Annotated in this window: 50 protein-coding genes, 1 pseudogene and 1 other annotated feature (1 of these 52 running past the window's edge); of the genes and pseudogenes, 41 read left to right on the top strand and 10 right to left on the bottom strand. The window is 28.5% G+C overall.

The genetic code is table 11. The features are described 5' to 3' along the window. A protein-coding gene (locus AYC61_RS15595) for an ABC transporter substrate-binding protein (RefSeq protein WP_066504500.1) crosses the window boundary here: on the bottom strand, positions 1–46 show its 5' end (the start). It extends 953 nt beyond the left edge of the window; only the first 46 of its 999 coding nucleotides appear in the window; its start codon is at positions 44–46; its stop codon lies off the left edge, out of view. A 462-nt stretch (positions 47–508) separates the two neighbouring features. On the opposite strand from AYC61_RS15595, the gene AYC61_RS15590 reads away from it, so the two are divergent. From AYC61_RS15590 to AYC61_RS15575, 4 genes are all read left to right on the top strand, one after another. Then, complete coding sequence (locus AYC61_RS15590) at positions 509–967, top strand: MarR family winged helix-turn-helix transcriptional regulator (protein ID WP_242866818.1); 459 nt, start codon at positions 509–511, stop codon at positions 965–967. 549 nt (positions 968–1,516) lie between these two features. Then, complete coding sequence (locus AYC61_RS15585; protein ID WP_082760003.1) at positions 1,517–3,208, top strand: PatB family C-S lyase; 1,692 nt, start codon at positions 1,517–1,519, stop codon at positions 3,206–3,208. A gap of 435 nt (positions 3,209–3,643) precedes the next feature. Continuing rightward, positions 3,644–4,426, top strand: a complete 783-nt coding sequence (locus tag AYC61_RS15580) for a 4Fe-4S binding protein (RefSeq protein ID WP_066504494.1) — start codon at positions 3,644–3,646, stop codon at positions 4,424–4,426. Between the two features lie 135 nt (positions 4,427–4,561). Further along, complete coding sequence (locus AYC61_RS15575) at positions 4,562–5,899, top strand: APC family permease (RefSeq protein WP_066504493.1); 1,338 nt, start codon at positions 4,562–4,564, stop codon at positions 5,897–5,899. A 527-nt stretch (positions 5,900–6,426) separates the two neighbouring features. Here AYC61_RS15575 and AYC61_RS15570 read toward each other — a convergent pair. After that, positions 6,427–6,645 carry a hypothetical protein gene (locus AYC61_RS15570; RefSeq protein ID WP_066504492.1) on the bottom strand — a complete coding sequence of 73 codons (219 nt, stop codon included), beginning with the start codon at positions 6,643–6,645 and terminating at the stop codon, positions 6,427–6,429. A gap of 169 nt (positions 6,646–6,814) precedes the next feature. Here AYC61_RS15570 and AYC61_RS15565 point away from each other — a divergent pair, with 169 nt between their 5' ends. From AYC61_RS15565 to AYC61_RS15535, 8 genes are all read left to right on the top strand, one after another. Continuing rightward, the gene (locus AYC61_RS15565; protein ID WP_082760002.1) at positions 6,815–7,702 is read left to right on the top strand and encodes a DMT family transporter; all 888 of its coding nucleotides are present in this window, start codon (positions 6,815–6,817) and stop codon (positions 7,700–7,702) included. Positions 7,703–7,862: 160 nt separating this feature from the next. After that, a complete protein-coding gene (gene pgsA, locus AYC61_RS15560; RefSeq protein ID WP_066504490.1) occupies positions 7,863–8,411 on the top strand; it encodes a CDP-diacylglycerol--glycerol-3-phosphate 3-phosphatidyltransferase in 549 nt (182 codons plus the stop codon). Positions 8,412–8,456: 45 nt separating this feature from the next. Then, positions 8,457–8,691: a binding site (T-box leader), on the top strand. A 61-nt stretch (positions 8,692–8,752) separates the two neighbouring features. Next, a complete protein-coding gene (locus tag AYC61_RS21395; RefSeq protein WP_156456490.1) occupies positions 8,753–8,926 on the top strand; it encodes a hypothetical protein in 174 nt (57 codons plus the stop codon). 354 nt (positions 8,927–9,280) lie between these two features. Continuing rightward, positions 9,281–11,938: a valine--tRNA ligase gene (locus AYC61_RS15555; RefSeq protein ID WP_066504481.1), complete on the top strand. Its 2,658-nt coding sequence runs from the start codon at positions 9,281–9,283 to the stop codon at positions 11,936–11,938. A gap of 179 nt (positions 11,939–12,117) precedes the next feature. Next, complete coding sequence (locus tag AYC61_RS15550) at positions 12,118–13,419, top strand: bifunctional folylpolyglutamate synthase/dihydrofolate synthase (protein ID WP_066504479.1); 1,302 nt, start codon at positions 12,118–12,120, stop codon at positions 13,417–13,419. A 256-nt stretch (positions 13,420–13,675) separates the two neighbouring features. Then, the gene (locus AYC61_RS15545) at positions 13,676–14,014 is read left to right on the top strand and encodes a hypothetical protein (protein ID WP_066504477.1); all 339 of its coding nucleotides are present in this window, start codon (positions 13,676–13,678) and stop codon (positions 14,012–14,014) included. A 98-nt stretch (positions 14,015–14,112) separates the two neighbouring features. Then, a complete protein-coding gene (locus AYC61_RS15540; RefSeq protein ID WP_066504466.1) occupies positions 14,113–16,461 on the top strand; it encodes a transglutaminase domain-containing protein in 2,349 nt (782 codons plus the stop codon). A gap of 198 nt (positions 16,462–16,659) precedes the next feature. Further along, positions 16,660–17,595: a YncE family protein gene (locus AYC61_RS15535; protein ID WP_066504465.1), complete on the top strand. Its 936-nt coding sequence runs from the start codon at positions 16,660–16,662 to the stop codon at positions 17,593–17,595. Positions 17,596–17,678: 83 nt separating this feature from the next. Here AYC61_RS15535 and AYC61_RS15530 read toward each other — a convergent pair whose 3' ends face one another. Next, positions 17,679–18,239 carry a DUF4364 family protein gene (locus AYC61_RS15530; RefSeq protein WP_066504462.1) on the bottom strand — a complete coding sequence of 187 codons (561 nt, stop codon included), beginning with the start codon at positions 18,237–18,239 and terminating at the stop codon, positions 17,679–17,681. Between the two features lie 180 nt (positions 18,240–18,419). Beyond that, positions 18,420–18,620, bottom strand: coding sequence for an alpha/beta-type small acid-soluble spore protein (locus AYC61_RS15525; protein WP_066504461.1), 201 nt, complete (start codon positions 18,618–18,620; stop codon positions 18,420–18,422). Positions 18,621–18,918: 298 nt separating this feature from the next. On the opposite strand from AYC61_RS15525, the gene AYC61_RS15520 reads away from it, so the two are divergent. The 4 genes from AYC61_RS15520 to AYC61_RS15505 all read left to right on the top strand — a co-directional run bounded on the left by AYC61_RS15520 (position 18,919) and on the right by AYC61_RS15505 (position 22,668). After that, the gene (locus AYC61_RS15520; RefSeq protein ID WP_242866815.1) at positions 18,919–19,611 is read left to right on the top strand and encodes an epoxyqueuosine reductase; all 693 of its coding nucleotides are present in this window, start codon (positions 18,919–18,921) and stop codon (positions 19,609–19,611) included. Between the two features lie 162 nt (positions 19,612–19,773). Next, the gene (locus AYC61_RS15515) at positions 19,774–20,913 is read left to right on the top strand and encodes a polysaccharide deacetylase family protein (protein WP_066504451.1); all 1,140 of its coding nucleotides are present in this window, start codon (positions 19,774–19,776) and stop codon (positions 20,911–20,913) included. Positions 20,914–20,936: 23 nt separating this feature from the next. Further along, the gene (locus AYC61_RS15510) at positions 20,937–22,079 is read left to right on the top strand and encodes a YibE/F family protein (protein ID WP_066504449.1); all 1,143 of its coding nucleotides are present in this window, start codon (positions 20,937–20,939) and stop codon (positions 22,077–22,079) included. A gap of 58 nt (positions 22,080–22,137) precedes the next feature. After that, the gene (locus AYC61_RS15505) at positions 22,138–22,668 is read left to right on the top strand and encodes a CDP-alcohol phosphatidyltransferase family protein (protein WP_066504447.1); all 531 of its coding nucleotides are present in this window, start codon (positions 22,138–22,140) and stop codon (positions 22,666–22,668) included. 183 nt (positions 22,669–22,851) lie between these two features. Here AYC61_RS15505 and AYC61_RS15500 read toward each other — a convergent pair whose 3' ends face one another. After that, the gene (locus tag AYC61_RS15500; protein ID WP_066504445.1) at positions 22,852–23,826 is read right to left on the bottom strand and encodes a lipoate--protein ligase; all 975 of its coding nucleotides are present in this window, start codon (positions 23,824–23,826) and stop codon (positions 22,852–22,854) included. Between the two features lie 256 nt (positions 23,827–24,082). On the opposite strand from AYC61_RS15500, the gene AYC61_RS21390 reads away from it, so the two are divergent. Beyond that, positions 24,083–24,256, top strand: a complete 174-nt coding sequence (locus AYC61_RS21390) for a hypothetical protein (RefSeq protein WP_156456488.1) — start codon at positions 24,083–24,085, stop codon at positions 24,254–24,256. Positions 24,257–24,670: 414 nt separating this feature from the next. Here the strand turns inward: AYC61_RS21390 and AYC61_RS15495 are convergent, their stop codons facing one another. Further along, complete coding sequence (locus AYC61_RS15495) at positions 24,671–25,675, bottom strand: AraC family transcriptional regulator (RefSeq protein ID WP_066504441.1); 1,005 nt, start codon at positions 25,673–25,675, stop codon at positions 24,671–24,673. 72 nt (positions 25,676–25,747) lie between these two features. Further along, a complete protein-coding gene (locus tag AYC61_RS21385; RefSeq protein WP_162265478.1) occupies positions 25,748–25,912 on the bottom strand; it encodes a hypothetical protein in 165 nt (54 codons plus the stop codon). 589 nt (positions 25,913–26,501) lie between these two features. Between AYC61_RS21385 and AYC61_RS15490 the strand changes: the two genes are divergently transcribed. From AYC61_RS15490 to AYC61_RS21380, 6 genes and pseudogenes are all read left to right on the top strand, one after another. Further along, positions 26,502–27,971, top strand: a complete 1,470-nt coding sequence (locus AYC61_RS15490; RefSeq protein WP_066504438.1) for a glycoside hydrolase family 1 protein — start codon at positions 26,502–26,504, stop codon at positions 27,969–27,971. A gap of 239 nt (positions 27,972–28,210) precedes the next feature. Then, positions 28,211–30,040 (top strand): glucose PTS transporter subunit IIA, encoded by a 1,830-nt coding sequence (locus tag AYC61_RS15485; protein ID WP_066504435.1) that lies wholly within the window; start codon positions 28,211–28,213, stop codon positions 30,038–30,040. 13 nt (positions 30,041–30,053) lie between these two features. Further along, positions 30,054–30,161, top strand: a pseudogene (locus AYC61_RS22200) (putative PEP-binding protein); the annotation flags it as partial. A 659-nt stretch (positions 30,162–30,820) separates the two neighbouring features. After that, positions 30,821–31,594: a polysaccharide deacetylase family sporulation protein PdaB gene (pdaB, locus tag AYC61_RS15480; RefSeq protein ID WP_066504433.1), complete on the top strand. Its 774-nt coding sequence runs from the start codon at positions 30,821–30,823 to the stop codon at positions 31,592–31,594. Between the two features lie 649 nt (positions 31,595–32,243). Beyond that, positions 32,244–34,262 (top strand): S9 family peptidase, encoded by a 2,019-nt coding sequence (locus tag AYC61_RS15475; protein WP_066504431.1) that lies wholly within the window; start codon positions 32,244–32,246, stop codon positions 34,260–34,262. Between the two features lie 62 nt (positions 34,263–34,324). Beyond that, positions 34,325–34,480: a hypothetical protein gene (locus tag AYC61_RS21380; RefSeq protein WP_156456485.1), complete on the top strand. Its 156-nt coding sequence runs from the start codon at positions 34,325–34,327 to the stop codon at positions 34,478–34,480. 1,115 nt (positions 34,481–35,595) lie between these two features. Here AYC61_RS21380 and AYC61_RS15470 read toward each other — a convergent pair. Continuing rightward, on the bottom strand, positions 35,596–35,955 hold the full coding sequence (locus AYC61_RS15470; RefSeq protein WP_066504428.1) for a helix-turn-helix domain-containing protein: 360 nt from the start codon (positions 35,953–35,955) through the stop codon (positions 35,596–35,598). Between the two features lie 218 nt (positions 35,956–36,173). Between AYC61_RS15470 and AYC61_RS15465 the strand changes: the two genes are divergently transcribed. Further along, complete coding sequence (locus AYC61_RS15465) at positions 36,174–38,273, top strand: methyl-accepting chemotaxis protein (protein ID WP_066504420.1); 2,100 nt, start codon at positions 36,174–36,176, stop codon at positions 38,271–38,273. 101 nt (positions 38,274–38,374) lie between these two features. On the opposite strand, the gene AYC61_RS15460 is transcribed toward AYC61_RS15465, so the two are convergent. Next, positions 38,375–39,622, bottom strand: coding sequence for a M1 family aminopeptidase (locus AYC61_RS15460; protein WP_066504419.1), 1,248 nt, complete (start codon positions 39,620–39,622; stop codon positions 38,375–38,377). 372 nt (positions 39,623–39,994) lie between these two features. Here AYC61_RS15460 and AYC61_RS15455 point away from each other — a divergent pair, with 372 nt between their 5' ends. The 3 genes from AYC61_RS15455 (at position 39,995) to AYC61_RS15445 (ending at position 43,766) form a co-directional block, all read left to right on the top strand. Continuing rightward, positions 39,995–41,059 (top strand): winged helix-turn-helix domain-containing protein, encoded by a 1,065-nt coding sequence (locus AYC61_RS15455; protein ID WP_066504418.1) that lies wholly within the window; start codon positions 39,995–39,997, stop codon positions 41,057–41,059. A gap of 104 nt (positions 41,060–41,163) precedes the next feature. Then, on the top strand, positions 41,164–42,408 hold the full coding sequence (locus AYC61_RS15450) for an MFS transporter (RefSeq protein WP_066504416.1): 1,245 nt from the start codon (positions 41,164–41,166) through the stop codon (positions 42,406–42,408). Between the two features lie 674 nt (positions 42,409–43,082). Then, a complete protein-coding gene (locus AYC61_RS15445) occupies positions 43,083–43,766 on the top strand; it encodes a single-stranded DNA-binding protein (protein ID WP_066504410.1) in 684 nt (227 codons plus the stop codon). Between the two features lie 507 nt (positions 43,767–44,273). Here AYC61_RS15445 and AYC61_RS15440 read toward each other — a convergent pair. Next, entirely contained in the window at positions 44,274–44,591 is a 318-nt protein-coding gene (locus AYC61_RS15440; RefSeq protein ID WP_066504407.1) for a DUF948 domain-containing protein, read from the bottom strand. Positions 44,592–44,993: 402 nt separating this feature from the next. On the opposite strand from AYC61_RS15440, the gene AYC61_RS15435 reads away from it, so the two are divergent. The 14 genes from AYC61_RS15435 to AYC61_RS15370 all read left to right on the top strand — a co-directional run bounded on the left by AYC61_RS15435 (position 44,994) and on the right by AYC61_RS15370 (position 57,277). Beyond that, on the top strand, positions 44,994–46,682 hold the full coding sequence (locus AYC61_RS15435; RefSeq protein ID WP_162265476.1) for a sensor domain-containing diguanylate cyclase: 1,689 nt from the start codon (positions 44,994–44,996) through the stop codon (positions 46,680–46,682). A 379-nt stretch (positions 46,683–47,061) separates the two neighbouring features. After that, on the top strand, positions 47,062–47,910 hold the full coding sequence (locus AYC61_RS15430) for an SPOR domain-containing protein (RefSeq protein ID WP_066504402.1): 849 nt from the start codon (positions 47,062–47,064) through the stop codon (positions 47,908–47,910). Between the two features lie 122 nt (positions 47,911–48,032). Beyond that, positions 48,033–48,380, top strand: a complete 348-nt coding sequence (locus tag AYC61_RS15425; RefSeq protein WP_066504399.1) for a DRTGG domain-containing protein — start codon at positions 48,033–48,035, stop codon at positions 48,378–48,380. Positions 48,381–48,385: 5 nt separating this feature from the next. Further along, on the top strand, positions 48,386–48,832 hold the full coding sequence (locus AYC61_RS15420) for an ATP-binding protein (protein WP_066504396.1): 447 nt from the start codon (positions 48,386–48,388) through the stop codon (positions 48,830–48,832). Between the two features lie 93 nt (positions 48,833–48,925). Next, on the top strand, positions 48,926–50,206 hold the full coding sequence (locus tag AYC61_RS15415; RefSeq protein ID WP_082759996.1) for a [Fe-Fe] hydrogenase large subunit C-terminal domain-containing protein: 1,281 nt from the start codon (positions 48,926–48,928) through the stop codon (positions 50,204–50,206). A gap of 124 nt (positions 50,207–50,330) precedes the next feature. Continuing rightward, positions 50,331–50,660, top strand: coding sequence for a DRTGG domain-containing protein (locus tag AYC61_RS15410; RefSeq protein WP_066504391.1), 330 nt, complete (start codon positions 50,331–50,333; stop codon positions 50,658–50,660). Between the two features lies 1 nt (position 50,661). Beyond that, positions 50,662–51,372 carry a PHP domain-containing protein gene (locus AYC61_RS15405; RefSeq protein WP_066504389.1) on the top strand — a complete coding sequence of 237 codons (711 nt, stop codon included), beginning with the start codon at positions 50,662–50,664 and terminating at the stop codon, positions 51,370–51,372. A 2-nt stretch (positions 51,373–51,374) separates the two neighbouring features. Next, complete coding sequence (locus tag AYC61_RS15400) at positions 51,375–51,929, top strand: ATP-binding protein (protein WP_066504386.1); 555 nt, start codon at positions 51,375–51,377, stop codon at positions 51,927–51,929. A gap of 292 nt (positions 51,930–52,221) precedes the next feature. Further along, positions 52,222–53,550 (top strand): electron transport complex subunit RsxC, encoded by a 1,329-nt coding sequence (rsxC, locus tag AYC61_RS15395; RefSeq protein WP_066504384.1) that lies wholly within the window; start codon positions 52,222–52,224, stop codon positions 53,548–53,550. A gap of 11 nt (positions 53,551–53,561) precedes the next feature. Continuing rightward, complete coding sequence (locus tag AYC61_RS15390) at positions 53,562–54,509, top strand: RnfABCDGE type electron transport complex subunit D (RefSeq protein ID WP_066504381.1); 948 nt, start codon at positions 53,562–53,564, stop codon at positions 54,507–54,509. Continuing rightward, positions 54,502–55,062, top strand: a complete 561-nt coding sequence (locus AYC61_RS15385) for an RnfABCDGE type electron transport complex subunit G (RefSeq protein WP_066504379.1) — start codon at positions 54,502–54,504, stop codon at positions 55,060–55,062. Before AYC61_RS15390 ends, AYC61_RS15385 begins: the two co-directional genes overlap by 8 nt. Positions 55,063–55,085: 23 nt before the next feature. After that, complete coding sequence (gene rsxE / locus AYC61_RS15380; RefSeq protein WP_082759995.1) at positions 55,086–55,688, top strand: electron transport complex subunit RsxE; 603 nt, start codon at positions 55,086–55,088, stop codon at positions 55,686–55,688. 13 nt (positions 55,689–55,701) lie between these two features. Beyond that, positions 55,702–56,274: an electron transport complex subunit RsxA gene (rsxA, locus tag AYC61_RS15375; protein ID WP_066504369.1), complete on the top strand. Its 573-nt coding sequence runs from the start codon at positions 55,702–55,704 to the stop codon at positions 56,272–56,274. 28 nt (positions 56,275–56,302) lie between these two features. Continuing rightward, positions 56,303–57,277 (top strand): RnfABCDGE type electron transport complex subunit B, encoded by a 975-nt coding sequence (locus AYC61_RS15370; RefSeq protein WP_156456493.1) that lies wholly within the window; start codon positions 56,303–56,305, stop codon positions 57,275–57,277. Positions 57,278–57,671 lie beyond the last annotated feature (394 nt).

The raw sequence follows: 57,671 nt of genomic DNA, 5'->3' as shown, positions 1-57,671 counted from the left end.
CAACTATTATTACAACAATGATAAACAAACAAAAAATTTTTTTCATAATAACCTCCTTATTACAATAAGTTAAAAAATCTCAAATTTAAGATAAAGACTTTTTTTATTATATTCTACTTAATTTCAAAATGTGAATAAGCGATAAATTACAGGCTTTGGTTTGTTCAAAGAAAAAGTAAAATACTACTCAAAGCGCAAACTGTACCAAAGATAGAACCAGTGAAACAAAATATGCAATATTTAAAATTTAATAAATTTAGTATTATGATTAAATAATGACAACAGATAAAAATCACCATTGGTCTGTAGTATAACAAAAATTATTAGTCAACTTATTTTGCTCATAAGTATTACAAAAAACTTAATATATTTAAGCAGGTTATATAATTTGTTATATTTAAAAGAGGATATTAAAAACATAAAAGTTTATATGGAGTTATAAAGGTGAACATAATATGATATAATATTTATTGCAAATAAATTAATACATAAGGAAGGTTTTTGTTTGATGAATAGAGAAAGAGAACAAGTATTTGATGAATTCATGGAATTAATATACAAAATTTCTAGAGATATACATGCATATGATTCAGTTCCACGAAACTATGGAACAGATGATTTGTTATATATGGTTGAAGCACATACTATAAAATTAATCGGTAAATCTGAGCGTATAGGAGTAACTGATATTGCGAATATAACAGGAAAGACTAAAGGAGCTGTTTCTCAAATAATTGATAAATTAACTGAAAAAAAAATAGTAAATAAAGAAAAGGAACCTGAAGATAATAGGAGAATAAAATTATCCTTAACAGAAAAAGGACAAAAAATATTTGAATTTCATAAAGAATTAGATAAAAAAAATTACCAAATGTATCTAGATAGCATAAAAAACGTAAGAACTCAAGAAATTTCAACTTGTTTGAAAGTACTGCGTAACATGGATAAATATGGGAAAAATTCATAAAGTGACATTTAAACAAAATACTTGACAAAATACGAAGAATCATATTATACTAGTAAAGTAATAAAGTATTTATTTTTTATATTATTATAGTATAGGTCCTAAACTATTAAAATACATAGGAAATTATACATTAGCTGTTACAAATATAATTTTCCTAATGTATTTTAAAAAGATAGCCTTTGAGGAATGAAATAATAGCTTTATACACGCAAATAGTATAGATGCTAAACTAATGTAAAATAATAGCAAAATGATTTTTTTTATTCGAATAGTATAGAACCTAAACTATTATGTGATGTTTTATCTTTTTATAGTTTATATTTTGTCACCTATCAAGAAATAGGTGTAAAAATAGACTGTAAAAAAACGTTTGCTGCAAATAAATTAGCAAACATAGATTACTCATTTTCAAAGGTATATAAATTATTAAATAAAGTAAGAAGGTGAGATGTATAAAAATAGCATTAAACGAGATTATAAGCTAGGATAACTGCATATTAATCATTAAGTACAAGTACAGTATAAAAAAATAAAAAGGAGATGATTGTTATGAAATACGATTTAGATAGAATCGTTGACCGAAAGGGTACTAATAGTGGAAAATGGGAATTTGGTGCAATGATAAACCCAGAAGTTGATGCAGATACATTACCATTATGGGTAGCTGATATGGATTTTGCTTGTGCAAAACCTATTCAAGAAGCAATTAAGGCAAGAACTGATAGAGAAATATTTGGGTATAGCATGTGTATGACAGGTGAATACTATAGAGCAGTTTGCTCATGGATGCAGAGAAGATTCGGTTGGTATGTACATTCTGAAGATATTTTTATTAGTCCTGGTGTGGTTCCTGCAATTAGCAATTTAATTAAATGTTTTACTAAAGAAGGCGATGGAGTCATAATTCAAAGACCTGTTTATTATCCGTTTACAACAAGTATTGAAAATAATAAACGTGTGGTAGTAAATAATGCATTAATTAATAATGATGGTTACTATACTATGGATTTTGAAGATTTAGAAGCAAAAGCAAAAGATCCTAACAATAAAATGATGGTTTTATGTTCACCACATAATCCAGTGGGAAGGGTTTGGAAAGAAGAAGAACTAAGAAGAGTAGGAGAAATTTGTCTTGCAAATGATGTAATTTTGGTATCAGATGAAATCCATTATGACATAGTAAGAAAAGGTGTAAAACATACTGTTATTGATACACTTTTCCCTAAAGAAGATAGAATCATTGTTTGTACAGCACCTAGTAAATCATTTAATCTTGCAGGTTTGCAAATGTCACATATAATTATTAAAAATAAAGAATTTAAAGAAAGATGGAATGAAGTTGTAGGGATGAGTGCTTCTTCTCCACTTTCAATTTGGGCCGTTCAAGCAGCATTTGATGAAAGTGAAGACTGGTTAGATCAAGTAAATGATTATATTGACGGTAATATGAATTATATTAAGGAATTCTTGGACAAGCATCTTCCTAAAGCTAAATATGTTCCAGCAGAAGGAACTTATCTAGCGTGGATAGATTTAGAGGCTTACCGCATAGGTGGAGAAGAACTTGATAAGCTTATGGTAGAAGATGCAAATGTATTACTTGATGGGGGTACAATGTTTGGACCAGAAGGTAAATATTTTCAAAGAATTAATGTTGCTTGTCCTAGAAGCATACTTCATGAATGTTTAGTAAGAATAGCAAACACAATGAATAAAGTTCGAATAGGTGATAAATTAAGAGACTTTACATATGATACACCTTGGGAAAAAAATATTGATTTTAAATCTAAACTTGATAAGAAAACTTATCTTGTGTTTTTAAGATATTATGGCTGTACTCTTTGTCAGGTAGATATAGCAGAATTTATTGAAAGATATAAAGAGTTTACCGATAAAGATGCACAATTATTTGTAGTTTTACAAAGTGATGCAGAGACAATAAGTGATCAAGTAAAAAAAGAAGATATTCCTTATGATATTATTTGTGATCCTGACCAGAAATTATATAAACTGTATAATCTCAATACAGCTTATAGTCAAATGGGTATGGCATCAGGAAAAGTTCTTGAAAAAGGAATGAAAGCAATGCAAATGGGTATACAACATGGAAAATATGAAGGAAACGAACTTCAATTACCAGCAGCATTCTTAATTAATGAAAAAGGCATAGTGGAATTTGTACATTATGGTAAAGATGCATCAGATATTCCAAGCGTTGAAGAAATGATAGAAAAACTATAGGTAGTAACAAAATGTAAATTTATATAATGTGGATAACTTTTATTGCTTAAGTTCATAAGTTTTTGGCGAGGGGAATCATCTCTACACGTTATCATATAGTTTTTTCAATATGTGTATAATCTTTGACGGTTCCGACAAGAGCTCGTTTCGAAATAAATATGAAACTCACTACTCACTACGTTCCTAGCAGTAAGTGATTCACTCAAAATCGCAGATTTTGGTTTTCTACTTAGAAACGATGAAGAAACGAACTCTTGAAGTCACTCTTTCAAAGAAACATTAGATGATACCTAGTGACTATATTGATAGTATTCATAACTAATATATGCTTAAAATGGGGGAAACAAAGTTATTTCAATGCATTTAAAGGTAGAATTTATGAATAGTGTAGCATTTTGCACTTAACTATAGAAATTATAATAGGAGGTAGAAAAAATGAAATTTAATAAAGTAACACTTATGTATTTTTCACCAACAGGTACTACAAAGAAAACACTAGAAAACATAGCCAAAGGAATGGATATAGGAGAAATAAAACATTTGGATTTAACTGATTTTGATAAGAGATGGGAAAGAAGAGTATTTGAAAAGGATGAATTGATACTCTTTGGAATGCCTGTTTATAATGGTAGAATGGTACCTGTTGCAAAAGAAATATTCAATAGAACAGCTGCTGATGGTACATTATGCGTACCAATAGTAGTATATGGTAACAGAGCATATGAAGATGCACTATTAGAACTTAAAAATGGAGCTGAGAAGTGTGGATTTAAATCGGTAGCTGCGGCTGCATTTGTGGGTGAACATTCTTTTAACAATGGATTAGGAGCAGGAAGACCAGATGAAACAGACGCTAAAGAACAAGAAGAGTTTGGACAGAAAATATTAGAAAAGATATCTAGTTTATCAAATCTTGATGATTTAAATATAAAAGTACCTGGTAATTTTCCGTACAAACATTCAACTGATTTGCCAATTTCACCAACGGTTAATGATAAATGTAAAAACTGTGGTAAATGTGTAGAAATCTGCCCTATGAAAGCAATAGATCCTAATAACCCTAAAAGAACAGATAATTTTAGATGCATTCTATGTTATAGATGTGTTAGAAATTGTCCAGAAGGTGCAAGAGAAGTAAGTGTTCCTAAATTTAAAGAACAAATTAAACTTCTTGCAGTTATGGCGCATGACAGAAAAGAACCTGAAATATTCATTTAATATATTGATCATATAAACTGATAAGGGTTGTTTCAAAATGTTAATTTTAGTTGTCAAATAAGGTGTTTTAATAACAAGGATTCTGGCATTTTGAGACAATCTCTCTGATATATTTAACTAACAAGGAGGAATATTATGTCTGATAGTAGTGTTTCAACTAAAAATTTAACAAAGTCATTGGGGCGTAAAGAACTATTTCCAGTGGCTATAGGGCAGACCATTGGTGCAGGTATTATGGCTTTGACAGGAGTAGCTATTGCAATGACAGGACGTTCTGTAAATTTAGCATTTATGCTAGCTGCGGTAGCAGTTATTGGTTTAACTATTCCCATGATTTTCATAACAAGTTCAGTAAGATTAAGAGGTGGTCAATATACACAAGCAGCAGTATTTGTTGGCAAGAAATTTGCGGGAATGTTTATTATTATTTATCTTGTAGCTAACGTTTCCATAGCAATGTATGCAATTTCATTTGCTGATTATTTCTTTGCACTAGTACCTGCAATACCTCCCAAATTAGTTGCAATAGTTATTTTGACAATAGTTTTTGTTATTAACTTCTTTGGAGTTAAAGAGGCTACAAAACTTCAATCAGCAATGGTTGTTATTCTTGCAGTGGCACTTGCAGCGTTCACAGGATTTGGAGTTTTTGAAATAAAACCGGGATATTTTCAAAACCCAGGTTTTATGACAGAAGGTATTACAGGATTATTAACAGCAATGGCATTATTAACGTTTGCAACTGGTGGCGCGAGTGTAATACTTAACCTTAGTGCTGAAGCAAAAGATGCCAAGAGAGATATTCCATTTGTTCTTATAGTTGCGACGCTTATTGTTGCATGTTTATATGCTTTAATGAGTACCGTTGCAGCAGGTGTATTACCAGTTGATCAAGTTGCAGGAAAGCCTTTAACATTAGCTGCTGAAGCTATTTTACCAAATTGGTTGTATGTATTCTTCATCGTAGGTGGTGCGATGTTTGCACTTATTACTACACTAAATGCAACTGTAAGCTGGGTTACAAAACCAATAATGCAGGCATGTGTCGACGGATGGTTTCCTAATTCACTTGCTAAGCTTCATACTAAATATAATACACCTTATAAGCTTTTATTAATATTTTATATAGTTGGATTAATACCTATTTTAACAGGACTTGATATTGAGTATATTGCCAATTTTGCGTTATTACTTAACTTTATAAGCTTATTAATTATTGGATTCGGATGTTTTAGGCTTCCAAAGCTTTTTCCAAAACAATGGGAAGCTTCTCCATTTCATGTTAGTAACACTTGGTTTTATATTTTAAATATAGTATCAGTTTTAGTTATAGCACTTCAAGCTGTATTGATGGCAGCTAATCTTGATAAAGTTGGGTTAATTGGAAATGCAGCAGTTATGTTATTTGCTATAGCATTTGGTATAATTAGAAGTAAAGAAGTTAATATGGAAATAAGTGTTGAAAACGCATAAAAGCCCTTATTTAGAGATATAAGGACTTTAGAAAATGATTCAACCCATAGTCAGCCTACCAAGTCGTCTATGGGTTTTTATTATAAGTATAATATATCATATTGAATACAATAGTGCAATTTTAAATACATTTAATACCAGTCTGGATACTAAACATAAATTTGTATTATTAACTAGCAACCATAAAGATGCTAGGAGACATGCAGGGTTTCTTTCTAAGGAACATTGGTACGCATGTTTTTTCCTTCAATTTATAATAAAGAGGTAACTCCTACTCATTTCATTCCTAGCAGTAAGTGATTCACAAGAAATCATAGATTTCTGTTCTCTACTCAAAACATGTATACACACCGCGTAAGAGAAAGATTCCTGCATGGCTCCCTCGCTACATATTAGAGAGCTAAAATAAATTTAAGCAATTTAATTTTTAATTAGAAAAATTTCAAAGTATTGGTTGTCAAATTGTAATATATTCCAGAAATTTTACACTATTATAGATATTGATAATTATTTTCAAATTATTACATCTATATGTAAGTGACCACTAAAAAAGCGGTCATTGATTTAATATTATATTTTGTATTCAATGCTTTTGTTATTGCTATATTTTGGTCAATGTTTACTTGAGAGTTCATTGTATTTACTAGTTTTAAATTTTGACTTTTGTTTTCTTTACACCCAACTAAAGTTAAGCTAATTATAATTATTAATATAATAATTAGATAAGTAAATTTATGTTTATGCATTATTCTATTAAACCTCCTTACCTTGTTACGATTATGATATTCTTTGATTTATATATTTGTTACTGCACATAATCCCAAAATAATTGGTTTTTTTGTTGAAATTTATATGTTTTTAAATTAAACTTTAATTATAGCTATATTAATTTATATAAAAAGTATAGTTAAAGATATGAAAGTAGGCGAGGTTATGACAAAAACAAATAATACATACAAGGGTATAGTATTATTATTACTATCAGCTATTTTTTTTGCAATAAGTTCTGCTTTTGGTAAAATAGTTACAGTAAATACAAATTTATCAGGAAGTATATTGGCATTTTCAAGATTTTTTATAGGATTTATATTAGCTTGTACATATGTTGTAGTTAAAAAAAAGAGTCTTAGACCTAACAATGTTAAGTGGGTTTCGCTTAGAGCTGTTCTTAATACTTTTACAATAATATTATTCTTTTATGGAATACAGCTTACAACTATTACAAATGCAAATATGTTAAATATGACCTATCCAGTTTTTGTTTTTTTGATAGCGCCTAAAATCAACGGTGAAAAAATCCCCAAAATATATTATTTATTTTTAAGTCTAACAATTATTGGATATTATTTAGTAGTAGTACCTGATTTCAATAGTATAAATATTGGAGATGTAATTGCTCTTATTTCAGGTCTTATTGCTGCGTTTGCTATAACGTCTTTAAGAGAAGCCAGAAAGTATGATGAAAGCTATTTAATAGTATTTTATCTTATGGGGTTTGGCAGTCTTATGAGTTTTTTTACTGCTCTACCTAGTTTTGAAACAGTTTCAATTAGTTATATGTATTATATAATTATATCAGGTTTACTGGGTGCTGTAGGTCAATTATTTATTACTGCTGGATACAGATATGTAGATGCTGCCACAGGATCATTAGTTTCTGCTAGTAGAATTATTTTTTCAGTTATTATTGGAGCAAGTTTCTTTGCTGATCCGTTAGGATTAAGAATTATAATTGGTGGAATATTAATAATGTCATCATTGATTGGTGTAAATAGAATATCAATGATAAGAGATAGCAAATAATATTAATAATAACTTAAAATATTGAATTAATGACGCAAGTGTAATAAAATAGTTTTATACTAAAAAACAGATTATATTATGTCTATATTTGCATTGAATAGAAAAATATAATAAAATGATATTGTGTTATCCAAATTTTAAAAAAATTATGGGGTGGAAGATGAATATACCAAATATTCTTACTACTATAAGATTTATTCTAATACCAATTTATGTATTAATATTTTTTTCATATATGGAATACAGTGTGATATATGCTACATGTATTTTTATATTAGCAGGCATTACTGATGTTCTAGATGGTTATATTGCAAGAAAATATGATATGATTACAAAGTGGGGAACTATTTTAGATCCTTTAGCTGATAAACTTACACTTATAACTGTTATAGTATGTCTATATATAAAAAACTATTTACCATTCTGGGTCTTAGTATTTATAGTTATAAAAGAATTATTGATGATTTTTGGAGGATTTTTCTTGTTTTGTCATATGGATAAAACAGTTATACCAGCAAATAAGTATGGTAAATTATCAACTTTAACTTTTTACATAGTAATTTTTATAATAGCGTTTGATATAAGTAAAAATTTAAATTATTTTATTATAACTATTGCAGTTTTAATTGCATTGTTTGCTTTTATAAATTATTTTATTGGATTTAAAAAAATTAATCAGAATAAGCATCAAAACATTGACAAAGAATAAAAATTATAGGATAATAATTGTAATTATATTTTAATTTAATATTTCATAAATGCTATGAATGAGAGGAGTAAACAAAAATCCTTATATAGAGAGTAGTGTTCACTGGCTGAAAGACATTACATGGCAATTTTTGTTGAAGGTAGCTCATGAGCTTTTGAGATGAAATAATAGTAGTCTCAAACGGTTATAACCGTTATTATTATTGAAAGAGTTATAAAATTTAAATAATCGAATTTTATAAAATTAAGGTGGTACCGCGAAAATAGTCTTCGTCCTTATCAAGGATGAGGATTTTTTTTCTTCTATTTTGTGTTTTGACCTAAGCATAAAGAGGAGTGATAATGATGTATGAACTAGGTATAGTGTTGATTTTAATTGGTGGAATTATTGTTTTTGGAGCAGATAAGCTTTATAAAAAAGGTAAAATAAAGGATATGAAACACTTGTTGATTTTAAAAAGTAGTGGGCTTGGATTAACTATTTTAGCACTTTTATTACTAATAAAATTTAAGTGAAAAATTCTCAAGGGTTGTCTCAAAATGGCAAAATTCTGCGTTATTGAAATATTTCACGACTAATCATGAGTAGAGAACAGAAATCTATGATTTATTGTAAATCACTTATTCCTAGGAACGAAGTGAGTAGTGAGCTACATCTAGTATGCTCATATCTATAAGCAGAGAACCTAAATCTTTGATTTAGGGTGAATCGTTTACTCAGAGGAAGAATGAGTCTGAGTTTCAATTAGTATAAACAATGCCTTGAATTTTACTCATTTTGAAACAACCCAATGGGGCGACTCAAAAAAATTTGAGACAGTCTCATCTAAAAATTGATAAATAATATTGTTCTATATAAAGAGGAGGATGATGAAAATGAAAGAAGATTTAGCAAAAAAATATAATCCTAAAGAATTCGAAGATAGATTGTATGCATATTGGATGAATTCAGGAAATTTTGAAGCAAAACCAAACAAAGACAAAAAGCCATTTACAATAATGATGCCGCCACCAAATGTTACAGGTAATCTACACATGGGTCATGCATTAAATAATACTATACAAGATGTTTTGATTAGGTACAAAAGGATGCAAGGCTTTGAAGCTTTATGGCTGCCAGGTACAGATCATGCTTCTATATCTACAGAAGCAAAGGTAGTAGCAAAGATAAAAAGTGAAGGCAATACTAAAGAAGAATTAGGTAGAGAAAAGTTTTTAGAAAAAGCATGGGAGTGGACTGAAGAGTATGGTGGAAATATCAAAAAACAGTTGAGAAAATTAGGTATTTCATGTGACTGGTCCAAAGAAAGATTCACACTAGATGAGGGTTTAAGTAAAGCTGTTGAAGAAGTTTTCATAAGATTATATGAGAAAGGTTTAATTTATAGAGGTAATAGAATTATTAACTGGTGTCCTAGTTGTAAAACAGCTATATCAGACGCTGAAGTTGAGCATCAAGAAGAAGGCGGAAAGTTATGGCATGTAAGCTATCCTATTAAGGGTGAAGAAGGAAGTATTATTATTGCAACTACAAGACCTGAAACGATGCTTGGAGATGTTGCAGTAGCAGTTCATCCAGATGATGATAGATATAAACGTCTTATAGGAAAAATGCTCATACTTCCATTGGTTAACAAAGAGATACCTATAGTTGCAGATGATTATGTTGAAATGGAATTTGGTAGTGGTGCTGTTAAAATAACTCCAGCTCATGATCCTAATGATTTTGAAATAGGTTTAAGACATGATTTAGAGCAAATAAAAATTATGAATGATGATGCTACTATAAATGAAAAAGGTGGTAAATATGCTGGCTTAGATAGATATGAAGCGAGAAAGCAAATTGTAAAAGATTTAGATGAAGCTGGTTATTTAGTTAAAATAGAAGATCATGGACATAATGTTGGACATTGTGAGAGATGCGGGGCTACTGTTGAACCATCATTATCAAAGCAGTGGTTTGTAAAAATGAAGCCTCTAATTGAACCTGCAATAGAAGTGGTTAAGAATGGTAAGCTAAAATTTGTGCCTGAAAGATTTAATAAAATATACCTTAACTGGCTTGAGAATATAAGAGATTGGTGTATTTCAAGACAGTTATGGTGGGGACATAGATTACCAGTTTATTACTGTGAAGACTGTGGAGAGATAATTGTTTCTCGAGAAAAGCCAGAAGCTTGTTCTAAGTGCGGAAGTTCAAATTTACATCAAGATTCAGATACATTAGATACTTGGTTCTCGTCAGCACTTTGGGCATTTTCAACATTAGGATGGCCTGATAATACAAAAGAACTTGAATATTTCTTCCCAACAGATGTATTAGTAACAGGTTATGATATTATTTTCTTCTGGGTTGCAAGAATGGTATTTTCATCACTTGAAAACATGGGAGATATACCATTTGAACATGTTGTGTTTACAGGACTTGTAAGAGATTCTCAAGGACTAAAAATGAGTAAATCATTAGGTAATGGTATAGATCCATTAGAAATAATAGAGCAATATGGTGCAGATGCATTAAGATTCTCTTTGATTACTGGTAATACACCAGGTAATGACATGAGGTTTTATATAGAAAGAGTTGAAGCTAGTAGAAACTTTGCAAATAAACTATGGAATGCTTCTAGATTTGTTATGATGAATTTAGGTGATTATACATTAGAATCAGCTAAAGGTAAGAAATACGATTTAAAAGCTGAAGATAAGTGGATACTATCGAGAGTTAATACTGTGGCTAAAGAATCAGCTGATAACATAGATAAATTTGAACTTGGTATGGCAGCTCAGAAAGTATATGACTTTATCTGGAATGAGTATTGTGATTGGTATATTGAAATTGTTAAACCAAGATTATATGGTGAAGATGAAGCTGATAAAGAAACAGTTAAATATGTGTTATTATCAGTTTTAAGAAATATATTAAAACTCTTGCATCCATTTATGCCATTTATAACAGAAGAGATATGGCAGCATATTCCTGGCAATGATAAGGATTTAATGATTAGCACTTGGCCAGAATTTGATGAAAACATGGATTACCCTGAGGCTGAAAAAACTCTTGAATTCATTATGGAAGCAGTAAAAAATATAAGAAATATAAGAGCGGAGATGAATGTAATACCTTCTAAAAAATGCAACATAGTTTTTATAACACAATCTGAAACAAAGAAAGCAATTTTAGAAAATGGTAAGAGATATTTTATGACTTTGGCAGCAGCTTCTGATATTAGTATTTTAAATAGCAAGGATGAGTTTAATGAAGATGCTATGTCAGCAGTAGTTGAAGATTGTGAGATTTTCTTACCAATGAATGAATTAGTAGATATAGAAAAAGAAATAGAAAGATTGCAAAAAGAGAAGAAAAGATTAGAAGGCGAATTAAAGAGAGTTAAAGGCAAGCTTTCAAATGAAGGGTTCATAAAGAAAGCACCTGCACATGTAGTTGAGGAAGAAAAAGAAAAACAAGTTAAGTATCAGACTATGATGGAAAAAGTGCTTGAAAGATTAGAGAGCATAAAAAATAAATAATAAATCATACAAAAATACTGGCTTGTCCAGTATTTTTTGTATGATATTTTTTAGTTAGATGCTATAATAAAAAATAAGTAAAAAAATTTGATTTTAAAAAGACAAGTTTGAATTTTGTTTTTTAGAATATTGATTTTTTTATGATAAAAAGTATTATAAGACATTTAAGAGGTGATATTGTGAATTATGAAGATGCTTTAAATTTTATACATGGCTCTAAAAAATTTGGTAGTAAATTGGGATTGGATAATATTAGCAAGTTATTAGAACTTTTAGAAAATCCCCAAGATAGTTTGGATATAATTCATATAGCAGGGACAAACGGAAAGGGTTCAACAGCTTCATATATAATGAATATTCTTAAAGAAGAAGGTTATAGAGCAGGATTTTTTACTTCGCCATATTTAGAAACATTTACAGAAAGAATTAGAATAAATAATAATCAAATACAGGAACATAGACTTTGCCAGATAACTAAACTAGTCAAAGAAAAGGTTGAATATATGTTAAATCATGGCTATAACCATCCTACTGAATTTGAAATAGTAACTGCAATAGGATTTAAGTATTTTGAAGAAGAAAATGTAGATTTTGTTGTACTAGAAGTTGGTTTAGGCGGTAGATTTGATGCTACTAATGTTGTAAATAAAACATTAGCTTCTGTTATAACATCTATTTCATATGATCATGTAGATATTTTAGGAGATAATCTATCACAAATAGCTAGAGAAAAGGCAGGAATAATTAAAGAAGATGGGTTGGTATTTTCTTATCCTCAAGAAACAGAAGCAAAAGAATCTATAGTTGAGGTAGTAAAAAATAAAAAAGCAGAGTATTTTGATTTTAGCTGCGAAGATGTCAACATAATAGAGAGTACTAAATGTGGCAGTAAATTTGATTTTAAAACAAAAGAATTTGAATACGCTGATTTACACATAAATTTATTAGGCGAACACCAGATATACAATGCTGCTCTCTCTGTGATGGTTATGGAGACACTCAGACAAAAAGGATTAATAAAACTATCAAAAGAAGCTATAATTAATGGAATAAATAATACAAGCTGGAATGGGCGGTTAGAACAAATAAGTGAAAAACCTGACTTTATTATAGATGGAGCACATAACTTAAATGCAGCTATTGAGCTTAGAAAGACTATTATTAATCTATTTAGTGATAAAAGATTAGTTTTAGGTATTGGAATGCTTAAAGATAAAGACGTGGATGGATGTATTGACTTACTTGTTCCTTTAGCAGATGAAATAGTAGTTACAGAGGCTCCACTATTACCTAGAGCTATGAAGGCTGAAGATTTAGCAGATAAGATAATAAAATATAATAAGGAAACGCACATAGAAAAAGATATAGAAAAAGCGGTTAAAAAAGCTTTAGAAGTTGCAAATGAGGATGATTTAATAATTTTTTCAGGGTCTTTATACATTATTGGTGATGTGAGGAGGATAGTGAAAGATAATAAATAATTCTTAAAACAAGAATTTATAGATATCTTATTTATAGAATAGAACAAGGAGCTGACTTTAATTTAAAATAGCGCCTTGTTTTTTTATTGATTTACTATATATTACATAAAACTACCATTTTACCTAGGAATATGGTATAATTGTAAAGATAACGAAAAAAATGTCGACATATTATGATTTTAATTTTAATTTATATTTTTGTTTTAAAGACATTAAAAAGTTTTTGTAAAAGCAAAATTATTAAGGAGTGATGCATATGATTTTTTGGTCAAGAGGAGGAATTCTAGTTTTAGTTGTTTTAGTTTTAGCTTTTATGTTAATGGGATTTTTATTTGATACCATTACAGGTATTGATGATTATACTGATGGACATGGCTTACCTGATGTACTTGCATTTGCACTTTCTGGAGTTATATGTTGGTTTATGGGAAGAGCACTAAATAAACCAAAAGGAAAAGTTTACATTGATCCAGAAACTGGAAATCAAGTTGTATTTTCTAAAACCCATACACTGTTCTTTATTAAAGTAGAGTATTGGGGGATTATACTATTGGTGATAGCATTTATTAATATATTTACATGCCAACAACTTTAACATGATCTAAGATAAAAAATAAAGTACATATAATCTTATAGTTTTTGGAAATTACATACTACAATATTTAGTGAAAAAAAGAATGGAAGGTGATTAAAGTGAAAAAATTCTTTATTTTATTATTGATGAGTTCAATGCTATTGTCTCAGGTAGCTTGTTCGGACAAGACTGTTAGCCAGGATGTCGAAGTAAATAGCAATAGTGAAGTAAATAGTGAAGTAGATAGCAATAGTGAAGTAGATAGCAATAGTGAAGTAGAAGCAGCGGAAAAAGATAATAACTCAAACATATCTGAAGTAAATAATGATAATGATGCTAAGGAAGAATTTGAAATAACTGTGTCTACATTTAATTTAGCTGAAGCAAATAATGATGCAAATAATAGTAAGTTTGAAATAGTAGAACCAATGTACAATTTGCCTGAGGATAAACAGTTTAATATAAAGCTTAATTTGGGAAATGAACCATTTGACGATTTTCTAATTGAAGAATGTTTTGGTGTATATACCGATAGAGAATGTGAAAATAAACTATTAGCAGTTGTTAAGTATGATAAAAAAACAAATACTATTACAATAAAACCTGATAAAGAGAGTTGGGCTATGTATCCAAGAGAAGGTATAGAGTCAGACAATAATAGGACATGGGGGTCGTTACAAACATATTATTTATTGATTAATCATGATGTTTTAGCTACAAAAGTAACTCAATTAGAAAAGCCAAAACGAATGATGTTTACTATAGCTTCTAAAATAGATATTCCGACTGTGACAGCAAAGCCTAATAAGGAAGGTAATATAACGCTACATTGGGATTCAATACCTGAAGCTACGGAGTATAAAGTATATTATGGTGGACAATTCAAAATGAAGGAATTGAGTAAGACTAAAGCCAATGAATTTGTTCTTACTGAAGAAGAGTATAGAGAAACAAGTATGAATACTTTGTTATCAGATGTATATGACTATGCTGTTGTAGCTGTTAAGGGTAATGATGAGTCTAGATTGAGCAATGTTATTAAAGGTGTAGATTACATGGAAATAGCACCTAATAAATTAGTTGAAATAGGAATGTCTTTTACAGATGATGATATTGACTCAATATTAGAATTACCAAGAAATGTTGATGTACAAATGCAAAAATATTTGGATAATGATTGGTTAGTTAAATCTTTTCCAGTAATTTGGGACTTTGATACAGTTGTTGAAAATGAATTTGGAACAGAGTATTACAATGGAAAAGTTTTGGGTACAACATTTAATATAAAATACATTCCATATCACGAACATCCTACAGCAGAGGAAATAGCTGAATTTAATGAAGTTGATAATGGTGTTTCTAATGCTGTTACTACTGATGTTGATGAAGTAATTGATATACCAAATGCACCTTCTAATAGTGAAAACGCAGAAATACCAGATAGTGATTCTCAAAGTGATATAACACAAATTGTTACTGAGCCTGAAAATGAAGTGCAGAAAACTATGGAAATTGCAATAGCTGAAGGAATGTTAAACCACAATAATGAAATAGATTTAAGTGCTTACAAGGAATCAGGTGATTCAATTTATCTTAGAGATGTACTAGGAAAGGTTTGTACGCAATATCCATTAATACTTGATGAAAAAAATGTTAAGTTTGATTTTGTAAATAAAAGACTGCTTGTTGAATATGAGTTTACAAAAGAGGAAATGGTTAAAAAGCAGAAAGCAATACAAGATAAGGTTGCTTTTGTTGTAAATTCGGTTATTAAACCGGACATGAGTATAGAACAAAAAGAGCAGGTTTTACATGACTGGCTTGTAGATAATAGTCAATATCATGAAGAAATATTAGAAGCTTACTTAGATGGTACAGATGTAAGCTTAATAGCTGCTAAATATGCAGACTCTTTTAATCCTTATGGAATATTAATAAATGGTGTTGGTGTTTGTCAAAGTTATGCTGAATCATACAAATTGTTGTGTGATGCTGCTGGAGTACCATGTGTAGTAGCATCAGGAACACTTGGTTCTGTTCCTCATGCATGGAATAAGGTTAAATTAGATAATACTTGGTATCATGTAGACGCTACTAATAATGATAATGATGGAGCGATGCCTTATGCTGTATTTAATGCAAGTGATAGACTTGTCGCTACAGATTTTGCTATAAGTAAGACATATGTTATTGATAGTGAGCTTGATTTATATTTGAGTGATAAGGATGATAAGGACTATTATAAGATGAATGGAAATTTTGCTGAATCTGAGCTTCAGCTTAAAGAATTGTTAGAAAAGAATTTGAAGAATGGACAAGATTTTTGCATAAAAATAATTCCTGATATTTCAGATGATACTATTATTAAATTATTAGGTGAATCATATCAAGAATATGGAACTAAACCAAGTGAAAAAGTACTACTTGGTAAAATGTTTAATATATTGGGTGTTAAATACACTGATTAATTATGCTTTTAAATATTTTATAATCATTAAGCAAAAAGCAAAGGTTGGTATTATAATTTTATAATACAACCATTGCTTTTTTTAATTCATAGGTTTTATTGATAAATTTAACCAGAATACATATATTTAATTTTCACAAAATAACTCACTTAGCATACACTGTTATATAGACAAAAAGAGCTGTATGGGGTGAGTTGTGTGATTTTGGATACAAGAAAACTATTAGTTGCAAATACAGCAGGGGATTCTATATCTATTATATCCTTTGATGAAGATGGTTATCATGTAAAAACTAAATCAATATTTCAAATGCTTAAAAATAATAAATGTCTGAAAGGGATAGATAGAGTTGAAAAAATAGGCATTCATCAATTATACAATGATGAAGAAGAAACTGATATTATTTATACAGTCAACTCTTATGATAATAGCATATTTAAGATTAATATAAAAAAGTATATCATTGAAGCATACGCATATGTAGGGAAATTTCCAACTCATCTAGCTATTTTTAAAGATAGAATATTTATAGCAAACAGCGATTCAAATTCAGTTTCAGTAGTTGATAAAAAAACCTTTGAATTAATAGAAAATATCTCAGTTGGAGAAAAACCACATGGCTTAATTTTAGATAATAATAATCTTTATGTAGCAAATAGTAATGGATATAGTATGGATATAATCAACTTAGATGATTATACAATAAAGAGAAAATCACTACCATATAATCCGCTACATTTCTATATGTATAAAGACAAATTGTATATTATAGCTGCTATGTCAAATGGTATGTTAAACAGTTATATGATTATATACAGTACAGTTGAAAATAGAATATTAAAAAAATTATCAATAAACAATATGATATATAATATTATTTACAAAGCGGATATTAATTGCATATATACTCCTAATGTTAGTGATGGTTATTTATATAAAATTGAATTTGGAGAAGTAGATTATATAAAAAAATATTATATAGGTGGGATGCCATGTAATTTAGTTGATATGGGAGAATGTATCTATATAAGTGATGTACTTAATAATCAAATTATTGTATTTAATTATAAGAATGAGACAATGGAGACTAAACTTAGTGTTGATAAGGAACCAAATGGATTATTAATAATATAAGCACTAAAATCTATGATATTAAACAGAGAACTAAAATCATAGATTTTATGTAGATTGCTTACTCCGAGTACACCTTTGAATAATTAAATGGTAATATCTTTATCATTATTTTTATAATCCGAAATCAATAGATTAATAATATTTTTATAAATAAAATCAGGATTCTTCTTCCAATTTTTACAAATGTGTTTAGCCTGCTTACTTGAAACTACGTTTAAAGATATGTTAAAAATTATAATATCATTTTCTTTGACTTTTAAATTTACAATATATTCAGAATCATTTTTTTTGAAATAATCACTTGTAATTTGTTTTTCTTTTATTTTTTGCAAATTGTTCTTTTCTATTTTTATTTTTATATCATCTTTAATAGTTTGCGGGATATTGTTTTTAAAATATTGTAAAGTTTTATCTCCTAATTCAGTTAATTTATAATATTGAATTTTGTTTTCTTCAAGTAAAGTAATAAATTTTGAAGAAATAAGTTCGCTCAAGTATTGCTGTACAAGAAAATAGTTCATATAGTTGGATTCAAGTACAAATTGTGTGATTTCAGTATTTGTTATATTGAAATCTGATGAATATATAATATATAACAGTACTAATTTGTGTTGAGCTAATTCTTTTGAATTTTTAGCAAACACTTTACCACCTACTCACTTTTTGTAATATGTAAATTATAACACACAAAACTATTATATGCATATGACTTTTTGTAATTAAAGTGGTTCATAATAAAAAAGATAACGATTTTTATGGGAAAAAGGAAAAGCTATAAAAACAGCTTTTCCTTTTTTGATTATATATTAATTATATAAAATTTATTACTTGTTTGATAAATTATTTTCAGCAGTTTCTATTAAATTTTTAACCATATAGCCACCTACATAGCCATTTTGTCTAGATGTTAAAGTACCTTTGTCAATTTGATCATAATTAGACAAACCTAATTCATTAGCAATTTCAAGTTTTAATTGATTTAAAGCTTGACGTGCTTCTGGAACTACAGTTTTATTTCTAGACATTTTTTAGAATCCTCCTGACTTTATATTTTATCTAAAATAGATAATTTATAGAAAATATAATTATCATTTAACTTAAAATTTAGTTTATATGAATAATATGTTTCATTATTATTTTAACCATAAAATATTTAATTATATATAGTAATAATCTTAAATTCAGAACAAATATTCTTTATTAAGAAATGATTAAATCTGTTTACAAATATTCAAATGAATTATAAAATTATATAGTAAATAAAAATCAATCAAATTTCAAAAATTTTTTTGAATTTAGAAAGATGTATATAAGGGTGGTTTTGTGAATAATAAAATGAAAGAAAAATTATATGAAAAAGCTTATGATATGGGTGTTGCAAAGATTGGAGTAGCAAATTTAGAAGGTTTCTTATTTGATGATTTAAAGCAATTTTCTACTGGCATTTCTATAGCAGTAAGATTATCAGATGCAATAATAAATCAAATAAATGATATACCTACTAAAACATATTTTCATCATTACAGAGCTATTAATTTTTTAATTGATCAAATTACATTAGCTTTAAGTAATATGATACAAAATGAAGGTTATTATGCTTTAGCTATACCAGCTTCACAAACAATAAAAACAGACAAGGATGCATATAGAGGTCTTTTTCAACATAGAACAGCAGCAGTTAGAGCTGGTTTAGGTTGGATAGGTAAAAATGCATGTCTTATAACAGATGAATACGGTCCTCGTGTTAGATTAGGAACAATTTTAACAAATATGACATTAGAATATGATAAACCTATAGTAAACTCCAAATGTGGTGATTGTAATATATGTGTTTCAAAATGTCCAGCACTGGCTTTAAAAGGTAATCTGTGGAAACCAGGCATAGAAAGAGAAAAGCTTGTGGATGTTGTTGCATGTAGTAATCATATGAGTGTACATTACAAGGACATTGGAAGAGGGTCTGTTTGCGGTGTTTGTGTATCTAACTGTCCAAAAGGTAATAGAGTTTTGAGATGAGTTTTGTGAGTATGCGTAATTCGCCAATAAGCCATAATTTGAAGATTGAAAGATGTAAATAATATTTTTACTAGTATTGATATCTAAATGAAAATTGACAAAACAAAGCTATCTTTTTATATAAATAATTAAGATTCATTTAAAGTAGAAGGGAGTCATATCATGACAGCAAGAAAAATAACAGCATATATACTACTATTTATACTTATATTTTCAATAACAGCTTGTACAAATACAAATGAAGTACCTAATAATGATCAAAACAATAATCAAACAAATGAGCAGCTGAGTAATGAGGTCAATAATAATGAACAAGCTAGTGGAGAACAACAAGAACCAAAGCAACAAGTGAAGGAACCTGACAAAAAAAATGATATAGAGGATATAGATTTAAGTCTCAAACCAAATGAGACTGGTCAAATTATGGTATTGATGTACCACGGAATTACTGAAAAAGAATCTGAATGGGCTAGATCAGTTGAAAATTTCAAGAAAGATTTAAATATATTATATGATAAGGGATATAGACCAATTTCACTAGTCGATTTTGTGGAAAATAATATAACAACAGAGGCGGGTTATACTCCTGTAGTTATTACATTTGATGATGGACTTCAAAATAATTTCAATATCATTGAAAAAGATGGTGAAAAAATAGTTGATCCTAATAGTGCTGTTGGGATATTAGAAGCATTTAATAAAGAGCATCCAGATTTTCCTTTAGAAGCAACGTTTTTTGTTTATGGGACTAATCCATTTAGACAGAAGGACTTAGTGAAATACAAATTGAATTATATTATAGACAAAGGGATGGACATAGGTAATCATACAATTTCACATAATGATATGTCAAAGAAATCAAATCAAAACAGTGAAAGTATTCAAAAATACATTGGTAGAGAGGCTAAGTTTTTAGAGGAAATGATTGATAGTGACTATAAAATAAATACTTATGCTCTTTGCAATGGTGCTAGACCAAATAAAGAATTTATATCATTACTAGAAAAGGGTAATTATGAAGGATTTGAATATAACAATGTGGCAATATTGAATGTAGGTGCAAGTCCTTCTGTTTCGCCAATTGACAAGAAATTCAATCCTATGTCTATAAGAAGAGTTAGAGCTAGTGAAACAAATGTAGGTAAATTTGGTATGTATGCGTATCTTGAAATGTTTGACAAGCATACTGACAGGAGATTTATAAGTGATGGGATTTCAGATATAATAACTGTTCCAAAAAAATATGAAGATAAAATTGATAAAGAAAAATTAAGAGATAAAAAATTAAATTTATACGAATAAAAGTAGTTATTGGGGGAGATGAAATGAAAAAGATAAGAATATTGCTTATATGCTTGGTTTTAGTAATGTCAATTGTATCTATAGGATATGCAACTGATGAATATGGGGAATTTCCAAGCCAAGAAGTAATTAAGGGGAAAGTATTAAAGATAATATCTGAAGAGAGAAGGGAAATTGAAGGTTATACAGAGGGGCAAGGTATGACTTTTCAAACAGTAAGAGTTTTAATAAAAAATGGAGCGCACAAAGGTGAAGAGGTAATTGTCGAAAATGTATTGGATGACAGATTTGCTTATAATATTAATATTGAAGAAGGAATTGATGTATTGTTAGCATTAGATGAAGATGAAAATGGTTTAATAGATATGGCTTACATAACGGATATAGCTAGAGATAAATATTTGTATTGGGTTATAGGCTTGTTTATTGTGTTGCTTGTTCTTATTGGTGGATTTAAAGGCTTAAAGTCTGTAATTACATTAAGCATAACAGTATTAGCAATATTCAAGTTATTTTTACCTCTTATATTAAAAGGATATAACCCTGTTACATTATCAGTTGCTATATGTATTGGAGTTATAGCAATAACATTGGTTATTATATCAGGTATAAATGTAAAGAGTATATCTGCTATTATTGGAACATCATTAGGGGTTTTAGTAGCTGGAATTTTGACATTAATAATAAGCCATTATGCACATCTAACTGGTTTAGGAAGTGAAGAGGCACAGATGTTGACAATGATCCCTCAGGGAATTGAATTTAATTTTAGAGGAATATTATTTTCAGCAATAATACTTGGTGCATTAGGAGCTGTAATGGATGTAAGTATGTCTATTGCATCCTCTATGCATGAGATAAGAGATAAAAAACCTGATATAACAATTAAAGAATTATTTAAATCTGGAATGAATGTAGGTAGAGATATAATGGGTACTATGTCTAATACACTTATATTAGCTTATACAGGCGGTTCTATACATCTTATGCTTTTATTTAAAGCTTATAATTTTCCAATATTAGAGATAATAAATAGAGACATAATAGCATCAGAAATAGTTAGAGCTCTTGCGGGAAGTATAGGTTTAATATTTACAATACCAATAACAGCTTTAGTCTTTACATTGTTAGTTAATAAAAAGAAAACACGACAAGTTGTAAAATAGGAGAATGTTAGTATATAAAAAGCTGGAAACAACAGTTTGTGTTTTTTGAGGTGATACAGTGAAGTCTATAGCAAATTATATCTCAATTTCGAGAATATTTCTGTCTTTTGCGTTATTTTTGGTAAAGCCACTAAGTACCGTGTTTTATATAATTTATCTCCTTTGTGGGATTAGTGATGGTTTGGATGGATATATAGCAAGGAAAACTAACACCTTAAGTAAATTGGGAGAAAAACTTGACTCTTTTGCAGATTTGATAATGGATTTGGTATTGATTATTGTACTATATCAAATTATTAACCCAACAGTTCAAATCATTGTTTGGATAGCTATCATATTAATAATCAGAATATTATCGATGGTAGTGGTATTTGTAAAATATAAAACCTTTGGAATGCTTCATACTTATGGGAATAAAATTACGGGGCTTATGCTGTTTGTATTCCCATTATCACTTGGTTTTGTGCAATCAGATGTGCTGATGTATATAATTTGTGTGGTTGCAAGTATTTCAGCTATTGAAGAATTATTTATTAATTTATCAGCAAAAAAATTGCAAGCAAATAGGAAAACCATATTCTCAAAATGAGCATAATCCATAGAAATTAAAGTTAAGATAAATCATTTTTTTATTTTAACATAATGATAAAAAGTGCGAAAAATTATTGTTCGCACTTTTTTAAGTAGAAAACCCAAATATATGATTTGGCGTGAATTGCTTATTCCTAGGAATGAAGTGAGGAGGAGTTTCATTGATTAAGATTTTATATTTTTAGAATAAAGACATGAATTCTTCTAAAGTTATATTTGAAAAATAATCATTTATATTATAGCTTGACAAAGCTTCTATTATAGCTTCTCTTGAATGTTTTATGCCTGTTAATGCTTTTGTGATATCTGTTATGTCTTTTGCACTAAAGAAATCGCCATATAAGTCAATAGATTCTATAATTCCTTTGTTTACATATAAATATGCTTCAATAATTCCGCCTTTAAATTTCTTTTCATTTTTAAAAGTATATTTCGGTGATTTACCAAAATTCCATTCCCATTTAGAATATCTATCTTCAACTAATTTATTTATGTTTTTAATATCTTCATTAGTAAAAATATATTCTTTGACATTAGGATTTTTTGATATATGCTCCATTATCAAATTCATAAATTCGTTTATAGTTAATGGAGATTTCAGATGTTTACTTATATTGGTAACACGACTTTTAACTGATTTCACAGCTTTATCTTTAAATTTATCTTTTTTTACTTTTAAAGCACCAGATAAGTCTTTGATATTTGAAGTGAATAATAAAGTACCATGATGAAATATTCTATTTTTATATTTGTATTGTGCATTACCTGAAAACTTTTTGCCATCTATAGTTAAATCATTACGACCTGTAAACTCAGCATTGATGTCTATAGTTTTGAGAACATCAATGATAGGTTGAGTGAATTTTTTAAAATCGCTAAAGCTTTTTGAGTCATCATTAGCAACAAAAGTAAAATTTAAGTTTCCAAGATCGTGAAAAACAGCTCCACCACCTGATAATCTTCTTACAACTATTATGTTATTTTCCTTAACATAATCTTCATTGATCTCTGATAGCGTATTTTGATTTTTACCAACAACAATGCATGGTTCATTACGCCAAAGCATAAAACATTCTTCATCAAATTTTTTTAAAACGTATTCTTCAGCAGCTAAATTAAAATAAGGGTTTGTAGAATTATTAACAATTTTGAGCATAATCAGCACCTCTCATGTAGTTTGTATAGTGTATACATAACATAAAATATGAATACAACTAGGTTATATTAAATTGTACAATAAAATCTCTATAAATTCAATGCAAAATAAATAACAAAGTATATTCAATTTTTCACAATAAATAATACAATAGACAACTATTAAAAATTCATTTTTTATGCAATAATTGTAAGATGAAGTTTAAATTTTATGATATAATGATTTATAAATAATAGAGTTTTTTTAGGAGGTAATCATGAAAAGAAAAATAAAAATTTGTACAATCATAGGTGCTATATTTTTTCTATTTTTGATTGTTTATAAGTATATAATGAAAGCAGATAAAAAAGAAAATAATACTCAAATAATTACAGGTACAGATGATCATAAGACTATTATATTAGGAAGGAAATATACAAAACTTAGTTAAAAGCAGTTATAAAGGAATTGTATTTAATATTACTTATTTTATGAATAAAAATAATAAATTAACTTTACAATTAAATATATTGTTAAAATGGCTATATATAACAAATAGTCGTTTTTTTTATGTGATAACATAAGAAAAATACTATTAAGTCCAATATTTGTTTGATGCAGCTTTGGAAGATGTAATTTATGGACTCTGTATAGAGAGCTAGAAGAAATGAAGATTGCATTAGGTGCTAAATTTTCACGGTATGGTTAATTAATTTAGTATTACCTAAAAATTAAGATAAGAATAATACCATGGAAAACAAGTTTCAAATTATTATATTAATTGGAACAAGGATAAGCAATTATATATTGCAGATGCTACAGATGTTGCCAACTGTACGACTGAGCACTTAAAATCTTGCCAGTTTTAAAAAACCTTTTTGTGATGAATAGCTTTTTCACGAAAGCCTTTTGGTTTACAATTATATTTAGCAAGGAACTTTCTATAGAAAAAGCTTAGATTTGAAAAACCACATAACTCTGCCACTTTATAAATAGGAAGATTGGAATTGATTAGAAAATCTTCTGCTAATAATAATTGTTGCATAAGTTTCAATTCACTAAATGTAGCACCAGTTTTATTTTTAATTAAATTACTAATATAATTAGGCGAATAACCAAAAAACTTTGACATATTATCTAATGTACAATTTGTGCAATTGGATTCTATATGTTTAAGTATTTTAATAATAGTAGTATTTTCAATATTTTCATAATCAGAAAGAGATTTATCATATTGAATTTGTAATAAGTATAAAAACATCATTTTAACATAGAGATCACTAAGCTCTTTATAAAGATTATTTTTATCAAAATAAATACAAATAAGACTATTTATTGCAGATTGAAAGTGTTCATTTTCAAGTGTATGAAATATTAAATACTTATCGCGAGTTCTACTTTTATTAAGATTTCCTAGTAAAAAATTTGATACTATACTTTCTTCATATATTTGACTCAAAAATCTGTCATCAAAAAATTCTTGAGTAAAGATTAAATTTATTACAATATCATTTTTATTTTTATATTTTGAGCTATGTGCAACATCTGGTCCTAGGATACATACATCACCTTTGCTTAGCATCACCTTTTTATTATTTATAACAAATTCACAAGATCCATCGTAAATATAATTTAATTCCATATCTTTATGAAAATGTGGAGGTATATTGGTATATCGTGTTTCTTTAATTAATTTAATACTGTTATTACACAAATCATAGGTGAAATCAAAAAAGAAAATATCTTTATTATTATGTTTAACAATAGGAATATTATCGTATCGAGGACTTAATTTATTTGGATTATTTTTATGCCATATTTCGCTAGGAGTTGCTTTTCTGAGAAAAACATCTAATTCACTATAGTTCATACTATTACTCTCCTTATTATAATTTTATCAAATATATTAAATATAAATAATAACATAGTTAAAAAATACAATTTATAATTCATCAAAACAATTAAATGCTCTATCATAAGCAAAGTCAATGATGTTTATTTGATATGTTATTTTAACAGTATTATCATAAGAGCATCCTTTTTGGTCAAGAATTTTTGATATTATAGGTTTGAAAAATATCATCAATATTATTGTTTTTCGATTCACTATCTTTATTCAGATTAGATCCATTTATTTCGGATAAACTCTATTTAAAGGCATTTTTTGGGTTTTCATCTATCTATACGTATTAATTAAGTACTAAATTATACGTGTTTTATACATTATAATTTAGCATACATTTACTCTAGAGTAAAGCTTAAAAATATCTCGGTTGTCTTGTATCCAAGGCTAGAACGAAATTAAAGTGTATTATGGGTTACCATTATTTCATTTACAATAATAAAAGATAAATATATTTATCTTTTTATAATTACTAAATCTTATTTGAAGAAATTACTTTTCTATTTATTGCAATGTTTTTTTAGTTTTTAAAGTCGTAAAATTCCATACTGTATATCTCTTCTATAATCAATTCTTTTATTGACTTGCAACAAACTTTCTTGAAGGTTTCTCTTTTATACTACCTCTATTAGCAATTTAATAGGAATAAGTTGATTTGTTTATATTAAAATATGATAGTAATTTGCTTTAAATATGTCATTTTATAATATGAAATATGATGTTATTATTAAGTTAATCTATTAAGTTTTGCCGCAATAAATTAAAGATAATTTTCATACTAGGAGGAATTAATATGGTTAAAAACGAGTTTCCAAAAGATTTTTTATGGGGAGGAGCTATTGCATGCAGTCAAGCAGATGGTGGTTATAGAGAGGGAGGAAAAGGAATTAGCACACAAGACTGTAGATTTTTCGATCCTAATTGGGATGAAAAAACTATTTATGAAAGAGCTTACTTTTCAGAAATGAGTACAGCAGGATTGAAAAAAGCTATAGAAGATGAAGGAAACATAAATTATCCTCTTCGTAGAGGGATTGATTTTTATCATAAATATCCACAAGATATTTCATTATTAAAAGAATTAGGATTAAAAGTATTTCGAACTTCTATTTCGTGGTCAAGAATTTTTCCTAATGGAGATGATATATTACCAAATGATGAAGGAATTAAATATTATAGAGACTTATTTGGAAAATTAAAAGAAAATGATATTAAAATATTTGCTACTATAGTACACTATGATATTCCAGTAAACTTGGTTTTAAAATATGGTGGTTGGAAAAATAGAAAAACTATTGATTTTTATTTAAAATATGTAAAGGTATTATTTGAAAATTTTGGAGACATAGTAGACTATTGGTTACCATTTAATGAAATAAATGCAGCTAGATTTGGTACTTGGGATGGAGCATGTTTAATAAAGGGTGAAGAAGAGAATTATGATCAATCAATTTACCAATGTGTACATCATCAATTTATCGCGAGTGCTAAGGTTATAGAACTTTCGAAGAAAATGTTAAAAAAACCTATGATTGGAGCAATGATAGCGAGATTTTGTTCATACCCAGCTACATGCAAACCAGAAGATGTTCTTCAATCTATTCATGATGAGCAATACTCAAATTATTTTTATTTAGATGTTATGGCAAGAGGTGAATATCCAAAATATATGGATAGGTTCTTCGAAAAGATGGGAGTTAACATACAATTTGCTGAAGGAGATAAAGAATTGTTGAAAAACAACACAGCAGATTTTGTTTCATTTTCATATTATTCATCACAAGTTTCGACAATAGATCAGAGTTGGAGTAAAACTTGCGGTAACTTAGTTGCTGAGGCAAATCTGAATCCATATTTAAAAACTAATGAAATTGGCTGGACTATAGATGGTATAGGGTTAAGGATCGTTTTAAATCAACTATATGATAGATATCAATTACCTCTATTTATTGCAGAGAATGGATTGGGAACATTTGAAAAATTAGAAGAAGGTAACACTATTCATGATGATTATAGAATCAGTTATTTTGAAGAACACTTTAAAGCTATGAAGGAAGCTATTACTGATGGTATAGATTTAATTGGATATACAGCATGGGGAATTATAGATATTGTATCATGCGGACCTTTAACAATGGATAAGAGATATGGTGTAATTTATGTTGATTATGATAATTGTGGAAATGGTACTGGAAATAGATATAAAAAAGACTCCTTTTATTGGTATAAAAAGGTTATTGAAACGAATGGAGAAAATTTATAATTAAATTCTTAACATGTAGTACTAGTTATCAATGTTGTTCATATGCGATTATAATTTATAGATACATTGATTTAGGATATTAATATTTTATCTAACATAGGAAAACTTTTTCAGATCCTTGCTAAAGTAATAATGTGTTTAGATAGGCTTGATGATAGGATGACAATTTATTAAACTGCTCACTTTATTTATTAACATGTACATAGTTAATAAATAAAGTAATTATGGGAGGAAGGAAAATGAAAAATAAAGAGCTTGCAAAAAAAATTATATCTCTACTCGGTGGGAGAGATAATATTAAATACGCAACACACTGTGTTACAAGATTACGTTTTAATTTACATGATGAAAAGAAAGCAAATTTAAAAGAAATCGGCAAATTAGACGGTGTCATTAGCTTAGTTGAACAAAGCGGTCAAATTCAAATAATTATTGGGAGCCATGTTGAAGATGTATTTGTTGAAATTGAACCAATGTTAAAAGATAATGTAGAAAAAACAACAAATAAAAAAGAAAAATTCTCTTTTGGATGGATTTTGAGTTTTTTAACGAGTATTTTTGCACCTATTATCCCAGCATTTGCAGGGGCTGGTATGATGAAAGCAATACTAGCTTTAGTAACTGTTTTAGGTTTAAGTGATGGAACTGGGGGAACATTTCAAGTTTTTAACATTGTCTCTGATACAGCATTTTATTTCTTACCATTTTTAGTTGCACTTTCTGCTGCAAAGCGACTTAAAACTGACCAATTTTTAGCATTAAGTGTTGCTGGAGCATTGATGTATCCAACAATTATTAATGCTGTTGGAGTAAAGGGAGTAGCGCCAATAGTATTCTTAGGAATTAAAGTACCTATTTTTTCATATGCATCTACTATATTTCCAATACTATTTGGAATAATTTTATTAGCTTATGTATATAAACTTTGTAATAAGATTTTTAAAATTAACATTTTAAAAGTTGTTTTTGTACCATTAGTAGCTCTAGCGATTACAATTCCTATCACTTTATTGTTTTTAGCACCTATTGGAAATTATATAGCTATTTATTTAACAGATATTATTACTTGGTTGTTTTCAACAATGGGACCATTTGCAGGAGCAATTGTAGGATTTTTTATGCCACTAATGGTGCTAGGAGGGTTACATCAATCATTAACACCAATGGAAATATTAAACATGTCAACTTTGGGCTATGATATAGTATTGCCTATAGAATTTGCACATAATATGGCAGAAGCAGGAGCAGCTATAGGTGTTGCAGTAAAATCTAAAAACAAAAAAGTAAAGTCATTAGGAATATCAACAGGTATTTCAGCATTAATAGGAATTTCTGAACCAGCACTATATGGAATTAATGTTCCCAAGAAAAAGCCGTTGTATTGTGCAATGGTTGCTAATGCAATTGGAGGCTTCTTATCAGTTTTCTTTATGGTAAAATGTTTCGTGTTTATGATGCCAGGTATTTTTAGTATAACAGGATATATTGATAGTACTAACTTTGTCAAAAACTTATTATTTGCAGTAATTAGTATGGCTGCAACATTTATTATTGCTTTTATACTTGTTCTTATTGTAGGATTTGAAGATGATCCTCAAGAAGATGAAGAAGAGCAGGTTTTAATTAATAAAGAACCTTTTCAATTAGTTTCTCCAATGAGTGGCACATTAATTGCTTTAGAAGATGTTAACGATGAAGTGTTTTCGAAAAAGCAATGTGGAGATGGGATAGCAATTAATCCTAGCGGTAATAAAATTGTAGCCCCTTGTGATGGAGTTGTTAAGGTGGTAATGGGACACGCTATAGGTATTGAAACGAATAATGGAAAAGAAATACTAATTCATTTAGGAGTAAATACAGTTGAATTAAATGGTAAATATTCAAAGGTTTTAGTAAAGAAAGGTGATCAAATAGTTACAGGTCAAGAATTATTGCAATTTGATAAAAATGCAATAATAAAGGAAGGTTATGATATTACAACTATGGTAGTGTGTACCAATGGAGAAGTTGAATATAAAAAAGAAAATACAAAAATTAAAGAACTCGAACAACTATTTATAGTTAAATAAATAGCATTACTAGGAAATGAATTCCTTCTTAGTATATAGAGCTATACGCTTGTGTTTAGATCAAGTAGATATATTTAAGATTCAGTTAAGAGCAAGTACGTATGGAAAAGTGGGAGTGATGATGGAAACACCTGCAGCTTTATTAGGTATGGGATTAGATGAATTAAGTATGAGTCTTCCCGTGCATATTAAATTCTAGATATATCATTCGAAATACTTCTAAAAAGGTTATGGAAGTTATTATAGATAAAATTATTATGCTATCAACAGCTGAAGAAATTTTAAATTACATTATTTAGTTACTGATTAACTTTTGAGTTAGATTTACTTTACATCTCCATACGAAAGCGGAGATAGAAAATATCTACTTTTTATTAGTAAACTAATATTTATATTCTATTAGAGCAGACGAATAAAGTGTCTGTTCTATTTTTTTATTAATTATTTACCGATGTAACGTATAGAATTATAATAAAGATTTATAGAAAAATGGAGGATTATATTTATTGATATTGCATGGGTGGATTCAATTTATGGACTCTGTACCGAGAGTTAGAAGAAATGAAGAGTTTTTTAGGGGATAGGTAAAACAGTAAACAGACGTTTTAATTCTTTCCCAAGTATATCATATAGCCCTAATGACTATATTATAGTTTGTGAAAATGAGGATGAAAACATATTAAACTATTATTTGTACAGTTTAAAAAAGAAGTAATAATAAATGATATATCTAAATAAATTATAATAGATGACTATTTTTTGACTCAAGGGGGTTATGATATGAAAATAGTTTTATTGAATAAAAAGAATATTATAAAATATATAATGCTATTTCTATTTGTATTTTCAGCTATTAGATGGTCAAATATTATAGATGATGGTATAGATTATGTATTTGCTCCAAAAAAAGAATTACCAATATATTGTGTTGACAAAAAGGAGAAAAAAATTGCTATTAGTTTTGATGCAGCATGGGGAGCTGAACATACTTTAGATATATTAGATACACTCGATAAGTATAATGTTAAGACTACTTTTTTCTTAGTTAAGTTTTGGGCAGAAAAGTATCCTGAGATGGTTAAAGAAATTCATAAAAGAGGTCATGAAATAGGGAATCATTCTTCTACACACCCTCACATGTCAAAGCTTAGTAAAGAGCAGATTATAAAAGAATTAAAAGGGACTGAAAATGTAGTAAAAAAATTAACTGGACAAAAAACAGTGGTATTCAGGCCTCCTTTTGGAGATTATAATGATAGGTTAATTAAAACATGTAGAGAGTTAGGATATTATGTTATACAATGGGATGTTGACAGCCTTGATTGGAAGTCTTATGGAGTACAGCCTGTAGTTGACAAAGTAACGAGAAATGTAAAAAATGGATCTATAGTTTTATTTCACAACAATTCAAAATATGTGTCTGAATTTTTACCATTGGTTATACAGAAGCTCCAAGAACAGGGGTATGAAATAGTTCCAGTGTCAGAATTGATACATAAAGGAGATTTTCGTATAGATAGTACTGGTAAACAGATTAAAATTAAAACAAAATAGAAAGTAGAGCGTAAGAAACCATGATGTGGTGCTTACGCTTATTACTATTTTGAGCTGTAATTTTATATTTATAATGATTGAATTAATATAAATAGTTGATTTAAATAGTATTTAATAGTAGATATAAAGTAATACAATAGGCATCAGCTTTAAGATAAACTAATGCGACTATTGGAAGAGTAAAGCTAATAGCTCTTTTATAAAGAATGATATTGAGTTGTGGATACTATCATAGTCTTGTATTCTGAAATCAATTGTGTTAATTGTAGTTAGTTCTTTAACCTTTATCCTATCAGCAAAGAATTAAGGAACATTTGAAAACATTAATAAAAAATTATGAGAACGGTGACATATAGATGTCACTGTTTTTATGCTAAAATGTTTTTAAATAAATTTGTAGTCCTTGCGAAGAATTACAATTAGGAGATAAGTAATAATTTTTTCCTTGAAAGCTGATATAGATTAGTTTAATTATAGTGTTCAAATTTTGCTTCCTTTCATTTAGAAATTATGATTGTGGGTTCAACAAAATCATACCTCTTTTTGGAGGGACAAAGTTTTGATATAAATTCAAAGTAAGATCAATAGGTTGAGTCAAAGATTATGCTTAAATCTTTAACAACACCAATAAAGATTAGGGGGTTATTAATTGAATATTAATGAAAAAAAATATTTAAGTATAGAAGAGATTATTTCATTACCAACCTTAACAGATACAAACATAAGTGATGATGGTAAAAACGTAGCATTTGTCAAGAAGACAGCTAACTGGAAAGACAATAAATATATGAATCAAATATGGATATATGAAAAAGATAAGGGGCAATCTTACCAATTATCAAATAGGGATATAGATTGTACATATCCATTATGGTCTCCAGATTCTAAACATATTGCATACCTTAGTACAGTTTGTGATGGGGATAAGAAGAAAAATCAGATTTTTGTTAAGTCAAAAGATGGTTATAGTGAGGTTCAAATTACTGATGAGAAAGAAGGGATCAGTAAATTCAAATGGGAGCCTACTGGCAAGGGTTTTTATTATGTTGCACAATCAAAAGAATCTGAGGAGATAAAGAAACGCAGGGAGATATATGGAGAATTCCATCATATAGGCAAGGAATACCAGAATAATTGTTTATATTACATTGAAATAGAAAAATGCATAAAAAAATCTAATGATAAATATGAATGTCCAGAATATTATGGAATAGCTGAGAATGAAAATGAAAAGGAAAATAGTGTTGCATATAAACTAACTGATGGTAAGAATTTTCATATCCATGAATTTGATATTTCAAATGATGGGAAAAAGGTTGTATTTATAGCTACACCAAGCCCAGAAAGGGGAAATTATCAGAATGGAGACCTATACATACTAGATATTAAAGTTGGAAAGTTACAAAAGATAAATAGCAATAAATTATTAGGGGGTAGCGTTTGCTTTTCTCCTCATGGCACCAAAATATGTTATACAACAAGTATAAGAGAGAAGGAATACTATAAGAAACATATAAAAGATAGTACACTTGAGATATATGATATTAATAGTGGAGAGCTAATTCAACCATTAACAGATTTTGATAGTACGGTTATTCCAATACGATGGACATCTAAAGGAATTTTAATTAGATGGCAGAATAAAACTAATTACATTATTGGATTACTATCGGATGATGGTAATGTGGACATGTTAAGTGAAAAAATAGATTGCTGTATAATAGATGTTTCTATAACAAAGGATGGAAATCATATATCATATAATAAGGCTATATCAAATGAAACTTTTGAAGTCTATTTAGATGATAAAAAAATAACCAACGAGAATAGTATTTTAAAGGGGAAACTTAAAAGTAACAGGGAAATAATCTCATGGAAAAATAGTGATGGTCTAGAAATAGAAGGGGTTTTATCAATCCCAATAGAGTTCGATTCTAATAAAAAATATCCTTTATTGGTAGTAATCCATGGTGGACCAAAGAGTGCATCTTTTCCAATATCTTCAGGCTGTTTTAATGAAAAATATCCTATTGAGCAGTTTATTGAAAAGGGCTTTATAGTATTAGAACCAAACTACAGAGGAAGTTCAGGATATGGTAATGAATTCTTAAAAGCAAACTATAGAAAACTGGGAATTGGTGACTACGAAGATGTTATATCTGGCGTGGATACACTAGTTGACAAGGGGATTGTAAATAAGGATAGAGTAGGAGTTATGGGATGGAGTCAAGGAGGATATATATCAGCCTTCTGTTCTACATATAGTGATAGATTTAAAGCTATTTCAGTAGGAGGTGGAATTAGTGATTGGATAACCTATTATGTGAATACAAATATACATCAATTTATTAGGATGTATTTAGGAGATAATCCATGGAATGATTCAGAGATATATGCTAAAACTTCACCAATAACATATATTAAATCAGCCTGTACACCCACCTTGATCCAACATGGTGAAAAGGATGCAGGAGTTCCAATTATAAATGCATATGAGCTATATCAAGGGCTAAAGGATATGGAAGTTGATACAGAATTAGTTATATTTAAAGGAATGGGGTATAGCTCTAACAAACCAGGAATTAATAGGGCTATAATGAAGCAGAATTTGATGTGGTTTTCACACTATATTCTTGGAGAAAGTATGAAAGATTTTAGGGTTTTATGATTAATAAATGGATATCCGCACAGGATACATAAAGATGAAACAGTTTTCAGAAGGTGACACAAGTGCCTACAAAGGTAATGATGGATTTTATTTATGAATATGAATCAGGAGAGATTCAAAGCTCAGAGGAAACAAGTGAAGTAATCTGGGTTCATAGAGATAAAGTTATGGATTACATAACTTCGCCAACACAAAGATACAGATTTAAAAAAATATAGATTTTGATAATAGAGTTACATATGCTTCATACATAACACGACCAAAATTTAAATTGCTGTATGAACGAGATGTCTGATGTGTGAGAGAGGTTATGAGTTTCCCTGTGCAACTTCATCTAAATAGAGTGTTGATAACATTCACTTTCTTAGAAGAAGGGTGTTACTAGAAAAAGGTAGAAGAAAATTCTAATTTAGGCTAATAATGTGCCGTTGTATAAAATATCTACAATCATTATCATTATTAGGTATAAATATTTAATGTCTAAAATGAGAAACTTGGAATGTAGGTAATAAGTATGTAATTTTTAAAATAGGTATATGATAATCATTCTGAAGGTAAAATTATCTGTTTTGATATTAAGTGAATTATTGAACGAAAATATAGGCTTTTTTATTGATAAAGAAGTATTTTACAAATAGCTTCAAGAACATAACTATAGTATTTTTGGACTGTTTTAACAGAGAAGAGGATTATTAACGAAAGATATTAGTAAAGGGAAATACAAATAAACGAATATTATTGGAGCACAATATTGGATAAAAATTGAAAAAATTATGCTGAATAAAGTTTTCGTGTAGGTACAATTGTTTGAAGGTTTTATTGCGCGTACGATTAAACACTACTAATGCAAAAGTTAAGACTAGTTTACTTTTATAACTAATGGTGACAGCCTTGATTGGAAATCATATGGAGTACAGCCTGTAGTTGACAAGGTAACGAGAAATGTAAAAAATGGATCCATAGTGTTATTTCAAAATATGTATCTGAGTTTTTACCATTAGTTATACAGAAGCTTCAAGCACAGGGGTATGAAATAGTTCCAGTGTCAGAATTGATACATAAAGGAGATTTTCGTATAGATAGTACTGGTAAACAGATTTTGAGCCAAAGGAAAATTAAATAGTCATACAAAACCATAGTGTATAAGTCTCCAATATTAGTCCTGGAGGTTTATACACTTGCTTTGTTTAGCCAATAATAGAGGAAAATAATTTCTAATCTATAGGAATATTAAAGAATAGTATTTTTTCTATATTACATAAATTATGCTTAAAGTTGTTATGAAAACAGTAAGAACATTGGCTAGTTCAAATATATTCATGTTAAATCTGTATCACTTTGTTTCATTATCTTTAAAAAGGTTGCTGTCTTTAATAAATGTAATATAGTTCATTATATGCTTTATTTCATCGGCAGTGCTATCTTCTAACATATTTACTAATTGTTCTTGTAGTGCTTTAGTACTAATTTTTGAAGATGAAATAAACAGATGATTAGGTGTTATATCTAAGGCATAACATATTTTCAAGATGGTTTCCATTGAAGAAGTTGTAACACCACGTTCAATATTACCAATATATTGTTGTGAAAGTTCAGTTTTATATGCTAGTTGCTCCTGTGTTAAGTTTTTTTTCAGTCGATATTTCTTTATGTTACTACCTACTTTTTTGATGTCTATAATTTTTGTTTTCAAATTAAATACCTCCTTCTTACTTATAGGATAGGTTAATATCTAGTTATATATAAGCAACAATTAAGAGTAATCACTATTTATTGTTGCTATTTTATATGATATAATTGTATGAAAATAATAATACGACAAAAAAAGTCGCTATTCTAATATTATTCGACAATATACGTATCGAAATAGTATTAAGGTATTAAAAAATCATGTATGTAGGAGGAGAATTAATGAAACTTAAGACAAGATTAATAGCTGTAAATCTAGGAATTATTATAATAATTTTTGGAGCAATCATAAGTATTTTGATGTATAACATGTATATGGATATCAAAGAGAAAACCATAGATTTAGTTGCACAGACTACTAATGAAGCTGCAACTGAAATGCAAGATATATTTAATGAAGCTGTAAATGATGTAGAAGCTATGGCTTATACTATAAAGACTCTAAAAATGAATAATGTTACAGATAGAGATTCTGTAAATAATATACTTAAAGAAGAACTTGAAATAAATGAAAATTACATATGTTATTGGGCAGTATTTGAACCAAATGCTTTTGATGGTAAAGATGCTGAGTTTGCTAATACAAAAGGTAGTGATAAAAATGGCAGATACCTTCCATGCTGGTCTAAAAACGGTAATAATCTAGTGTTAGATTTATGTAAAGAATTTAATACAAGTGATTATTATACTATGCCTAAAAAAACTAAAAAAAGATTTATAGCTGAACCAGAAACATATGAGAGAGGTGGGAAAAACGTTACTACTGTAACTTTTTCAGAACCAATAATAATAAATAATCAATTTATAGGTGTTGTAGGGATAGATATATCTCTTGAAAAACTTACTGAAATTAATTCACATGTTAAGTTATATGATAGTGGTTTTGGCAGGCTTTTAAATGATAAAGGAATTGTATTAGTGCATAAGGAAGCAGATAAAGAAAATAAAATTGGTGTTGAATTTACACAAGAAGGTGCAGATGAATATTTAGAAAAACTTCAAAATGGTGAAAGTTTCATGGTTGATAAATATTCAGATACTTTAAAACAAGATGTACAAGCTTTTTATATACCAATCAGATTTGAAGGAGTTGATAAATATTGGTCTTATACGACGACAGTTCCTTCTAATGAATACATGAAAAATACATACAATAATGTAAAGAAGTTAGTAATAGCAGCTATAATTGGTGTTATATTGATGGGTACTATCATGTATTATAATAGTAATAAAGTTATTAAGCCAATAAAGGGATTAGAGGGTATTATTAAGCGATTAGCTACATTTAATTTAACTTTTGATGAAAACAGCGATGCCGTAGAATATTTAAAGCGAAAAGACGAAATAGGAGATATGACAAATGCCTTAGCAAAGATGCAAATGAATTTGATAGCTTTAGTTAAAAAGTCACTAGATATATCAAATCAAGTTGCAGCTTCATCTGAAGAATTAACTGCTACAGCTTTGCAATCGGCAACAAGTTCAGAAGAAATTGCTAGAACTATTGAAGATCTAGCTAGTGGAGCGAGTGACCAAGCTAAAAGTACTGAAATAGGTTTTGAAAAAGTAACTAAATTAGGAAATATTATAACTCAAAATCGTGAGATGATGATGGATATAGACAATAAGTCAAATGAAGTTATAAAACTTACCGATGAAGGTTTAGTTATTTTAAAAGATTTAATAGTTAAAACAAAAGAAAGTAAAGCTGCTAATAAGGAAATATTTGATGTAATAGTAAAAACTAAAGAAAGCTCAAATAAAATAGGCGAAGCTAGTAATATGATAAATTCAATAGCTGAACAAACTAATTTATTAGCTTTAAATGCTGCTATAGAGGCTGCTAGAGCTGGTGAAGCAGGACGAGGCTTTGCTGTAGTAGCTGAAGAAATTAGAAAACTAGCAGAACAAGCGACCGCTTCTACTAAAGAAATAGATAATATTGTAAATGAGTTAGATGAAAACGCAAGCCATGCAGTCGATACAGTAAAAAAAGTTGAAGTTATTGTAGGAAAACAGACTGAAAGTGTTGATATAACAGAAAGTAAACTTAAAGAGGTTACATCAGCTATTAGAATTGCAGAAGATTCTATTGAAAAAATGGATGTATTAGTTAAAGAAATGAACGAAAAAAGAGTTGATATTTCGGATATAATTGAGAATCTATCAGCTATAGCTGAGGAAAACGCAGCTGCAACCCAGGAAGCATCTGCATCTACAGAAGAACAAACAGCATCAGTTCAACAAGTATCTGGTGCAAGTGAAAATCTATCCCAATTAGCAATAGAACTCCAAGAAGAACTTGCTAAATTTAAGATATAAAAAATTATAGATAATAAAACACCTCTTCAATATTTATTTGAGAGGTGTTTTGTTTAGTTAGGATTCTATTTGTTCCAAGCCAGAATTAAAAAATATAGAAACTAACTTTCCAATTTTTTGATGAAATTATTTACTATATCATTTTTTGTTAACTCTAACAATTTATTAAGAAACATATCTGTGTTAGCTACTTTACTAGTATGAATACAGTTTAGAAGCTTTTTAAAGGTATCTCTACCGATTTCTTGTTCCAATTCATATAGTAAAACAGGTCCCTTGGTATAAAGTACATCAAAAGCTTTTTCGTTATTTCTGTCCAAGCCTTTTATTGGTGGTAAATCCTTGATATTATCCTTGTATTTATTTATAGTTTTGATAAATTCCTCTTCGCCATAATAGTTTCTTGTAGCTGACAAACATGAAAACTCTGCAAATGATTCATTTAGCCAATCTTCCCAAGTAGATACGCTGGCTTTTGACCACCATAAATGAGCCAGTTCATGTGCAAGATATTTAAAATAGTATTTTTCTTCATTTTCACTTTGATATTTGTAGTGACTATTTGCTGTATTACGATCAGGTAGTATAATTAATCCTGGCCTGCAATAACCGCCTCCTTGGATTCTAGGCACTATGACTATTGAAATATACTGACTATCAATATGACCAAATGTAGTAGTATAGTTTTTTAGTATTACTGATATTCTTTCTTGTAGAAATTTTGATATAGGCTTGTGCTTATTTTCGATATAATAAATCGATATACATACATTACCAAAGTTGGCTTCGTATTTGTTATCTTTAAAGTATTTAGATATTAAAAATGTACAATCGCTAGTTGGTATTTTTTGATTTATAATCCAGTGATTCTTTTCTTGTTTAGAATTATTTCCTACTACTATATTTTCATTATCAGTTGTTATTTTTACGTTGAAATAAGCTTTATCCAGTGATTCTGATAATGGAAACCAAGGAGAATAAATGCCTAATTCAGTATAGTAATCTGATATTCTATTAATTTCAGAATCCTTAATTATAGTAATATGACCGCTATATTCAAAGTATATATTAACTGTTTCACCTTTTTGAATTGATTTTTTTAAGTTTATTGTTATTTTTTTTGATTCTGATATAAAAGGTGACCATTCTTCTACATCATTTCCGACTTCGTATGTATCTAAATTTTCACTAGATATATTATGTATTTTTAGATCTTTGTGTATGTAAAATACTAATTTAGTAGTGTTTTCTTTTTTTATTAAATAATCTAATGTTACTTTTGCTGTTAAAAAATGCTTAAAGTTATCAATATCTAATATAGCATAGTAATTAGAAAAGCTTTGTGTCATACATATCGCTCCTTTGCATTTTATTTTAAATAGTGACTTAATTATAATGCACCTATGAAAAAAATGTCAATTGATTTACTTAATTTTAATAACTAAAGTCAATAATATTAGTCAACCAAGGATTAAATAAATATATAATTAAAAAAATAAAAAAGGTAAAAATACTGCATTTAATTCAAAATTATAATATAAATAAAATAAAAAAGTATAAATAAAATAGATAAGTATAAACAAAATAAATAAGTATAAATAAAATAAAAAGTATAAATAAAATAAAAAAATATAAATAAAAATATAAATAAAACTTTTATCATTGACTTTCGATAAATATCGAAATATAATGAAATTAGAAATAAATCTAAGGAGGGTTTTATGGATAATATTAACAATATTTATTATTTCGATAGTCCTGTAATTGATTTTTTAGCCAGTATGTTTAGAATTACCAACAATAAACGAATGCTAAAAAATGGTGATATTTATTTTGAAGACTATAAATTTGATGATGAATTATTAAAATTGATTGAGCAATGCGACAAAGCAATTAATAACGAGATGAGAAAAAAATTAAATTTGTTTTTTAATTGGGAAACATATTTTGGAATGTGTCTTGTTCCTTATGTTGTAGAAAATGATATACAATTTGTAGAAGATTTCATATCAAATATAAGAAATATCAATGACAAAGAGTTGCTGTCGCTATTTTTAGGAACTGGCTATACATTGGAAAAGGAAGGTGATATTTCGATAGACGATATTATTAATGATGAGAGAAAGAGTATAGAATTTATTAATAAAAACATTCAGATACCGACTGAATTCAAATGGGATTTGCTTCAATTTTTTATAAATCCGAGAAAGATGAAAAATGATTTGATTTATTTGTTTGAAGAGTTTTATAAAATTTATAAAAACATTGAAAGTTTTGTAATTGATAAAGTTGAGTATTATAAGAATACTTTGATTAAAAATCTCCACAAATATGGGGATGAATACGCAAGTATTATTACTAATACATCAATATCAAAATTATATGAAAAAGAAAAGGTAGTGTTTGCAGTATCTTATTTTTATGAATATGCTTGTTTAGATGCATATCAAAATAAAATACACACATATATGATTGGCTATAAATATCCTGAAGCTTATGTAGAAAAAAAACATAGTATTTTGTCAGGTGTAGACATGTTTAAAGCATTAGGAGATGAAACTAGGTTAAATATAATTAGATTATTATCAAAGAAAAAATGGTATGGTAAAGAATTAGCAAAAGAATTAAAGCTTTCGAATTCTACAATATCACATCATTTGTCTTTGTTGATGTTAAACAAAATTATAACTTCAGATAGGGTTGATAATAGAACATATTATACATTGAATGAAGTTGAATTTAAGAAGCATGTTATTAATGCAGTTGATAATATAATCGGTAGGTAGATTAGTATTAATTTAAATAAATACATATTTTTTTAGAATGGTATTTCGATATATATCGAAATACTAACAAATAAGATTGTTATAACATGAAGGGATTGATAATTGTGAGTAATAATAAAATTAATTTAGTAAAGAATAACAAGAATTTTGCTTTGATATGGTTAGGAAATCTAGTTTCTACACTTGGGAGTAATTTTCATTCTATAGCAGTTATGTGGTATGTGTATAAAATAACAGGATCATCTTTACAAATGGGAACAAGTTTAATATTTACTGAATTACCATATATAATACTTGGAGTATTTTCAGGTACGATAGCTGATAGATGTGATAAAAGAAAGATTATGATTATGTCAGATATAATTAATGGTATGCTGGTAGGATTGATAGCATTAATGATATTTAATGAAAATCTTAATATTAAAATGTTATATGCTTTATCTGCTTGTATAGCAAGCTCCAGAGCATTTTTTTTGCCAGCAGTTTCATCATTGATTCCTCAAGTAGTTTCTAAAGATGAGTTGATTGAGGCTAATTCAATTAATCAAATTTCAACAAAAATTTGTTCTATAATAGCTCCAGCTTTAGCAGGTTTTTTGATAATTGGGATAGGAATACCGGGATTGTTTATTTTAGATAGTATTTCTTATATATTATCAGGAATATCTGAATGTTTTATTAGTGCAAAGAATAATGTTAAGAGTCAAATTAAAGAAGAGGAAAACAATTTTTATGAAGATGTAAAAATAGGGTTTAGATATTGTTTGAGCAATAAAGTGTTATTGCATTATATTATTGTTGGAGGGTTAATAATTAATTTTTTCTGTGCACCACTTTCAATTTATATTCCTGTATACTCTGGTACCATATTGAATATGGATAGTAATGGTTATGGAATGTTAATGTCAGCACTTTCAATCGGAAGTTTATTTGCTGCAACATTTGCATCAAAAATAGCCATGAAAATTGGATTTTTTAAATTGACGACTTTAGGGCTTATATCAGAAGGAGTTTTTATTTTATTGTTTGGTGTTTCAAAAACATTTATATTAACTTTTATTATTTTTATATTATTAGGAGTATCCTTTGGTGTTTGTAATGTATGTATAGCTACAGTATTTCAAACAATAACACCACAAAAATATTTAGGAAGAATTTCTAGCATAGGCATTATATTGAGTGGAGTTACTACACCTTTAGGTTATTTTGTTGGAGGATGCGTTGTGGAAAAAATATCTTTGCATTTGATACTTATATTTTCAGGAGCATTAATAATGATAGCTGGTATGACTACTATTAAATTTAAGGATAAAAAGGTTGAAGATGACAAAAAAATTTATATGCTATAATAGTGCAAAAACGCTGGAAAATATTATAATTTAGAAACCAATCAATACTTTGAAGTTTTTCTATATTAAAAATTAAATTGCTTAAATTTATTTTAACTCTCTAATATGTGGCGAGGGAGCCATGCAGGAATCTTTCTCTTACGCGGTGTGTGTACATGTTTTGAGTAGAGAACAGAAATCTATGATTTCTTGTGAATCACTTACTGCTAGGAATGAAATGAGTAGGAGTTACCTCTTTATTAGAAGTTGAAGGAAAAAACATGCGCACCAATGTTCCTTAGTAAGAAACCCTGCATGTCTCCTAGTATCTATATGGTTGCTAGTTAATAATGCAAATTTATGTTTAATATTCAGACTGGTATTAAATGTATTAAAATTGCACTATTGTAGTATATGAATATTTAGGGCTAGAAATAGTTGCAAAATGTTAAGAATTTATAAAGATAAATGAAAATAGCATTATATCATAATAAATTGAATTAAGGTAGAAGTTAGAATTTAATAAATAGAATTTTTTTACATTGAAGAAGGATTTCTTATTCAAATGTCAAATATTTTATATGATTGATAAATTATGAAAAAACTAAAGAAAATAATCATAATGAAACAACTACTTGAATAAGTATAAGTGTAAGATTGAAAAACATAAGAATAAGAAAGGGAGTTGGAGATTAATGACAGACAAACTAATAGAAAGCAATTCTGTTAAATTAGCTGGAGAAGTAGTTTCGGAACTTGAGTTTAGTCATCAAATGTATGGCGAAGGATTTTATATGTTTAAAATGGAAATTCCAAGACTTAGTAATTTTTCAGATGAACTACCTATAACAATATCAGAGAGGCTTTTGGGTGACATGAATTTAAAAAAGGGGGCAAAGATATTCGTTGAGGGACAGCTAAGGTCATATAACAGATACATAAATGGTAATAATAAATTATTGTTAACAATATTTGCTCGAGATGCATATTCACCTCAGGAAGAAGATTTTATAAGCATGCTTAAGAAGCCTAATGAAATATATCTTGATGGGTATATATGTAAAAAGCCGGTTTATAGGACTACTCCTTTTGGTAGAGAAATAACAGATATATTATTAGCTGTCAATCGTCCTTATAACAAATCAGATTATATACCTTGTATTTCATGGGGTAGAAATGCTAGATTTTGTGAAAAGTTAAAAATTGGTGATCATATTAAGCTTTGGGGTAGGATTCAAAGTAGAACATATCAGAAAAAACTTAATAATACTGAAATAAGTACAAGGATTGCATACGAAGTTTCAGTATCAAAGTTAGAATTTATTAAAGATGATAATAATAGAGAATTAAAAAAAGAAGAAGCAGATGCATTAACATAAAAAGAGGAATTATTTGTATATTATAAGAACATAGAAACTAAAAAAGGGAGTTGTTCAAAAGTATTATATTTTGAAATACTCCCTTTTTTAGTTTTATTATTGTTTATGCAAACTAAATGATGTAAAATTATATTAATGAAATTTTGGGAGTTGATATTTAATGAGAAATAAATTTGTTAAAATTGTTGCTGTAGCTATTGTATTAATGATGGTTATAAGTTTGTTTGCTGGTTATCTTATAAGATAATAATAGTGAGTTATATGGACTTCAAGATTGGAACAATTGTTATTTTATTTTAGGTAGTGTTTAATTTATGTTAAATAGGATATTATTAAAACTTAAAAGTTAAGTAAATTTATGAGAAGTAGAAGTTTTAATGATAGAAATTAGTTTGTTTTTAATATAAAAGGCTGGTTTAATTATTGCTTAACCCGCCTTTTGTATATATTTGATTAAATTTTCTAAATTGTGGATAAGCAAAAATTATCTCGCATTTTTAAATAAGTTTATTTTTTGCTATTTTCATGGGAGACTTTATTCTTATCTTTTTTAACTAAAGATATCCCTTTTTTTATTGTATTAACATATGTATCTATATTTGTAATTTTATCCTTAGTGTAAGTTGACACTTCATCTACATTTTTGGTGATTCCATTTACGTTATTCATAATATAAGTAAGGTTGTCCTCATTTTTCTTAATCATATCATTAATAGATTTTATTAATTCGGCAGCTTTTATAAATATTGGGATAAGAAAACAAATAAGCACAACAAACCCTATAAAATATCCGAATTTCAATAATTCGCCAAAAGATAATTCCATTAAAAAACCTCCTTTCGTACTTATGATGTTATATTTTTCTAGTACTAGATTAATTATATACTAAAATTAATTTTGTTTAAATAGGTTTATTAAAATCAGACTATTCATAAAAATTATGAGTAGTGAACCCAAATCTTGATTTGGTTTTTATCACTTTAAATTTACCAGCTTGGTATGCCTTCAATTTACTGGAATTTTCTAATTCAAAATTATTCAGCACAATATTCAAAATTATAAAGACTAATTAGTTTATAATACAAAATAAGTCAAAATTTATATTAAAATAAACATATATTATATCATAAGAATAAAAAAAAATAATTAGGCATTTGGGAGGATTTTTACTATTTTCATAGAATATATTAATTATTAATAAGTAAGGTGATGAAGATGGGCGTACAATTGAGTAAGAGAGAAAAAATCTATTATAGTTTAATAGGTTTTATTGGCATTATATTATTAATCATTGAAATTTTCATCAATAAGTCTTTATTAGTGAAATATGGATGGCTTTTACTATTATTTTTACCGTTAGCTATTGTTGCTAATAGAAAGTATATAGTGTTAAAGAAATTTATATTTAAATTTGATGTTATATATGTTATAACAGCTTATTTTGTCTTAAATTATATTACTGCATTATGCCTTTTGATATTAATAACTATTATTAAAAATATCGGTTATTCTAAAAAGGAAAAACTGAAAATACTCAATGAAATAGGTATGATTAGTATCGTTTTTGTTACAGCTCATTATACTAGTTTATATATTATAAGTAAAATAGGTATAAGTAACTTAGATAAATCATTGTTAAATGTTTTTATTTTAATGATATCTATGTTTGTTTTTAGTTGGTTTATGCTCCATTTACAGTTCAACATAATACATGAAAGAGAAGCATGTAAAGATTTCAAAGTATTTATACGACATGATTTTTTATCTAATTCATATGTCATAATATCATGCTGTATAAATTACTACCTATATAATGAAATGCTATATGTTGGAATGTTTTTGGGATTATGCGTAATAATAATAATTTCTTACCTAATTACATCATTACTACAACTAAAAAAACATAATAAAGATTTAATTGTTGTTAGTGAAATAGCAGCAGCTATGGCTTCTAAATTAGATTTAAGAGAAACGCTTGCAAATATAATAAATGGAGTTTGCAAATCATTAGATCCTGATTTTTGTGCAATATTTGAATATGACAAAGGTAATAATCAATTAAATTTGATTGATTATAAGATGATATTAAGATTTGGTTTAGGAATAAGAATAAAAGATATCAATAAAGTAGTAAATGAAAACATTGATGTCATAACAAATTATAGGAATAGTGTAATAATAGGGGATTTATATTTACTTAAAAATAAATTGAAAAATAAATCAAATAACAATGTGATTAGCTACTTCAGATCTATAATATATGAACCATTGATTTTAGAGAATAATTATTTTGGATGTATTATGATAGCGAGAAAGGAAAGAGATTTTTTTTATAAAGAACAGTTAAAGATTGCTGATATTATAACTAATCATGCTGTAATAGCCTATAAAAATGCTAAGATGTTTAAGAAAGTTAAAAATGAATCTATAAGGGATAGTCTTACAGGCTTATACAATCAAAGACAATTTTTTGCTGCACTAGAAGATATAAATATTAACAAAAGAAATAATGTGACAAGTTTAATTATATTTGATATAGATAAATTTAAAAATATTAATGATACTTATGGGCATCAAACTGGTGACAAAATTATTAAAGAAATATCATATATTATAAATTCAAACATTAGAAAACAAGATATTGTGTATAGATATGGAGGAGAAGAATTTACAGTCGTTTTGCCAAAAACAAATCAGATTGAGGCTTTTAAAATTGGAGAAAGAGTAAGATATATTATAAGTAAAGAAACTTTTTATAGTTGTGATGGAAGAAAAATAGATATAACAATAAGTGGTGGAGTTTCAGAGTTCCCCAAAATAGCGGATAGTTCTACAAAACTATTATCTTATGCAGATAGAGCTTTGTATAATGGAGCAAAACAAAAAGGACGTAACAAAGTATCATTATATACATAAATAACGCATTGGCTGACATTAGCTGTATGCGTTATTATTTTTAGCAGAGAGCCCAAATCTTCTAATTATTAGACTTGCAGAATATAATTGGGAGTTATATGAATAATCAGGTGAAATTGATTATAAATACTGAAATTACTTTAAATATATAATTTGAAAGCTGTATTGCTATTTAATCAATAGCAAAAATATGCTATAATTTATTAAAAAGAAAATTGAAATAAATAAACAATCCAAGACTATTATGTTTTTTAATTCACTAAATTATAACTTATTGCTTGTTACTAGGTGAATAATAATTTTTAATGTATAAATGCTCCTTTTAAAAAATAATATATATTAAGTATGTATTTTATTATATATTTAGGAGGGGAAAATTATGCTTCAAAAAAGACGTAATAACAATCCAAAGGACAAGCTAACTATATTTATTACATTTTTTGTAATTGCACCATTAGTTTCAATTAGTCTTGCATATTTAGTTGTAAATCATGTTATTGTACCATACTTTATTGAGCAGGAAGCAGAAATCAAAGAGGAAATACCACCATACAATGCGATAGCAGATGTTCATGAAAATATAAATAATAATAAAGATGTTGAAATTTCAGAGTTAGAATATAAAATAAACGATATTGGTTTTTGTAGTGTTCAGGTAGGTAGTTTTAATGATGTTAATAATGCTAAAACATTAATACAGGATATGAAAAACAACAATATGGCAGGATTTATTGTAAAGATTAAAGATAGTTACAAAGTATATTCTGGTGTTTTTACAAATGAAGAACATGCTAGAAAACACAAAGAAGAACTTAAAAAAAATTACAATGATGCATTTATATCTTCAAATTTAATGAGTGGTGGTGTAGTGAAATATACACAAGAAGAAGAAAAATATGTAGAGGCATTTGCAAAGGTAATAGATTGTTTTACACTTTCATATGAGTCAGAAAGTATAAGCTGGTTAGAAGCACTTAAAACTCATAATAAAAGTACAATAATCAAGAGTTTACAAGAAAACAATAAAAAAATTAGAGAAAATATTAAAATGATGGATAATGAAAAATCTGATAATATACAGCTCAAAGGTGTAAAGGAAAATATAGCGCAAAACTTACAAAAAAGAGAAGAGCTAGTTGCTGTATTTGAAGCAACAGATATTGTTGAAGCGTATAATCAATATAGTAAATGTATGGTAGATTATTTAAATATGATAAAATTAAACTAATGATATGATTTGTATCGTATAAATAAAATCAAAACATAAGTATGAAAGGAAGGTGAAGACCGTTATTAAATTTACAAATGGAGATTATTTATAAGATGTAAATTTTATTTAACGGTACTATTATGAGGATTAGAGACATTAAGGAAATTCTTGATGCTGACGTCTTAACTGGCGAAGATCTGTTAGATAAAGAAGTATTTAATGCTTTTGGAGCTGATTTAATGAGTGATGTTCTTGCTTATGTTAATAGTAATACTTTACTTTTAACAGGTTTAACAAATCCCCAAGTAATAAGAACTGCTGAAATGAGTGATGTATTTGCGATAATATTTGTTAGAGGTAAAAGCCCAAGTGAAGAAATACTAGAGCTTGCAAAGAAAAATGGATTAATAGTATTAAAAACAAATCATATATTATATACGGCATGTGGTAAATTATACGAAAGAGGTTTACAAGGGCTTAGAATATAGAAGGGATGAGTTTAGTGAATAGCGAAGCAGGCTTAATAAAACTAGAATATGATATAGTACAAAATGATTTTAGTAGGGCAGGAGAAGCTTCTAGTAATTTAAAAAAAGTTTTAAAACAGCTGGGAGTACCTCATCAAATTATAAGGAGAGTAGCAATAGCTGCATATGAAGCTGAAATAAATATAGTAATACATTCTAATGGTGGAAAAATCACAGCAAAAATTAGTCCAGAGTATATAGTATTAATTGCCAAAGATAATGGTCCAGGAATTAAAGATATAAAACTTGCTATGACAGAAGGATATTCAACAGCTTCTAACAAAGTTAGAGAAATGGGTTTTGGTGCAGGTATGGGTTTACCAAATATCAAAAGATGTGCAGATGTATTTGATATACAATCAAAAAAAGATAGTACACAGGTAACTATAAAAATTAGCTTTAACCTTGAATAATCATATAAAAAATGCTAAAGTATAGTATTAATTTCTATGAATAATCAGGGTTTATAGAAGAAATTAAAGAAAAATAGTAGGTGAGTGATATAAATGAATAAATATTTTCATTCTGTTATTTTAGATAGTGAAAAATGTACAGGTTGTACAAATTGTATGCAGAAATGTCCCACAGAAGCATTAAGAGTCAAAGATAAAAAAGCAATAATATTAAATGAGCGTTGTATTGATTGTGGTAATTGTATAATTGCTTGTCCTTACCATGCTCAAAAAGCGGTGGCTGAAAATTTAGATGCGTTGAAAAACTATAAATACAAAATAGCAATACCTGCTACGACATTATATGGGCAATTTATGTCAGAAGTAAATGTTGATACAATTTTGCAAAGCGTAAAGGATTTGGGTTTTGATTATGTTTATGATGAAGTAATAGGTTCAGATTTAGCAAGAATATTAATTAAGAACTATATTAAAATACATGGCAATAATACTAAACCTTTAATATCTTCACATTGTCCATCAATTACAAGATTAATACAAAGTAAATTCCCAACTCTTATGAATAATATAGTAAAGATAGAATCACCTATGGAAATTGCAGCTAGATTAGTAAAACTAAAAATCAAAGAGAAATATGGATACGAATTGAGTGAAATTGGAGTATTTTACATTACTCCATGTCCAGCAAAAATTACAAGTATAAAAAACCCGATAGGTATTAAAAAATCATATGTTGATGGAGCAATTTCTATTAATGAAATTTATGGTGATATATATAAAAATATCAAAAAAAATAGAGGGAAAGAAACAGAAAATTTTATGAGTGGATCAACACAAGGTATAGAATGGGCATTAGCTGGAGGTCAAAGTAAATCATTAAATTTGACAAATTATATTGTTGTTGACGGTGTTGAAAACGCTTGTAAGATATTTGAGAAAATAGAATTAGGAAAGTTAAACCATATAGATTATGTAGAAGCATTAGCATGTACAGGTGGTTGTGTAGGTGGAGCTTTAAATGTAGAAAACCCGTTTGTAGCAGAAAATAATTTTAGGAATCTATTAAAAGAAAACAAAGATGGTATTACTATAAATGAAAAATATGCAATAGATCTATGTAAAGCTGGATTTGTTTGTTGGACAGAAGAATTGATACCAAAAGAAATAGACGAGTTATCGTCAGATATAAGAATTGCTTTTAAAAAAATGGAAAAAATAAATAAACTGGTTAAAGAGTTGCCTGGGTTAGATTGTGGTTCATGTGGTTCACCAACATGTCAAGCGTTTGCAGAAGATGTGGTAAATGGTTTATCAAGTATTGAATTTTGTGTATTTAGCAAAAACAATGATACTCAAGGATATGATAATAAATAATTTATTATAGATAAAAGTTTTTGATTTATCCAAGATTATGATTAGCGAGCATATATTAATTGTAAAATTACGGATTTAGTTAGTCCTGAATTATTTTTCTAAACAAAGATGAGGAGGTAAGTGAATGAACCTTTCTGATATAATGAATCAATTAGACCTAGAAGAAGTCGTTAAAACTACACAAGAGAAAGAAGTCAACAATGTGTATATAGGAGATTTATTGAGTATAGTAATGTCGAAATCACAAGAGAATGATATTTGGATTACAATTCAAACTCATGTCAATGTAATTGCAGTTGCAGCACTTGTAGGAATTAGTGCTGTTATTGTCGTTGAAGGTATGAAAGTTGAACAAGATACTATAGAAAAAGCTAAAGAAATGAATATTCCTATTTATACAACCAGTTTAAGTGCATATGAAATAGCTTGTAAATTAAATGAATTAGGGATATAAAATGAAACTATATTATGATTTGCATATACATTCGATATTATCTCCATGTGGCAGTGAAGAAATGACACCAAATAATATAATCAATATGGCAATGCTAAAACAATTAGACATAATTGCAGTAACAGATCATAATACAATGTTAAATGTTCCAGCTGTTATAAAGGTTGCACAAAAAAAAGGTATAATAGTTCTTCCGGGTATTGAGGTTACAACTAAAGAAGATATTCATGCATTATGTTATTTTAAGGATATTAATGATGGGCTGAAATTTCAAGATATAATCTATGATAGTTTACCCAATATCAAAAATAATGAAGAGATATTTGGTTATCAGTATATCATGGATGAGAAGGATCAAATTATCGGCAAACTAGACAAACTATTGTTAAGTTCTACTAAATTTACTATAAATGAAATAAATAATTTAGCAAAAGAGTATAGTGGAGCAATGGTTCCAGCTCATGTTAATAAAACTACAAACAGTATTTTATCTAATTTAGGCTTTATTCCCAAAGAATTAAAATTATGCATAGTAGAAAAAAATAGTGATCAAAATGAATATTTATGCAAAATGATAGGTGAAAGTGACTATAATATTATAACTAATTCAGATGCTCATTATCTGAGAGACATTAGTGAACCTGACAATCAAATTCTTGTTAATAAAAAGGATATAAATAGTATATTTAATTACATGACAAAGGGTGGCTAAATATGAAAGAATTATCATTACACATACTTGATATAGCTGAAAATTCTGTTAGAGCAAATGCCAAATTAATTTATATATATATAAAAGAAGATACTAAAAAAGACTTGTTAGAAATAACGATTGAAGATGATGGAAAAGGTATGGATGAAGAAGTTGTGAAGATTGTTGAAGACCCGTTTTATACTACAAGAAAAACTAGAAAGGTTGGTTTAGGAATAGCTTTATTGAAGGCAGCTGCCCAGAGATGTGATGGATGCTTTGAAATCAAGTCAGTATTGAATGAAGGTACTAAAATCAGTTGTTCGTTTAAACATAGTCATATTGATAGAGCGCCTATAGGTAATATCTCTGATACAATACTTGCTTTAATAAACAAAAGCGATCATATTGATATAATGTATAGGCATGAAATTGATGAAAATATATTCACATTCGATACTAGAAAAATTAAAGAAATGTTAGATGGTGTAAGTTTAAATAATTATGAAGTAATAATGTGGATTAAAGATTACATAGAAGAGAATGTAAATTCTATCCAAAATACGTTAAATACTTAACTTTGTTTTACAATAGTGTAATGTCGTGTTATAATATCAATGTTAAACACTTATATTTAATAACACTTAATTAAAGACATAAAGAATAATAGTAACTATATCAGCATTAGCTTTTTAAAACACATAGAAAATTATAATGATTAAAGTTTTGGATATAATTTCATGTGAAGGACAAAATCTATATATAAGATTTTGTTTTATAAGCCTATAGTTTACTAGTTTTTTTGTGTTTATAAATAAGTTGATATATTATGTAAAAGCATAGCGAATACAAGATAAAGAGGTGAAAAGAATGAGTCAAAAAAGTGTTACTTTCAAAGGCGGTATACATCCACCACATTTCAAAAAAATGACTGAGAATGTTCCCATTGAAAGAGCAGAAGAGCCAAGTCTAGTTATTATTCCGATGCAACAACATATTGGTGCTCCTTGCGAGCCAATTGTTAAACCGGGAGACAAAGTAAAAGTTGGACAAAAAATTGGTGAAGCGAAAGCGTTTGTATCTGCACCTATACATTCTAGTATTGCTGGAACTGTTAAAAAGGTAGCAGAATCTAATACTCCTACAGGTAAAGCAGTTTGTGTGTTTATAGAATCTGATGGAACAAATGAAGTTTGTGAAAGTGTTCAACCTAAAGGGGATTTAGAAAATATTTCTAAAGAAGAAATAATCAGTATTATTAAAGAAGCAGGTATTACAGGTATGGGAGGAGCTGGATTCCCAACACATGTTAAGCTTTCTCCACCACCAGACAAAACAATAGATTATGTTGTTTTAAATGGTGCTGAGTGTGAACCATACCTAACAGCAGATCATAGGTTAATGCTTGAACATCCAGAAAAAGTAGTATTTGGATTAAAAGTATTAATGAAAGCAGTTGGAGTTACAAAAGGTTTTATAGGTATAGAAAACAATAAACCAGATGCAATTGAAACTATGAATAAAGCTGTTAGCTCAGAATCAAATATCGAAGTAGTTGTTTTGCAAACAAAGTATCCTCAAGGAGATGAGAAACGTTTGATAAATGCAGCTACAGGTAGAAAAGTACCAAATGGTGGTCTTCCAATGGATGTAGGAGTAGTTGTAAACAATGTTGGAACTGCTGCAGCTATCTGTGATGTATTTAAAACAGGTATGCCATTAATTGAAAGAATAGCAACAATTACAGGTAGTGCTATAGCAAAGCCTAGAAACTTAATTATTAAGGTTGGTACTCCATTTAAGGATATTATAAATCAATGTGGAGGATATAAAGAAGAGGTTGGTAAAATAATAATGGGTGGTCCAATGATGGGGCTAGCTCAATTTACAGATGAAATTCCTACTATTAAAGGAACTTCAGGTATCTTGGTTTTAGATAAAGAAGATGCAACATTACCTGAACCTCAAGCTTGTATAAGATGCGGTAAATGTGTAAATATATGCCCAGTTAATTTACAACCGCTTATTATAAGTAAACTTTCATTAAAAGGAATGTATGACGAAGCAGAAAAATTCAATGCTACTTCTTGTATAGAATGTGGTTCATGTTCGTATATCTGTCCATCTAAGAGACCGTTATTACAAGCAATAAGAGTAGCAAAAAAAGAAATAATAGCCAAAAGAAGAGCTAGAGGTTAGGAGGTATATATATGGAAAAACTTCTTATAGGTTCATCTTCTCCTCATTTGAGGTCTAATGAAACTATACAAAGTATAATGCTTGATGTTTTAATAGCTTTACTTCCTGCTACTATCGCAGGTGTATACTTTTTCAGATTTAACGCTGTTAAATTAATAGTATTAGCTATCGCATCAGCAGTTGCAACAGAATATATTATTCAAAAATTAACAAAAAAACCTGTTACAATTAGAGACTTGAGTGCTGTCGTTACAGGACTACTATTAGCATTTAATATACCAGCATCAGCTCCTTGGTGGATACCAGTAATAGGTTCAGCTTTTGCCATTGCTATTGTTAAACAAGCATTTGGAGGATTAGGTCATAACTTTATGAATCCAGCATTAGGAGCAAGAGCTATGTTACTAGCTTCATGGCCAGTAATTATGACAAACTGGGTAACTCCAGGACCAGATGCAGTAAGTACTGCAACACCACTTGCTATAATGAAAGGAGCAGAAGCTACAAATGAAGCATTGCCATCACTTACAAATATGTTTATAGGTAATATCGGTGGATGTATAGGTGAAACTTCTGCAGCTTTATTAATATTAGGTGGATTATATTTACTATATAAAAAGGTAATAAATTGGAGAATTCCAGTAGTTTATATTGGAACTGTAGCAGTATTAACATTCATTCTAGATGGTGGTTTTACAGGAATGTCATATCACCTTTTTGCAGGTGGATTGATGATAGGTGCATTCTATATGGCAACTGATTATGCTTCATCTCCTGTGACTCCTAAAGGTCAGCTAATTTTCGCCTTTGGTTGTGGTCTTTTAACATCAATAATCAGATTATATGGAGGATATCCTGAAGGAGTATCTTATTCTATATTGCTAATGAATGTTGCTACACCGATTATAGACAAATTTACAAGTCCAAAAGTATTTGGTGAGGTGAAGCGAAATGGGTGATACAATTAAATTAGGTATTATATTATTGATTATTACTTCTATTGCTGCAGTAATTTTAGGTTTCTCAAATTCTATAACAGCAGACAAAATTGTAGAAGCTGAAGCTATGGTTAGTGAAGAAGCAAGAAGAGAAGTTTTAACTGCTGATAAATTTGAAAAAGCAGACGTACAGTTAGATGATGAAAGAATACATGATGTATATAAAGGATTATCTGATTCTGGAGAAATAATGGGTTATGCAATAACTACAGCTACTTCAGGTTATGGTGGAAATGTAGAAATCATTACAGGTATTTCTGTTGAAGGAAAAATTACAGGAATTAAAGTCGTTAAACATCAAGAGACTCCAGGGTTAGGAGCAAATGCACAAAATCAGGAGTTTAGAGATAGATTTAAAGACAAAAGTACAGAAAAGGAACTTGTAATAGTAAAATCAGCGCCTAAAAACCCTGACGAAGTACAGGCAATAACAGGAGCTACAATTACTTCTAATGCTGTAAAAAGTGGAGTAAATTTAGCAATTGAATTATTCAATACAAAACTTGCTAAATAAGCTGTTTATATGGAGGTGAAATAATGGGAGTTTTTAAAAACTTTAAAAATGGATTAATTGACGAAAACCCAACATTTGTGCAACTTTTGGGTATGTGTCCTACACTAGCAGTAACTACTTCTGCAGAAAATGGTTTAGCAATGGGACTTGCAACTACTACGGTTTTACTAGGTTCAAACTTAGTTATCTCTTTGTTTAGAAAAGTTATACCTGATAAAATTCGTATACCTGCATTTATTGTAATCATTGCTACATTTGTTACTATGATTGAAATGTTCATGCATGCTTATGCTATGGAATTATATAAATCACTTGGTTTGTTTATACCACTTATTGTTGTTAACTGTGTAATACTTGGTAGAGCGGAATCTTTTGCTTCAAAAAATGGTCCTATAGCTTCATTGGCTGATGGTCTTGGAATGGGATTAGGCTTTGCTCTTGCATTAACAATATTAGGTTCAATAAGAGAGTTATTAGGTGCAGGAAGTGTTTTTGGATATGCATTATTTGGTGAGGCATTTAAACCTGCCATAGTAATGATACTTCCTCCAGGAGCGTTCTTAGCATTAGGATTATTGATCGGCTTACTAAATGTAATAAAAAATAAGAAAGTTAACAAGGCGTAGAGGAGGTTAGAAAATGGAATTTTTCACGATATTTATTAGTGCTCTCCTTGTAAACAACTTTGTACTATCAAAGTTCTTAGGAATTTGTCCATTCCTTGGTGTTTCAAAGAAAGTAGAAACAGCAGCCGGTATGAGTATGGCAGTTACATTTGTTATGGTTTTATCATCAATTATAACATATTTATTACAGGTAGCAGTATTAGATAGATTCGGATTAAATTATTTGCAAACTATTGCATTTATATTAGTAATCGCATCATTAGTGCAGTTTGTTGAAATGTTTGTTAAAAAATCAAGTCCTTCTTTGTATGAAGCATTAGGTGTATATCTTCCTTTGATAACAACTAACTGTGCAGTGTTAGGACTTGCAATTATGAATATACAAGAACAATATTCATTAGGCGGTTTAATAGTAAATTCTATAGGAGCGGCATTAGGATTTTCATTAGCTATAATACTTTTTGCAGGTATAAGAGAAAGATTAGCATTAGCTGATATACCAGAAGCTCTTGAAGGATTCCCAATTGCATTAATCACAGCAGGATTAATGGCTATAGCATTTTTAGGATTTACAGGTTTAGTATAGGAGGTGAAATATTATGGAAGCAAGTTTAATAAATAGTATAGTATATCCAGCTGTAACCTTAGGTGGACTTGGATTAATATTTGGTGCAGGATTAGGTATAGCCTCTAAAAAATTTGCAGTTAAAGTTGATCCAAAGGTTGAGGCAGTAAGAGCAGCATTACCTGGCGCTAACTGTGGTGCATGTGGATATCCTGGGTGTGATGGATATGCAAATGCAGTTGCAGCAGGTAAAGCACCAGTAAATGGTTGTCCAGTAGGTGGAGCTGCTGCTGCTGAAAAAATAGCTGAGATTATGGGAGTAAATGCAGGTGCAGGTGTAAAAATGGTTGCAAGGGTATTATGTAATGGTACAACTTGCAATGCGCATGAAAAATTTGACTATGCAGGTATAGAAGATTGTAAAGCAGCATCTATGGTAGCAGGAGGTTCAAAATCATGTCAGTATGGATGTTTAGGACTAGGAAGCTGCTTAGATGTATGTGATTTTGGTGCTATATCAATAGTTGATGGTATAGCTCATATAGATAAAGAAAAATGTACAGCATGTGGTAAATGTATAAAAGCATGTCCAAAGGCTGTTATACAATTGGTTCCATATGATCAAAAAGTTGTGGTTGATTGTAATAGCAAAGAATTCGGAAAAGACGTTAAGTCAAAATGTTCGACTGGCTGTATCGGATGTCAAATGTGTGTAAAAGCATGTCCGTTTGATGCAATGACATTTGAGAACAAACTTGCAAAGATTGATTACGATAAGTGTAAAAACTGTATGGTATGTGCAGAAAAATGTCCAACAGGTGCTATTTATGCACTTTTAGAAGACAGAAAAAAAGCAGAAGTACAAGAAGATAATTGTGTTGGATGTACAATATGTGCAAAAAATTGTCCTGTAGGTGCAATAGAAGGAGAATTAAAGAAACCACACAAAGTAGATGAAGAAAAATGTATCGGCTGTGGCGTTTGTGAACAAAAATGTCCAAAAGATGCAATTATAATGAAATAGAGTAGATTACAAAATGCCATTCTTTCCATAGGAATATTTCTAATGGAAAGGTGGCATTTTTTTATTTAAGCTGTTTTTGTAATAAGAGTTTTAAATAGCTAGGGTAAGCCTTTGTGAGATGTTTGGCTTAATGTTTTTGTGTTGAAGCTATACAAGACATTTTTTTTACTCGGAGATGCCTATATTTTTCTGATGAGTTGATGATGAAAAAATATAGGCATCAATGTCGTGCACAAAAAATGTCATGCAGCTTCTAAGGGATATAATGGTTTGAATTCTCTAGGGTCAGGCGGTGTGAGTAAGAAGTTAATACATGATGGAGATTCATTACTAAATGGAGAGGGGCACGAATCTGAGAATCTTTGCTGTTCCTGTAAAGAAGCAATTTTTTTCA

Source organism: Abyssisolibacter fermentans (assembly GCF_001559865.1).
Taxonomy (GTDB): Bacteria; Bacillota; Clostridia; order Tissierellales; family MCWD3; genus Abyssisolibacter; species Abyssisolibacter fermentans.
This window is presented reverse-complemented; position numbering and strand designations above follow the sequence as displayed.

What these genes read in the sequence shown, in the direction of transcription:
- rsxE (WP_082759995.1), top strand. Translation starts at nt 55,086, where the DNA reads ATGGGAGTTTTTAAAAACTTTAAAAATGGATTAATTGACGAAAACCCA.
- AYC61_RS15580 (WP_066504494.1), top strand. Translation starts at nt 3,644, where the DNA reads ATGAAATTTAATAAAGTAACACTTATGTATTTTTCACCAACAGGTACT.
- AYC61_RS15495 (WP_066504441.1), bottom strand. Translation starts at nt 25,675, where the DNA reads ATGAACTATAGTGAATTAGATGTTTTTCTCAGAAAAGCAACTCCTAGC.
- AYC61_RS15510 (WP_066504449.1), top strand. Translation starts at nt 20,937, where the DNA reads ATGAAAAAGATAAGAATATTGCTTATATGCTTGGTTTTAGTAATGTCA.
- AYC61_RS15545 (WP_066504477.1), top strand. Translation starts at nt 13,676, where the DNA reads ATGATTTTTTGGTCAAGAGGAGGAATTCTAGTTTTAGTTGTTTTAGTT.
- AYC61_RS21395 (WP_156456490.1), top strand. Translation starts at nt 8,753, where the DNA reads ATGATGTATGAACTAGGTATAGTGTTGATTTTAATTGGTGGAATTATT.
- AYC61_RS15455 (WP_066504418.1), top strand. Translation starts at nt 39,995, where the DNA reads ATGGATAATATTAACAATATTTATTATTTCGATAGTCCTGTAATTGAT.
- AYC61_RS15445 (WP_066504410.1), top strand. Translation starts at nt 43,083, where the DNA reads ATGACAGACAAACTAATAGAAAGCAATTCTGTTAAATTAGCTGGAGAA.
- pdaB (WP_066504433.1), top strand. Translation starts at nt 30,821, where the DNA reads ATGAAAATAGTTTTATTGAATAAAAAGAATATTATAAAATATATAATG.
- AYC61_RS15400 (WP_066504386.1), top strand. Translation starts at nt 51,375, where the DNA reads ATGAAAGAATTATCATTACACATACTTGATATAGCTGAAAATTCTGTT.
- AYC61_RS21390 (WP_156456488.1), top strand. Translation starts at nt 24,083, where the DNA reads ATGAAAAGAAAAATAAAAATTTGTACAATCATAGGTGCTATATTTTTT.
- AYC61_RS15485 (WP_066504435.1), top strand. Translation starts at nt 28,211, where the DNA reads ATGAAAAATAAAGAGCTTGCAAAAAAAATTATATCTCTACTCGGTGGG.
- rsxC (WP_066504384.1), top strand. Translation starts at nt 52,222, where the DNA reads ATGAGTCAAAAAAGTGTTACTTTCAAAGGCGGTATACATCCACCACAT.
- AYC61_RS15515 (WP_066504451.1), top strand. Translation starts at nt 19,774, where the DNA reads ATGACAGCAAGAAAAATAACAGCATATATACTACTATTTATACTTATA.
- AYC61_RS15590 (WP_242866818.1), top strand. Translation starts at nt 509, where the DNA reads ATGAATAGAGAAAGAGAACAAGTATTTGATGAATTCATGGAATTAATA.
- AYC61_RS15415 (WP_082759996.1), top strand. Translation starts at nt 48,926, where the DNA reads ATGAATAAATATTTTCATTCTGTTATTTTAGATAGTGAAAAATGTACA.
- AYC61_RS15405 (WP_066504389.1), top strand. Translation starts at nt 50,662, where the DNA reads ATGAAACTATATTATGATTTGCATATACATTCGATATTATCTCCATGT.
- AYC61_RS15575 (WP_066504493.1), top strand. Translation starts at nt 4,562, where the DNA reads ATGTCTGATAGTAGTGTTTCAACTAAAAATTTAACAAAGTCATTGGGG.
- rsxA (WP_066504369.1), top strand. Translation starts at nt 55,702, where the DNA reads ATGGAATTTTTCACGATATTTATTAGTGCTCTCCTTGTAAACAACTTT.
- AYC61_RS15390 (WP_066504381.1), top strand. Translation starts at nt 53,562, where the DNA reads ATGGAAAAACTTCTTATAGGTTCATCTTCTCCTCATTTGAGGTCTAAT.
- AYC61_RS15555 (WP_066504481.1), top strand. Translation starts at nt 9,281, where the DNA reads ATGAAAATGAAAGAAGATTTAGCAAAAAAATATAATCCTAAAGAATTC.
- AYC61_RS15430 (WP_066504402.1), top strand. Translation starts at nt 47,062, where the DNA reads ATGCTTCAAAAAAGACGTAATAACAATCCAAAGGACAAGCTAACTATA.
- AYC61_RS15385 (WP_066504379.1), top strand. Translation starts at nt 54,502, where the DNA reads ATGGGTGATACAATTAAATTAGGTATTATATTATTGATTATTACTTCT.
- AYC61_RS15500 (WP_066504445.1), bottom strand. Translation starts at nt 23,826, where the DNA reads ATGCTCAAAATTGTTAATAATTCTACAAACCCTTATTTTAATTTAGCT.
- AYC61_RS15460 (WP_066504419.1), bottom strand. Translation starts at nt 39,622, where the DNA reads ATGACACAAAGCTTTTCTAATTACTATGCTATATTAGATATTGATAAC.
- AYC61_RS15440 (WP_066504407.1), bottom strand. Translation starts at nt 44,591, where the DNA reads ATGGAATTATCTTTTGGCGAATTATTGAAATTCGGATATTTTATAGGG.
- AYC61_RS15565 (WP_082760002.1), top strand. Translation starts at nt 6,815, where the DNA reads ATGAAAGTAGGCGAGGTTATGACAAAAACAAATAATACATACAAGGGT.
- pgsA (WP_066504490.1), top strand. Translation starts at nt 7,863, where the DNA reads ATGAATATACCAAATATTCTTACTACTATAAGATTTATTCTAATACCA.
- AYC61_RS15570 (WP_066504492.1), bottom strand. Translation starts at nt 6,645, where the DNA reads ATGCATAAACATAAATTTACTTATCTAATTATTATATTAATAATTATA.
- AYC61_RS15585 (WP_082760003.1), top strand. Translation starts at nt 1,517, where the DNA reads ATGAAATACGATTTAGATAGAATCGTTGACCGAAAGGGTACTAATAGT.
- AYC61_RS15410 (WP_066504391.1), top strand. Translation starts at nt 50,331, where the DNA reads ATGAACCTTTCTGATATAATGAATCAATTAGACCTAGAAGAAGTCGTT.
- AYC61_RS15420 (WP_066504396.1), top strand. Translation starts at nt 48,386, where the DNA reads ATGAGTTTAGTGAATAGCGAAGCAGGCTTAATAAAACTAGAATATGAT.
- AYC61_RS15490 (WP_066504438.1), top strand. Translation starts at nt 26,502, where the DNA reads ATGGTTAAAAACGAGTTTCCAAAAGATTTTTTATGGGGAGGAGCTATT.
- AYC61_RS15425 (WP_066504399.1), top strand. Translation starts at nt 48,033, where the DNA reads ATGAGGATTAGAGACATTAAGGAAATTCTTGATGCTGACGTCTTAACT.
- AYC61_RS15465 (WP_066504420.1), top strand. Translation starts at nt 36,174, where the DNA reads ATGAAACTTAAGACAAGATTAATAGCTGTAAATCTAGGAATTATTATA.
- AYC61_RS15525 (WP_066504461.1), bottom strand. Translation starts at nt 18,620, where the DNA reads ATGTCTAGAAATAAAACTGTAGTTCCAGAAGCACGTCAAGCTTTAAAT.